Annotated in this window: 55 protein-coding genes, 1 tRNA gene and 1 other RNA gene (1 of these 57 cut by a window edge); 31 read left to right on the top strand and 26 right to left on the bottom strand. The window is 59.2% G+C overall.

The window, feature by feature from the left end; translation table 11 throughout:
• Positions 1–220 precede the first annotated feature (220 nt).
• On the top strand, positions 221–349 hold the full coding sequence (locus PHI30_RS04465; protein WP_300024435.1) for a hypothetical protein: 129 nt from the start codon (positions 221–223) through the stop codon (positions 347–349).
• Between the two features lie 46 nt (positions 350–395).
• Here the strand turns inward: PHI30_RS04465 and PHI30_RS04470 are convergent.
• The 4 genes from PHI30_RS04470 to PHI30_RS04485 form a co-directional block, all read right to left on the bottom strand.
• Positions 396–469: transfer RNA gene (locus PHI30_RS04470), tRNA-Gln, on the bottom strand.
• A gap of 114 nt (positions 470–583) precedes the next feature.
• On the bottom strand, positions 584–1,456 hold the full coding sequence (locus PHI30_RS04475; protein WP_300024437.1) for an ATP-binding protein: 873 nt from the start codon (positions 1,454–1,456) through the stop codon (positions 584–586).
• Positions 1,457–1,536: 80 nt separating this feature from the next.
• The gene (gene cls / locus PHI30_RS04480; RefSeq protein ID WP_300024439.1) at positions 1,537–3,099 is read right to left on the bottom strand and encodes a cardiolipin synthase; all 1,563 of its coding nucleotides are present in this window, start codon (positions 3,097–3,099) and stop codon (positions 1,537–1,539) included.
• Between the two features lie 145 nt (positions 3,100–3,244).
• Entirely contained in the window at positions 3,245–4,693 is a 1,449-nt protein-coding gene (locus PHI30_RS04485) for a nicotinate phosphoribosyltransferase (RefSeq protein ID WP_300024441.1), read from the bottom strand.
• 200 nt (positions 4,694–4,893) lie between these two features.
• On the opposite strand from PHI30_RS04485, the gene PHI30_RS04490 reads away from it, so the two are divergent.
• Positions 4,894–5,733 carry a BadF/BadG/BcrA/BcrD ATPase family protein gene (locus tag PHI30_RS04490; protein WP_300024443.1) on the top strand — a complete coding sequence of 280 codons (840 nt, stop codon included), beginning with the start codon at positions 4,894–4,896 and terminating at the stop codon, positions 5,731–5,733.
• 129 nt (positions 5,734–5,862) lie between these two features.
• Here the strand turns inward: PHI30_RS04490 and PHI30_RS04495 are convergent, their stop codons facing one another.
• From PHI30_RS04495 to smpB, 6 genes are all read right to left on the bottom strand, one after another.
• Positions 5,863–6,057 carry a hypothetical protein gene (locus tag PHI30_RS04495; RefSeq protein ID WP_300024445.1) on the bottom strand — a complete coding sequence of 65 codons (195 nt, stop codon included), beginning with the start codon at positions 6,055–6,057 and terminating at the stop codon, positions 5,863–5,865.
• A gap of 157 nt (positions 6,058–6,214) precedes the next feature.
• Positions 6,215–6,578: a transfer-messenger RNA gene (gene ssrA, locus PHI30_RS04500) on the bottom strand.
• A gap of 87 nt (positions 6,579–6,665) precedes the next feature.
• A complete protein-coding gene (locus PHI30_RS04505) occupies positions 6,666–7,424 on the bottom strand; it encodes an SDR family oxidoreductase (RefSeq protein ID WP_300024447.1) in 759 nt (252 codons plus the stop codon).
• 33 nt (positions 7,425–7,457) lie between these two features.
• The gene (locus PHI30_RS04510) at positions 7,458–7,991 is read right to left on the bottom strand and encodes a peptidylprolyl isomerase (protein WP_300024449.1); all 534 of its coding nucleotides are present in this window, start codon (positions 7,989–7,991) and stop codon (positions 7,458–7,460) included.
• Between the two features lie 21 nt (positions 7,992–8,012).
• Positions 8,013–8,483 (bottom strand): hypothetical protein, encoded by a 471-nt coding sequence (locus PHI30_RS04515; RefSeq protein WP_300024451.1) that lies wholly within the window; start codon positions 8,481–8,483, stop codon positions 8,013–8,015.
• The gene (smpB, locus tag PHI30_RS04520; protein WP_300024453.1) at positions 8,483–9,043 is read right to left on the bottom strand and encodes an SsrA-binding protein SmpB; all 561 of its coding nucleotides are present in this window, start codon (positions 9,041–9,043) and stop codon (positions 8,483–8,485) included. The genes PHI30_RS04515 and smpB overlap by 1 nt, the downstream gene beginning before the upstream one ends.
• A 64-nt stretch (positions 9,044–9,107) precedes the next feature.
• Between smpB and PHI30_RS04525 the strand changes: the two genes are divergently transcribed.
• From PHI30_RS04525 to PHI30_RS04580, 12 genes are all read left to right on the top strand, one after another.
• Positions 9,108–9,656 carry an NUDIX hydrolase gene (locus PHI30_RS04525; protein ID WP_300024456.1) on the top strand — a complete coding sequence of 183 codons (549 nt, stop codon included), beginning with the start codon at positions 9,108–9,110 and terminating at the stop codon, positions 9,654–9,656.
• 25 nt (positions 9,657–9,681) lie between these two features.
• Positions 9,682–10,392 carry a response regulator gene (locus tag PHI30_RS04530; RefSeq protein ID WP_300024458.1) on the top strand — a complete coding sequence of 237 codons (711 nt, stop codon included), beginning with the start codon at positions 9,682–9,684 and terminating at the stop codon, positions 10,390–10,392.
• Positions 10,393–10,473: 81 nt separating this feature from the next.
• Positions 10,474–12,264 carry an ATP-binding protein gene (locus PHI30_RS04535; protein WP_300024460.1) on the top strand — a complete coding sequence of 597 codons (1,791 nt, stop codon included), beginning with the start codon at positions 10,474–10,476 and terminating at the stop codon, positions 12,262–12,264.
• A 29-nt stretch (positions 12,265–12,293) separates the two neighbouring features.
• A complete protein-coding gene (locus PHI30_RS04540) occupies positions 12,294–13,586 on the top strand; it encodes a hypothetical protein (protein WP_300024462.1) in 1,293 nt (430 codons plus the stop codon).
• A gap of 25 nt (positions 13,587–13,611) precedes the next feature.
• The gene (locus tag PHI30_RS04545) at positions 13,612–14,418 is read left to right on the top strand and encodes a hypothetical protein (protein ID WP_300024465.1); all 807 of its coding nucleotides are present in this window, start codon (positions 13,612–13,614) and stop codon (positions 14,416–14,418) included.
• A 226-nt stretch (positions 14,419–14,644) separates the two neighbouring features.
• Complete coding sequence (locus PHI30_RS04550; protein ID WP_300024467.1) at positions 14,645–15,943, top strand: UDP-N-acetylglucosamine 1-carboxyvinyltransferase; 1,299 nt, start codon at positions 14,645–14,647, stop codon at positions 15,941–15,943.
• Between the two features lie 112 nt (positions 15,944–16,055).
• Positions 16,056–16,856 (top strand): MBL fold metallo-hydrolase, encoded by an 801-nt coding sequence (locus PHI30_RS04555; RefSeq protein ID WP_300024470.1) that lies wholly within the window; start codon positions 16,056–16,058, stop codon positions 16,854–16,856.
• On the top strand, positions 16,844–17,326 hold the full coding sequence (gene rlmH, locus PHI30_RS04560) for a 23S rRNA (pseudouridine(1915)-N(3))-methyltransferase RlmH (protein WP_300024473.1): 483 nt from the start codon (positions 16,844–16,846) through the stop codon (positions 17,324–17,326). The genes PHI30_RS04555 and rlmH overlap by 13 nt, the downstream gene beginning before the upstream one ends.
• Positions 17,327–17,340: 14 nt before the next feature.
• Entirely contained in the window at positions 17,341–17,661 is a 321-nt protein-coding gene (locus PHI30_RS04565) for a hypothetical protein (protein WP_300024476.1), read from the top strand.
• A 111-nt stretch (positions 17,662–17,772) separates the two neighbouring features.
• Complete coding sequence (locus PHI30_RS04570) at positions 17,773–19,500, top strand: phospho-sugar mutase (protein ID WP_300024479.1); 1,728 nt, start codon at positions 17,773–17,775, stop codon at positions 19,498–19,500.
• Positions 19,501–19,558: 58 nt separating this feature from the next.
• Complete coding sequence (locus tag PHI30_RS04575; RefSeq protein ID WP_300024482.1) at positions 19,559–19,945, top strand: NifB/NifX family molybdenum-iron cluster-binding protein; 387 nt, start codon at positions 19,559–19,561, stop codon at positions 19,943–19,945.
• A 258-nt stretch (positions 19,946–20,203) separates the two neighbouring features.
• Positions 20,204–20,851 carry a superoxide dismutase gene (locus PHI30_RS04580; protein WP_367186330.1) on the top strand — a complete coding sequence of 216 codons (648 nt, stop codon included), beginning with the start codon at positions 20,204–20,206 and terminating at the stop codon, positions 20,849–20,851.
• An 8-nt stretch (positions 20,852–20,859) separates the two neighbouring features.
• Here the strand turns inward: PHI30_RS04580 and PHI30_RS04585 are convergent, their stop codons facing one another.
• Complete coding sequence (locus PHI30_RS04585; protein ID WP_300024603.1) at positions 20,860–21,252, bottom strand: hypothetical protein; 393 nt, start codon at positions 21,250–21,252, stop codon at positions 20,860–20,862.
• Here PHI30_RS04585 and PHI30_RS04590 point away from each other — a divergent pair.
• From PHI30_RS04590 to PHI30_RS04620, 7 genes are read left to right on the top strand one after another with little or no spacing between them, the layout of a single operon-like run.
• The gene (locus PHI30_RS04590; RefSeq protein ID WP_300024598.1) at positions 21,154–22,359 is read left to right on the top strand and encodes a dihydroorotase; all 1,206 of its coding nucleotides are present in this window, start codon (positions 21,154–21,156) and stop codon (positions 22,357–22,359) included. The genes PHI30_RS04585 and PHI30_RS04590 overlap by 99 nt on opposite strands.
• Complete coding sequence (locus PHI30_RS04595) at positions 22,356–23,093, top strand: dihydroorotate dehydrogenase electron transfer subunit (protein ID WP_300024485.1); 738 nt, start codon at positions 22,356–22,358, stop codon at positions 23,091–23,093. The genes PHI30_RS04590 and PHI30_RS04595 overlap by 4 nt, the downstream gene beginning before the upstream one ends.
• Complete coding sequence (locus PHI30_RS04600) at positions 23,087–24,004, top strand: dihydroorotate dehydrogenase (protein ID WP_300024488.1); 918 nt, start codon at positions 23,087–23,089, stop codon at positions 24,002–24,004. Before PHI30_RS04595 ends, PHI30_RS04600 begins: the two co-directional genes overlap by 7 nt.
• Positions 23,997–24,698, top strand: coding sequence for an orotidine-5'-phosphate decarboxylase (gene pyrF, locus PHI30_RS04605; RefSeq protein ID WP_300024490.1), 702 nt, complete (start codon positions 23,997–23,999; stop codon positions 24,696–24,698). Before PHI30_RS04600 ends, pyrF begins: the two co-directional genes overlap by 8 nt.
• A 25-nt stretch (positions 24,699–24,723) precedes the next feature.
• A complete protein-coding gene (gene pyrE / locus PHI30_RS04610) occupies positions 24,724–25,359 on the top strand; it encodes an orotate phosphoribosyltransferase (RefSeq protein ID WP_300024493.1) in 636 nt (211 codons plus the stop codon).
• Between the two features lie 11 nt (positions 25,360–25,370).
• A complete protein-coding gene (pyrB, locus tag PHI30_RS04615) occupies positions 25,371–26,291 on the top strand; it encodes an aspartate carbamoyltransferase (protein ID WP_300024495.1) in 921 nt (306 codons plus the stop codon).
• Between the two features lie 15 nt (positions 26,292–26,306).
• Positions 26,307–26,732, top strand: coding sequence for an aspartate carbamoyltransferase regulatory subunit (locus PHI30_RS04620; protein ID WP_300024496.1), 426 nt, complete (start codon positions 26,307–26,309; stop codon positions 26,730–26,732).
• Between the two features lie 188 nt (positions 26,733–26,920).
• Here the strand turns inward: PHI30_RS04620 and PHI30_RS04625 are convergent, their stop codons facing one another.
• The 3 genes from PHI30_RS04625 to PHI30_RS04635 form a co-directional block, all read right to left on the bottom strand.
• Positions 26,921–27,790, bottom strand: coding sequence for a radical SAM protein (locus PHI30_RS04625; protein WP_300024498.1), 870 nt, complete (start codon positions 27,788–27,790; stop codon positions 26,921–26,923).
• Entirely contained in the window at positions 27,787–29,064 is a 1,278-nt protein-coding gene (locus PHI30_RS04630) for an aminotransferase class I/II-fold pyridoxal phosphate-dependent enzyme (protein WP_300024501.1), read from the bottom strand. The genes PHI30_RS04625 and PHI30_RS04630 overlap by 4 nt, the downstream gene beginning before the upstream one ends.
• Before the next feature lie 140 nt (positions 29,065–29,204).
• Positions 29,205–29,543 carry a hypothetical protein gene (locus PHI30_RS04635; protein WP_300024504.1) on the bottom strand — a complete coding sequence of 113 codons (339 nt, stop codon included), beginning with the start codon at positions 29,541–29,543 and terminating at the stop codon, positions 29,205–29,207.
• 226 nt (positions 29,544–29,769) lie between these two features.
• On the opposite strand from PHI30_RS04635, the gene PHI30_RS04640 reads away from it, so the two are divergent.
• Positions 29,770–31,101: an MATE family efflux transporter gene (locus PHI30_RS04640; RefSeq protein WP_367186331.1), complete on the top strand. Its 1,332-nt coding sequence runs from the start codon at positions 29,770–29,772 to the stop codon at positions 31,099–31,101.
• Positions 31,102–31,185: 84 nt separating this feature from the next.
• On the opposite strand, the gene PHI30_RS04645 is transcribed toward PHI30_RS04640, so the two are convergent.
• Both PHI30_RS04645 and PHI30_RS04650 read right to left on the bottom strand, forming a co-directional pair.
• Positions 31,186–32,661, bottom strand: a complete 1,476-nt coding sequence (locus PHI30_RS04645; RefSeq protein WP_300024510.1) for a pyridoxal-phosphate dependent enzyme — start codon at positions 32,659–32,661, stop codon at positions 31,186–31,188.
• Positions 32,658–33,287, bottom strand: coding sequence for a transcriptional regulator (locus PHI30_RS04650; RefSeq protein WP_300024513.1), 630 nt, complete (start codon positions 33,285–33,287; stop codon positions 32,658–32,660). The genes PHI30_RS04645 and PHI30_RS04650 overlap by 4 nt, the downstream gene beginning before the upstream one ends.
• A gap of 255 nt (positions 33,288–33,542) precedes the next feature.
• Here PHI30_RS04650 and PHI30_RS04655 point away from each other — a divergent pair, with 255 nt between their 5' ends.
• From PHI30_RS04655 to PHI30_RS04685, 7 genes are all read left to right on the top strand, one after another.
• Positions 33,543–34,946, top strand: coding sequence for a YgeY family selenium metabolism-linked hydrolase (locus tag PHI30_RS04655; RefSeq protein ID WP_300024516.1), 1,404 nt, complete (start codon positions 33,543–33,545; stop codon positions 34,944–34,946).
• A 12-nt stretch (positions 34,947–34,958) separates the two neighbouring features.
• Positions 34,959–36,149 carry a knotted carbamoyltransferase YgeW gene (gene ygeW, locus PHI30_RS04660; protein ID WP_300024519.1) on the top strand — a complete coding sequence of 397 codons (1,191 nt, stop codon included), beginning with the start codon at positions 34,959–34,961 and terminating at the stop codon, positions 36,147–36,149.
• 17 nt (positions 36,150–36,166) lie between these two features.
• Positions 36,167–37,102 carry a carbamate kinase gene (gene arcC, locus PHI30_RS04665; protein WP_300024522.1) on the top strand — a complete coding sequence of 312 codons (936 nt, stop codon included), beginning with the start codon at positions 36,167–36,169 and terminating at the stop codon, positions 37,100–37,102.
• A gap of 245 nt (positions 37,103–37,347) precedes the next feature.
• The gene (locus tag PHI30_RS04670; RefSeq protein WP_300024525.1) at positions 37,348–38,619 is read left to right on the top strand and encodes a BMP family ABC transporter substrate-binding protein; all 1,272 of its coding nucleotides are present in this window, start codon (positions 37,348–37,350) and stop codon (positions 38,617–38,619) included.
• Between the two features lie 322 nt (positions 38,620–38,941).
• Positions 38,942–40,492, top strand: coding sequence for an ABC transporter ATP-binding protein (locus PHI30_RS04675; RefSeq protein WP_300024528.1), 1,551 nt, complete (start codon positions 38,942–38,944; stop codon positions 40,490–40,492).
• On the top strand, positions 40,489–41,595 hold the full coding sequence (locus tag PHI30_RS04680) for an ABC transporter permease (RefSeq protein ID WP_300024531.1): 1,107 nt from the start codon (positions 40,489–40,491) through the stop codon (positions 41,593–41,595). The genes PHI30_RS04675 and PHI30_RS04680 overlap by 4 nt, the downstream gene beginning before the upstream one ends.
• A complete protein-coding gene (locus PHI30_RS04685) occupies positions 41,592–42,581 on the top strand; it encodes an ABC transporter permease (protein ID WP_300024534.1) in 990 nt (329 codons plus the stop codon). The genes PHI30_RS04680 and PHI30_RS04685 overlap by 4 nt, the downstream gene beginning before the upstream one ends.
• A gap of 76 nt (positions 42,582–42,657) precedes the next feature.
• Here PHI30_RS04685 and PHI30_RS04690 read toward each other — a convergent pair whose 3' ends face one another.
• The 3 genes from PHI30_RS04690 to PHI30_RS04700 form a co-directional block, all read right to left on the bottom strand.
• Entirely contained in the window at positions 42,658–43,209 is a 552-nt protein-coding gene (locus tag PHI30_RS04690) for a DUF308 domain-containing protein (protein ID WP_300024536.1), read from the bottom strand.
• Between the two features lie 276 nt (positions 43,210–43,485).
• Positions 43,486–44,061 carry a TetR/AcrR family transcriptional regulator gene (locus tag PHI30_RS04695; protein WP_300024539.1) on the bottom strand — a complete coding sequence of 192 codons (576 nt, stop codon included), beginning with the start codon at positions 44,059–44,061 and terminating at the stop codon, positions 43,486–43,488.
• A 50-nt stretch (positions 44,062–44,111) separates the two neighbouring features.
• Positions 44,112–44,699, bottom strand: coding sequence for a TetR/AcrR family transcriptional regulator (locus PHI30_RS04700; RefSeq protein ID WP_300024542.1), 588 nt, complete (start codon positions 44,697–44,699; stop codon positions 44,112–44,114).
• Between the two features lie 158 nt (positions 44,700–44,857).
• Between PHI30_RS04700 and PHI30_RS04705 the strand changes: the two genes are divergently transcribed.
• Complete coding sequence (locus tag PHI30_RS04705; RefSeq protein ID WP_300024545.1) at positions 44,858–47,299, top strand: hypothetical protein; 2,442 nt, start codon at positions 44,858–44,860, stop codon at positions 47,297–47,299.
• 38 nt (positions 47,300–47,337) lie between these two features.
• A complete protein-coding gene (locus PHI30_RS04710) occupies positions 47,338–49,452 on the top strand; it encodes an MMPL family transporter (protein ID WP_300024547.1) in 2,115 nt (704 codons plus the stop codon).
• A 40-nt stretch (positions 49,453–49,492) separates the two neighbouring features.
• On the opposite strand, the gene PHI30_RS04715 is transcribed toward PHI30_RS04710, so the two are convergent.
• From PHI30_RS04715 to PHI30_RS04745, 7 genes are all read right to left on the bottom strand, one after another.
• Positions 49,493–50,437: a transketolase family protein gene (locus PHI30_RS04715; RefSeq protein ID WP_300024548.1), complete on the bottom strand. Its 945-nt coding sequence runs from the start codon at positions 50,435–50,437 to the stop codon at positions 49,493–49,495.
• Position 50,438: 1 nt separating this feature from the next.
• Positions 50,439–51,284, bottom strand: coding sequence for a transketolase (locus tag PHI30_RS04720; RefSeq protein ID WP_300024551.1), 846 nt, complete (start codon positions 51,282–51,284; stop codon positions 50,439–50,441).
• Between the two features lie 137 nt (positions 51,285–51,421).
• Entirely contained in the window at positions 51,422–51,937 is a 516-nt protein-coding gene (locus tag PHI30_RS04725; protein WP_300024554.1) for an SLOG family protein, read from the bottom strand.
• Between the two features lie 163 nt (positions 51,938–52,100).
• Positions 52,101–53,447, bottom strand: coding sequence for a glycosyltransferase (locus PHI30_RS04730; RefSeq protein WP_300024557.1), 1,347 nt, complete (start codon positions 53,445–53,447; stop codon positions 52,101–52,103).
• An 11-nt stretch (positions 53,448–53,458) separates the two neighbouring features.
• Entirely contained in the window at positions 53,459–54,601 is a 1,143-nt protein-coding gene (locus PHI30_RS04735; RefSeq protein WP_300024560.1) for a DUF4317 domain-containing protein, read from the bottom strand.
• A 42-nt stretch (positions 54,602–54,643) separates the two neighbouring features.
• Positions 54,644–55,363, bottom strand: coding sequence for a PrsW family intramembrane metalloprotease (locus PHI30_RS04740; RefSeq protein WP_300024563.1), 720 nt, complete (start codon positions 55,361–55,363; stop codon positions 54,644–54,646).
• A gap of 86 nt (positions 55,364–55,449) precedes the next feature.
• On the bottom strand, positions 55,450–56,263 hold the 3' portion of the coding sequence (locus PHI30_RS04745; RefSeq protein ID WP_300024566.1) for an RNA methyltransferase. The gene runs 14 nt beyond the window's last position; only the last 814 of its 828 coding nucleotides appear in the window; its start codon lies off the right edge, out of view; it ends in the stop codon at positions 55,450–55,452.

The raw sequence follows: 56,263 nt of genomic DNA on the forward strand, positions 1-56,263 counted from the left end.
CATACCACGGTTCTTTCAGATTGAGGGAACCAGCTATCATGTCTGTGAATCCATTTACCATTTACAATCACCTGTACCAGTATAGCACAGACCTTTTCATCAACAAACTTTGGAGTTGAGCCAAAAGAAACCAAGTATGTCCTACAAGATATTTACGAGCTGAGCCAGTACAAGGATACTTTGTGCGATGTGCTAAAGCGATACCTATAAGGAGACCACAATGCACAACGAAGAAAAGATTTTGCAACTACTGGAGCAGCAGGGCAAGGTGCTGGAGGACGAGATGCTTTTCATGAAGTCCGTCATTAAGGCCACGCAGGCCATCAAAACCGTCTGTACCCACGGATAGCAAAAGAAAAGTCCTGAAACCTTGTGGTTTCAGGACTTTCTTCTTTTGGCAGCGGGTGAAGGATTCGAACCCTCACATACAGAGTCAGAGTCTGCTGTGCTACCTTTACACAAACCCGCTATCTCCGCTCGCCGTAGCGAACAGATATTATTATACAAGAAAGAGCTTTTTTGTCAATAGAAATTTCAAAATTTCCTATTTATTTTTTCTTTTTGGCCCCGTTTCCTTCCGCCCTTACATCTCCGACTCCCCGCCAAACAGCGCCGCTTCCTCATAAAAATCAAGGAACGAATGCGCCTGCCCCCGGCATTTAAAGCCAGGGAACGTATCCAGCTGCACGCCGTGAATGGCCTGGAATATGCTTTTTTCGATATTGGGGTTGGTCTTTTTCAGCTCCCGCAGCAAAAGCTTGATCTCCTGCCGCTTGCTCTCCCCCACGCCGTCTCCGGCAGCGTCCCGCTCCTCCGTGAAGCGGCAGGCGCATTGCAGGAAGCGGAGGTGATTATAATTCTTCCAAGCGATCACGGCGTCCTCATGCACGCAGTAGAGCGGACGGATCAGCTCCATACCCGGGAAGTTTTTGCTGTGGAGCTTCGGCGGCATCGCCTGCATCTGGGCGCCGTAAAAAAGGCCCAGCAGCGTGGTCTCCACCACATCGGAAAAATGGTGGCCCAGCGCAATTTTGTTGCACCCCAGCTCCTGCGCCTTGGCATAGAGGGAGCCGCGGCGCATCCGCGCGCAAAGATAGCAGGGGTTTTTATCCACCTGCGTGGTGACCGTGAAAATATCGCTTTCAAAAATGGTGACGGGAATGTCCAGCAGCGCCGCGTTGGATTCGATCAGCGCCCGATTTTCCGCGTTATAGCCCGGGTCCATGACGAGAAAGGTCAGCGCAAACGGCTGCTCGGTATGCCTTTGCAGCTCCTGCATCAGCTTGGCGAGCACCATGGAATCCTTTCCGCCCGAAATACACACCGCAATATGGTCGCCGGGGTCCACCAGCTCATACCGCTTCACGGCGGCGATGAATGGATTCCACAGCGTCTTTCGATAGGTTTTGATAAGACTGCGCTCCGCAGTCTCCAGTTGTGTCAGCTCGCGTGACATATTGGCCTCCCAACATCAGTGCGGGAGCCGGAGCCTATTCCCGCACTCCGGTATCCCGCGCAATCTCATTTCATCAATTCTCAGATCCAGACCGCCCCCAGCCGCAAAATGGAGGCAAAGCTGCGGCGGAACCAGGAGCGGTCGTTCCACTCCTCCAGCGTATACAAAGCGCTTTGCGCCATGATGCTGTCCAAATCCTCCAGCAATTCCTCCACCACGGGCATATGGTAGAGCATCACGCCGCATTCGTAGTGCAGCTGGAAGGTCCGGTAATCCATATTGGTACTGCCGATGAGGGCGGCTTCCCGGTCCACCATGACGCTCTTGGCGTGCAGAAAGCCCGGCGTATACTTGTAGATCTTCACGCCGTGGCGCAAAAGTTCGCCCCAGTAAGTCTCCGCCACCAGATAGGTGAGCTTATGATCCGGCGTCCCGGGAATCAGCAGCCGCACATCCACGCCCGAGTCCGCCGCGATGCAAAGCGCCTTTTGCATGGACTCCTCCACCGCGTAATACGGCGTGGTGAGATACAGCATCCGTTTGGCGGAGCCGATCATTTGGAGATAGGTCTCCTCGATGGGGTTATCGGGGTTATTCAGCGGCCCGTCGGTAAAGGGCTGGCAAAAACCGGCGGCGGCCGGCGCTTCATGGCGGGGACGGTAATAGTCATCCTCATTCTGGAGCGTGCGGCCCATCATCTTCCACATCTGCATAAACTGGGTGGCAAAGCCCCAGGCGCCCTCGCCCTCCACACGGACGGCGCTGTCCTTCCAATGGCCGAACCGGACGATCAGGTTGGCATATTCATCTGCCACGTTGATGCCGCCGGTATAGGCAAACTGCCCGTCGATGACGGCGATTTTCCGGTGGTCGCGATAGTTGAAGTAAATGCGGTTCACATATCGGTGGACTGGGTTGAACACCTCCACCTCGATCCCGGCGTTCTGCATTTTTTGAAGGGTATCGTCCGAGAGGCGGGTCAGATTTCCGAAATCGTCGAAGATGATGCGCACCTCCACGCCGGCGGCCGCCCGCTCCCGCAGCACGGCGAACATCCGGTCCCACACCCGGCCCTCCGCAAGGATATAATACTCCAGAAAGATATACACCTCTGCCTGGGAGAGGTGCTGAATCAGATCGTCAAAAAACGCCGCGCCGTCCCCAAAATACTTTGCATCGGTATTCCGACAGAGAGGGAAGCCCCGTTTCTGGAGATAGGTCGCCACCCGCCCCCACGCCGGGGACTGGTGATTCAGGCGGCTGAGGTTGGCCTCGCTGCCCATGCGCTGGCTCTCGCGCTCGGGCGTGGGAGAAATTTTCAGTAAGCTCAGGCTTTTGGCCTGATGGGTGCCGCCCCACAGGCAAAAGAGGATCATGCCGGATACCGGCAGCGCCAGCAGCAAACACATCCACGCCAACTTATAGGAGGGGCTGCCGGGCCGCTGATACACCCGGATGGCCACGATGGCGCCGGCAAATTCCAAAATTGCATAAACATAGCTGGCCTTTTCCCGCAGGAAATACGTCAGCAGCAGCGTGGTGGCGATCTGTGCCAAAACGGTGAGCACGCACATGGAAATACTGGTCGCTGCGGAAATGCGCCGCTCTATCCGCTCCGTCGGCTGCGGCAGGTTCTTATGCATAGGCATCCACTCTCCTTGTCTCTCTTCTCTCTACCGGAAGTGTCCCGATTTTATGGTGAATTATTATATTATAATGGAAAACCCAAAATTCTTCAACCGCGATTGTGTAAACAATGCAGCCCCGCCCGAAGGCGGGGCTGCACATTCAGCAATTCTCGTGCAACAGTCTCTGCTTGATCTCCCACAGGCGCTGGGACAGGTCCACATAATAGTTGTGCGGATTCTCAAAGCGCTTCACCTCATCCCAGAGCGTTTCTACCTGCTCCTGGCAATAGGCCTGTATTTCCTGAAGGGAGGGCTGCCGGTAGACCAGCTCGCCGCCCCGAAACACCTGCACCTGCAAGGGCTTTGCAGTAAAGCTTGTAAAGGTCTTTCGCTTCCATGTGGCCTGCGGATCAAACAGCTCCAGCGGCTTGGAGTCATCCACCGGCTCATCCCACACGGTGATATAATCAGCCTCTGCCTTGCCGGTAGCCCTGTCAAAAATCCGATAGGTCTTTTTGAAATGAGGATTGGTGATCTTGTCCACATTCTCGCTAACCTTGATTTTCGGAAGGATGTTGCCGGCGGCATCCTCCACGGCGGCCAGCTTATAAACCCCGCCAAAGACCGGCTGGCTGCTGGCGGTGATCATCCGCTCGCCCACGCCGAACAGGTCCACCTTTGCGCCTTGCAGCAAAAGGTCCCGGATAATATATTCGTCCAGCGAGTTGGACGCAGAGATCTGGCACCCCTCCCAGCCGGCATCGTCCAGCATCTTGCGCGCCTCCCGGGTGAGGTACGCAATGTCCCCGGAATCCAGCCGAATACCGCACTTGGTGATCCCCCGGGGGCGGAGGACCTCATTGAAGGCGCGGATAGCGTCTGGTACGCCGGACTTCAGGGTGTTGTAGGTGTCCACCAGCAGCGTTGCGTTGGTGGGATAGACCTCGCAATAGGTCCGAAAGGCCTCATACTGGCTGTCAAACATCTGGACCCAGGCGTGGGCCATGGTGCCGCCGGCGGGAACCTGATAGAGCTGGTCGGAAATGGTGCAGGCCGTTCCCTTGCACCCGCCGATATAGGCCGCGCGGGCGCCGGAGATGGCGCCGTCGGTGCCCTGCGCCCGGCGGGAACCGAATTCCAGCACCGTCCGCCCCTGCGCCGCCCGGACGATCCGGTTGGCCTTTGTGGCGATCAGGCTCTGGTGGTTGATGGTCAGCAGCGTAAAGGTTTCGATCAGCTGGGCCTGAATGGCGGGCGCCCGCACCGTGACCACCGGCTCACGCGGGAAAATGGGCGTTCCCTCCGGAATCGCCCAGATATCGCCCGTGAAGCGGAAATCCCGGAGATACGCCAAAAACTGCTCGGAGAACATCTGCTTTTCGCGCAGATAAGCAAGGTCCGCCTCCTCAAAACGCAGGTTTTGAATATAGTCGATCAACTGGCTCAGCCCGGCGCAGATGGCGAAGCCGCCCTTGTCCGGCACGTCCCGAAAAAACACATCAAAATACGTGATGCGGTCCTGATAGCCCGCCTGAAAATAGCCATTGCCCATGGTCAGCTCATAAAAGTCGCAGAGCATGGTCATATTTAACTTCTGTTCGGTATTCATACTGCACCTCAAAAACAGTTGTTTTGTGTCTTGTCACTTGACTTGATTATAGACGGGTGTCCCCGGAAAAGCAATTGCTTTTCTCCACTTTTGTCAACAAATTCTCCAATTCCGATTGACAGAGCGCTTCTCCTTCCCTATGATGGGAGGAAAAAGGCGCCGCGGTCTCCGCCGCCCGAAAAAGAAGGGACTTCACTTACATGGACGTCATTTTGGGAATTGATATCGGCGGCTCCACCACCAAGATCGTGGGTCTGCGGACTGACGGGGAAATCGTATCCATGCTGCGTGTCCGGGCGGAGGATCAGGTAACCAGTCTGTACGGCGCGCTGGGCAACTACCTCACCAGTAACGCTTTGACGTTGCGAAACGTGCGGCGGGTGGTGCTCACCGGCGTTGGCGCCAGCTTTGTGGAGGGGGACATTTTCGGAATCCCCACCTGCAAGGTAGACGAATTTTCCGCCAGTGGGACCGGCGCGCTGGCGCTGTCCGGTCAGGAAAAGGGCGTGGTAGTGACCATGGGGACCGGAACGGCCTTTCTTTGGGCGGAGAAGGGTCGGGAGGTTCGGCACCTTTGCGGCAGCGGTATCGGCGGCGGGACATTAGGCGGTCTTTGCCGGAAGCTGGTGGGCGCGGAGCGCTTCGGTCAGATCAAGCATCTGGCGGAGCAGGGCGATCTGGGCAAAGTGGATCTCACCATCAAGGACCTCTCTCAAAATCCGGCCGCCACGCTGGACCCGGATCTGACCGCCGCGAACTTCGGCAATCTGGCGGAGGACGCCTCCCCCGCCGATCTGGCGGCAGGCGTGGTGAATCTCGTGCTGCAATCCATCGGCATCATGACGGTGCTGGCCTGTCAGGCCTGCGACACCAAAACGGTCATTCTCACCGGCGCCATGACCACTCTCCCCCAAGCCGCCGACAACTTCCAAAATTTTGAGCGGCTGTTTGGGTATCACTACCTGATTCCCGAAAACGCCACCTTCGCAACCGCCATCGGTGCGGGATTGTGCAGTCTGCAAAAAAAGGCGTCGGAATGACCGCGTCCTTTTCAAGGATACCCGCAAAAAAGAAAAGACATCCGACCGGATGTCTTTTCTTTTTGAGAGGTCTGTATAGCAATGGTATTCTATCCGATTTTCGCTTTTTTCGGTCAGCTGCTTGCGCAATCACTTTTTATCCGCCGCAATCCCGTCTTCATCATCGTTTTCATTGCTGCTGATAAACATCTCTTCTGTTGTCTGCTGTGCCAATTTCAGCTTCTCGGTGATGGTTACCAAGGCTTTCGTTGTGGCATCTAACACATCCATTGCTGTTGCCATCCTTCCTGCCAAATGGTAATACATTGCTTTGTAATCCGGCATGTCAAGCCCTCCCTTAAACACTTTAGATAGGATCCCTCGTTCCCTCGCGGCAAAGCGTAAGCGCAGCGGGTTTGTCGCGAAAGCGAAGAAATTCCCTGTCCGACTAAGAAGCCTCGCCCGCAGGCGGGGATTCGTGCTAAACAGGGAATTTCAGAACTGGTGGAGATGGCGGGAGTTGAACCCGCGTCCGAAAGCGCTTGAACGGGACTTTCTCCGGGCGCAGACGGTTATTGCGGGAGTCTTTCTCCCTGTTCCCTTTCCAAACGGCAAACCGTCACGCCGTCAGGTCGGGTAAGCTTCATGATGTGTGGTGCAGGCAAAGCTTACTGCGCTCACATTTACCGCTAAACGACGCCCTTCCCGGCTCGCGGTCCTTCCGGGTCGGACGGCTGCCTTAGTTAGGCAGCAATAGCAACTGTGTTGTTGTTATTTAATTTATAAAAGTTGCCCGTTTTATGGCGGTCAGGCGCCGCCGCCCGCTGGTCCCGCCTCCACACCCCCGTCGAAACCGGTACATCCCCGTATTTCGACCGCGCAGCGGCGGAATCTTGCTACCCAGAATCATAACACACTTCCCCATGAAAGTGTGTTACGATTCTGTGACATTTTCAGGTTTTTGCAAGTTTGGCCATCAGCCCTGCCGGTGTGACCTTTGCCAGGACCCGATAAAACTTATAGACGAGGCGCGGCGTGTAAATCGTCCGGCCCGCCCGCGCCGCCCGGAGGGCGCCGCCCGCCACCCGCACCTGATCGCAGTAAGGCAGCGTGGCAAACATTTTGGAGTTTCCGGCAATTCCGCCCACATCCAGAAATTCGGTTTTCATGGGGCCCGGGCAGACCGCCGTCACGGTGACGTCCCGGGCGCGCAGCTCCTCGGCAAGGCCGATGGTAAAGGAGGACACATACGCCTTGGTGGAGGAGTAGACAGTCATGCGGGGGTTCGGGCAGAAGGAGGCGATGGAGGACACGTTCAAAATCGAGCCGCCCGTCGCCATGTAGGGCACCGTCATATTGGTGACAGCCGTCAGCGCCCGCACGTTCAAATCCACCATCCGCGTCTGGGACGCGGTATCCATCTCGCCCACCCGGCCAAGATACCCGCAGCCGGCATTGTTTACCAGCAGCACGACTTCCGGCTGCTCGGCGCGCAGCTTCTCCTGATAGGCCATGAAGCTCATGGCGTCGCACAAATCCAGGCTAAGGCACGCCACCGTCTTTCCCGGCAGCGCCTCAGCAAGCTCTGAAAGCCGCTCCGAGCGCCGCGCAATCAGCCAGTAGCTTTCCACCTCGGGAAACACGTCCGCGATCTGGCGGACAAACTCACGTCCCAGTCCGGAGGACGCGCCGGTGATGATCGCCGTTTTCATCCGGAATCCCTCCTAAATAATTGTTCTTTGCGCTCAGTGGGTCTCGGGAGCGGGATAGTCCACGCCCAGCGTATCCACCCGGACAGACTGGATGACAACGTCCTTCTTCGGCTTGTCGTTTGCCATGTTCCGGGGCACGCGGGAGATGTCGATGGCGATTTCATCCCCTTCGGTCAGCTTTCCAAACGCGGCATACTGTCCGTCCAGATGGGGCGCAGGCGCCACCATCAGGAAAAACTGACTGCCAGCAGAGTTGGGCGCCATGGTCCGAGCCATGGAAAGGACGCCGGTGGTATGGACCACATCGTTCTGACGGAAGCCGTTGGCCGAAAATTCGCCGTTGATCTCGTAGCCGGGGCCGCCCATGCCGTTGCCATTGGGGCAGCCGCCCTGGATCATGAAGCCGGGAATGACGCGGTGGAAGATCAGGCCGTCGTAAAAGCCTTTGTTGGCAAGCGCGATAAAGTTATTGACGGTGTTGGGCGCCTTCTCGGGATACAACTCCGCCGTCATGACGCGGCCATCGGCCATCGTAAAGGTGGCAATGGGATTTTTCTGATCGGACATAAAAAATCGTTCCTTTCTTATTTAAAGATCCGCGGTGACATGATGCGCCTTCAAATAGGCGATCATCACCTGGAAATTTTCCATACTGCGGTCGAACCGGGCCAAAAGCCGGCCCTCCTCGGACAAAAGCTTTGGATTTTCGCTGATATCCTGGCGCACCGTGGCAATGTCGGACACCTGAAACTGGACGGCCTGTCCGAAGAGATTGGCGTATCGCAGCGTCTCCCCGTCCACCTCCAGCCGGTGGTTCTTATAATCCAGCAGGACCGCGATCCCCGCCAGCACGCAAAAGACGCCGGCAATCAGCGTCTCCCGGCTCTGGGCAAGGCCCTTGGTCAAAATATTTTGCGCCGACACGCCTCCAAAGACGAACACCAGCACGAGGCCCATGGCCAGCATGGACCGATTCCTCCGGACCACGAATTTCTCCGGAATCTGCTGGAGGGGGATACCCTCTGGACTCTGTGATTTTTTGCCGGGAAACAGGCTCATCAGCGGTTCCTCTCTTTCATTGTGCGGTCGATCTCCCGGTTGGCGTCCCGCTGCGCGGTGGCCGCCCGTTTATCGTAGTTCTTTTTGCCCTTGCAAAGACCGATCTCCAGCTTTACCCGGGCGTCCCGGAAGTAGACCGACAGGGGAATCAGCGTGTAGCCGTCCTGCTTGACCAGTGCATAAAGCCTTCCAATTTCCCGCTTGTGCATCAAAAGCCGCCGGACGCGGACCGGGTCCTTATTAAAGACATTTCCCTTTTCATAGGGGGAAACATGCATTCCGTGGACGAACAGCTCCCCATCCTTGATGGTGCAGTACGCGTCCTTCAGGTTCAGCGTACCGGCTCGGATGGACTTGACCTCCGTGCCGAAAAGCTCCACGCCGGCTTCAAATTTTTCCTCCACGAAGTAGTCGTGGAACGCTTTGCGGTTTTGCGCGGCGATCTTGATTCCCTTTTTCTCCGTGGGTCTCACCTCGTTTTCTCTGGCGTCTTGCAGAGTTATACTATACCACGCCTGCGCGCAATCTTCAAGAGGAAGAACGGTCTTTGCAATTTCCATGGACCGTGTTATAATAACGAATCATTGACTTCTATTTCAGATATTAAACGTGAGGTGTCATGCGATGAATGATTTGATTGACCTGACGGAAAAGACGCTCAGCCGGGAAGAAAAATACGCGGGGCCGCTTTTCAGCGTCCACTCGGACAAGGTGCTGCTGCCAAACGGACACACTTCCTACCGGGAGGTGGTGGAGCATGTGGACGGGGTGGCAGTGCTTGCGCTGGACGAGCGGAACAACGTGCTCACGGTGCGTCAGTACCGCTATGTATTCGGCAGGACGCTTCTGGAGCTTCCCGCCGGCAAGCTGGACCCCGGCGAGGACCCGGTGACCGGCGCATTGCGGGAGCTGAAGGAGGAGACCGGCGCCGTGCCGGATACCTTTTTGCCGCTGGGCCGCATCCTCCCCGCCCCCGGCTGTTACAGCGAGGTTTTGCATCTGTTTTTGGCCCGGGGGCTCCACATGGGAGAGCAGTGCCTGGACCCGGATGAGTTTTTAAATGTGGAGCGCATACCGTTTGACGAAATGGTGCACCGGTGCCTCAACGGCGAGATCGAGGACGCAAAAACGGTAGCCGCCGTACTCAAAGCGAAGGTACAGCTGAATCTATAACCCACGAAAACGCAAGGAGGTACTTATGGACTATCAGAAAACCGTTTTGATCGTTGAGGACGAAAAAAACATTGTGGATATTCTGCGGTTCAATCTTCAGCGGGAGGGCTATCAAACCTGTGAGGCCTACGACGGGACCGACGGTCTGGAAAAGGCCCGCGCCCGCCGCCCGGATCTGATTTTGCTGGACGTGATGCTGCCGCAGATGAACGGCTTTGACGTGTGCCGCGCGCTGCGGCAGGAGGGCGACAACGTACCCGTTATCATCCTCACCGCCCGGGAAGAGGAGACTGACAAGGTCCTGGGTCTGGAGATCGGCGCCGACGACTATATTACAAAGCCCTTTTCCATGCGGGAGCTGATCGCCCGGGTGGGCGCCAACATCCGCCGCACCGCCATGGCCGCCCCCGCCGCCTCCGCGTCGGACACCGCCATGCCCGTGGCCGGGGACCTCTCCATCAACACCGACAGCCATCAGGTGTTCCGCGGCGGAAAGGTCATCGACCTCACCCAGCGGGAATACGAGCTTTTGACCTTTCTTGCAAGCCACCCCAACAAGGTGTTCTCCCGGGTGGATCTGATGGAACAGGTGTGGAACTACGGCTACGTGGGAGACGATGTGCGCACGGTGGATGTAACGGTCCGCCGACTGCGCGAAAAGATTGAAAACGACCCCGCGACCCCTCTTTATATTTTGACGCGGCGCGGCGCGGGATACTATTTCGCGGTACCCTGACCGCCCCTTCCCCGCCCCGTTTCATCCCCCGCGCACTTCCAACAGGAAGGACGGTGATCCGTCTTGTTTCGCAGTCTGCACATGAAGCTGACACTCATCATGCTGCTGCTCATCACCTCGCTGATGGCAGTGGTGGGTTCCTTTTTGACCACCAGCGTCTCCAGCTTTTATATCAACACCTTCTATCAACAGATGAACGACGTGTTCGGGTCCGACCGCCGCGACTTCGTGTCTACGCTTCGCAGCGAGGCGGCGCAGGCGGACGGGGCCGACCGCATTCTGGGGATTCTGAAGGCCAATGCCGGGTCTCTCGGCATTGATTACCGCACCCGGAACTACTTTGTGCTGGACGGTACCGACGGCACCTATCTGGGCGGCTCCGCCGACGCCTCCGTCCTCCCCCGGGAGCAAAGCGCCAATCTGCTGACCGCGCGGAACGCCGTGGTCCAGAAAAACGAGACCGTGGCAGGAGATGAAAGCGACATTACCGCCGATTACATGGATCTGGCGATTCCCATTCTGGGGGGCGAGCACGCCTACATCATCTACGTTCTGGACAACAAGGACGCTGTGTCCGACCTGAACAGCCAGCTTTCCCTGCTCATCATGCAGGCGCTCATCATCGGGCTTTTGATCTCCGTGCTGCTAAGCTTCCTGCTGTCCAAAACCATGGTGGACCCCATTGAGAAGCTGACCGCCGGCGCGGAAAAGGTTGCCGCCGGCGACTTTGACAGCGCCCTGCCTGTGGAGTCCACCGACGAGATCGGCATTCTCACCGGCACCTTTAACGAAATGGCGGGCGTGCTCCAATCCACACTGGCCGCCATGGAAAACGAGCGCAACAAGCTGGACACGCTCTTCCTTCACATGACCGACGGCGTGGTCGCCTTCGACCACGCGGGCACGCTGATCCACTGCAATCCCGCCGCCACGGAAATGCTCCACCGCGTTGTGGATGAAACCTGCACCTATGACGAGCTTTTCGGCACGCTGTATCCGTTTAGTCAAATGCTCTCCCTCCAGCGGCCCAACTACGCCGAGGCGGAGATGAAGGTGGATGAACGGACGCTGGAGCTGTTTCTCGCGCCCTTCTCCGATCAGGAGAGCGGCGGCGTCCTCATCGTTCTCCACGATGTGACGGAGCAGCACCGCAACGAGGAGCGGCGAAAGGAATTTGTGGCCAACGTCTCCCACGAGCTGCGCACCCCCCTCACCAACGTCCGCAGCTACGCGGAGACGCTGCAAGACTCCGGCGGAGATATCCCCCTTGAGATGTCCAACAGCTTTCTGGACATCATCATCACGGAGACGGACCGCATGACGCATATCGTGCAGGACCTTTTGACCCTCTCCCGGCTGGATGCCGGAAACACAGAGCTCTCGCTCTCCCGCTTCCCCTTCGGGGAGGCCATCGAAAGCGTGGTCCGGGCCAACGCGCTCAACGCCCGCCAGCGGGGTCAGGAACTGCGCTACACGCCGCCGGAAAGTCTGCCGCTGATCGTGGGCGACCGGAGCCGTCTGGAGCAGGTCATGATGAACATTATCGGCAACGCCATCAAGTATACCCCTGACGGCGGGCACATCCGCGTCACCGCCGATTCCACGGAGGAGCAGGTCTTTATGGACGTCTGCGACGACGGCATCGGGATTCCAGAAGAGGACCGGGAGCGCATTTTCGAGCGCTTTTACCGGGTGGACAAGGCCCGTTCCCGGGAGTCCGGCGGTACCGGTCTGGGGCTTTCCATCGCCCGGGAGATCGTGCAGCGCCATCACGGCTCCATCGCGCTGGCTCCCCACGAAGGCCCCGGCACCACCGTCCGGCTGACGCTTCCCATCGCCCAGGAGCGGGGCGGACGGACGCAGACACCGTAGCCCAGACTCATTTGAAAGGAGGCGCGCGTATGAAAGAGGACCCCCGGGACCGAAAAGATTTTTTCCAGAACATCGCCATCGCGCTCCTCTCCCTTTCCGCGGCGGTCCTCATGCTGCAACCCCAGCTGTCCAGTCTGTGGGACAGCACCGCCGGTTCCTCACTTTCTCAGTTCCTGACGCCGCCGGCCTCCTCCGGCGCTGCAGTCGGCGCCCAGTCCACCGTGCTCTCCGCCCCCGTCCGCATTGCCGTCACCGGGACCTACGGCCGCTATGGCAACGTGTCCCTTGTGACATCCGACGAGAGCTTCCTCCCTCTTGGCAGTCTGCTGGGCGAGGCGCTTGGCTCCGCAAAGGCTTACGCTCCCTGCACGCAGCAGGATTTTTTGGACGCGCTGGCGCACACCTCCGTCTATTATGATTTTCTCTCCCCCCTGCCGCTGCCCATTTTAGCCGACCAAATTGGCGCGGGCGCCAAAAGCTTTCTGCAAGCCCGGTGCTTGATCCTCTCGAAAACTGCGGAGTCAGGGCTTTCCCTCTACCTCTGGGACGGCAGCGACAACTATCAAGTCTCCTCCACTGCCGTCTCCACCAGCGATCTGGATGCCGTCATCAACCGGTATGAGTTGGGCAATGCCGTCTTTGCCTTCGACCAAGCGGAGTCGGACAATGATTTCACCAATGTCGCCCCCTGCTCCCTGTTCCTCCCGGACGCCCTTCCGGAATTTCCGGCCCTCCACGGGGGAAACCCGCTTACGGAAACCGATTCGCTGCTCACCTCCTTGAAATTCAACCCCAGAACCAACTACCGCTATCCGGAATCTGACGGCACGGAGGTGGTGGTGGAGGGCGACCGCTCCCTGCGCATCGGTCCGGACGGGACCGTCCTTTACCGCAGCGGCGGCGAGAGCGCCCTCACCCTGGAGAGTGCGAACAGTGATGCGCCCACGGTGCTGGAGATTGCCCACGGCGCCACCGCCCTGGTCAGCGCACTGCTGGAAAACACCGGGGATGCGGAGCCTTATCTCCAAAGCTTTGTGCAAAACGGCGCCTCCGCCGTGCTCCGCTTCGGCTATCAGGTGAACGGCGTCCCCATCCGTTTTTCCGACGGCAGCTGTGCCGCGGAGCTGACGGTGGACGGGGCCGCCGTCTCCTCCCTCTCCCTCCGCTTCCGGCAGTACACGCTCTCCGGCGGAACGGCTTCCCCGCTTTTGCCGCTGCGGCAGGCTCTGGCCATTTCCTCCGATGAGGAGGGCGCGGAATTATCCGTCGGTTATGCGGACGGCGGCGGTTCCACGCTGAATATCTGCTGGCTCTCAGACTGAATTTCTACGAAAAAGGAGGACCTTTATGGACCGATACCGCCTGAAAAACATCATCATTTTGATTTTGGTCCTGATGAACTTCTTTCTTCTTTCCTCACTGGCGCTGCGGGAATCCAGAAAAAACTCTGCGGACCGGACCGCCGCGCAGCAGCTGAGCGCCCTCTTTGCCGCCGACGGGATCACGCTGGACCCCGCCGTCATCTCTTCGGAAACGCCGCCCACCGGACGCACCCTGGTCCGGGATGCCGCGCTGGAACGACAGGTTGCCGGCGTGCTTTTGGGCAACCAGCTCTCCCGTTCGGATCAGGGTGGCGGCATTTCCACTTACAGCAGCGACCGGGGCGCCGCCCTCTTTCGCGCCAGCGGCGGCTTTGACGCCAACGGCACGCTGTCCACGGACGCCGCCGCTTTCTGCCGGAGCTTTTGCAAGGAATTTCAATTTGAGGAACCGGTCTTTCAGCTTGATGGCGACGGCAACGGCACCGCCCACGCCGCCCGGCTCTATGACGACGATCCCGTGTTCAACTGTACGCTCACCTTTAAAATTTCCGGCGGCACGCTGACCGCCGTCAGCGGAACCCTGCTGCCCGACGCCTTCACGGAGGTTACCTCCGAAGTCGAGCTGCTTTCCGCCTCCGCCGCCCTGACCGCCTTTTTGAAAATGCGCCGCGAAACCAGCGCGGTGGTCTCTTCCGTGACGGACCTGTATCCCTGCTTCGAGCTGCAAAGCTCCGCTTCCGTCCCCATGGCGCTGGTTCCGTCGTGGTGCATCGTCACAAATACGGTCAACTATTATGTAAACTGCGTGACAGGCGCTGTCACTTTTTTGTGAATTTGGGGCAAGGGTGTCTTGTTTGCACTTTTTATGGAAACCGGGCAGGAATGATTTGCAATTCCTGCCCGGTTATGGTATAGTGTCCACGGGTGAATTTGCTGGGCAAGAACTGCCCGCCCCATATCCGATTGCTGGTATGAAGTGTCACCATACGGGCAAACTGTTTTTATGAAAACAGTTTGCCGATACCAAAGAATCTGTTCCTTGAAGAGAGGGTCAAATCTTGACGAAGTATATTGTACAGGGCGGAAAGCCCCTGTTTGGCGAGGTGGAGATCAGCGGCGCGAAAAATGCGGCTGTGGCCATCATTCCCGCCGCGCTGTTGGTGGACGGCGTTTGTCGGATCGAAAACATCCCCCAGATTTCCGACGTCACGTTGTGTCTGCGCATTCTGGAGCAGCTTGGTGCCTCCATCCGCAGCATCAACCCCCACACCGTGGAAATCGACTGCCACTGCATCCATTCCACCCGGACCAGCTATGAGCTGGCCCGGAAGATTCGCGCTTCCTACTATCTCATCGGCGCGCTGCTGGGCCGTTTCGGTCAGGCGGAGGTCGCCATGCCCGGCGGCTGCAACTTTGGCGTGCGTCCCATCGACCAGCACGTCAAGGGATTCACCACGCTGGGTGCCAAGGTGGTGGTCGAGGGCGGCTTTATCCACGCCTCCACGGAAAGCGGCCGTTTGAACGGCGCCAACATCTATCTGGATGTGGTGTCCGTGGGCGCCACCATGAACATCATGATGGCGGCCGTCATGGCCCAGGGCGTCACCGTCATCGAAAACGCCGCCAAGGAACCGCATATCGTGGACCTTGCCAACTTCCTCAACTCCATGGGCGCCAACGTGCGCGGCGCGGGTACGGACACCATTAAGATCCACGGCGTGGACCGCCTGCTGGGCGGCAGCTACGCCATCATTCCGGACCAGATCGAAGCGGGCACCTACATGGCCGCCGTGGCCGCCGCAGGCGGTCAGATTCTGGTGAAGAATATTATTCCCAAGCACATGGACTGCATCACTGCCAAATTGCAGGAGTGCGGCGTGGAGGTGGAGGAACGGGAGGACACGCTCTTGGTCCGCCGCACCGGCAAGCTGCAAAAGGCCAACGTCAAAACGCTGCCCTACCCGGGCTTCCCCACGGACATGCAGCCCCAGATCACCACGGTCCTCACCCTTGCCGAGGGGACCTCTCTGGTGACGGAAAGCGTTTGGAACAATCGCTACCGCTATGTGGACGAGCTCAAGCGCATGGGCGCGTCCATTCAGGTGGACGACAAGACCGCCGTAGTGGAGGGTGTCGACCACCTCACCGGCGCGCCCATTCAGGCCTGCGACCTGCGGGCGGGCGCCGCTCTGGTCATCGCCGCTCTGGCGGCGCAGGGACAAAGCGAGGTCAGCTGCGTGCAGTATATCGAGCGCGGCTACGAAAACATTGTGGAAAAGCTCCAGGCGCTGGGCGCCGACATCCGCGCCGTGGAGGAGCCGGGCGACGCGGAGGAACTGGAAGCGCATATCGGGTAAGCCCGCTCCTCTTTATTGAATTACGCTTGCGTCCGCTGAGGAGGATGACGACCCTTTGTCGGCGTTCTCTTGAGCGGACGCTTTTATTATCAGAAAAACGAGGGATTCACTTTTGACCACTGTACATACGCTTGCCAGCGGCTCCTCCGGAAACGCGCTGCTGCTCACCTGCAACGCCACTCACCTGCTGATCGACGCGGGCATCTCCTGCCGCCGCATCACAGCCTCCCTGCGACAGCTGGGCCTTGGGCCGGAGGATCTGGACGCCGTTTTCATCACCCATGTCCACACGGACCACATTTCTGGGCTGCAAACGCTTTTAAAGCGCACCGCCTGCCCCGTGTCGGCCTCGGAGCGCACCTGCCGGGAGCTGGAATACCGCCTTGCCGGCATTTCCGACCGTCTTTCCCCGCTCCCCCTCTGCCGCCCCGTTTCCCTTGGCGATTGTACGATCACCGCCTTCCCCACCTCTCACGACGCCCCCGGCTGCTGCGGCTACCGGGCGGACACGCCGGACGGCAGCGTGGGACTTTTGACGGATACGGGGTACGTGACGGGCGAGGCCGGGGAAATTCTGCCCGGCGCGGAGCTGGTTTTTCTGGAGGCCAATCATGACCCGGAGGTCCTGCGCAGCGGCCCCTATCCCTACTATCTCAAACAGCGGATTCTGGGCCGGGAGGGCCATCTCTCCAACGCGGATGCCGCCCAGTTTGCCGTCACCTTGGCGCAGCGGGGGACCCGGGAACTGGTTTTGTCCCACCTGAGCCGGGAGAACAACACCCCCGCCATGGCCTTGCAGACCGTGGAGACCGCGCTCTCCGCCGCGGATATAGACCCGGAGCTGTCCGTTGCGCCCCGCAGCGAGCTGAGCGGGCCCCACACCGTTTGCAGGAGGCCGCTATGCAAAAAGTGACGATTTTGTGCGTGGGGAAGCTGAAGGAAAAGTTTTATACCGACGCCGCGGCGGAATACAGCAAGCGCCTTTCCCGCTTTTGCAAGCTGGAAATCACGGAGCTTGCGGAGGAGCGGCTTCCGGAGAACCCCTCCCCGGCCCAGATTGAAGCCGCCCTTGCAAAGGAGGCCGCCGCTCTGCGCGGAAAGCTCCCGCCCTCCGCCACAGTCATCGCCATGTGCGTGGAGGGGCAGCTGCGCTCCAGCGAGGAATTGGCCCGCCTGATGTCCGGCAGCGCCGACCGGGGTGAGAGCCACCTGGTCTTTGTGATTGGCGGGTCCTTCGGACTGCACCCCTCCATCAAAGCGCTGGCGGCGGAGAAGCTCTCCATGTCCCCCATGACCTTCCCCCATCATCTGGCCCGGGTCATGCTGCTGGAGCAGATCTATCGGGCCTATCAGATCAATGCCGGAAGTCGGTATCATAAATAGAAGGTGATTTTTTCATGGAACAGGCAAAGGATTTTTGGGCCAGATCGGAGGGCATTCCCGCGAACTGGCCCCGCACCGCCGACGGAACGCCGGAACCCGCCGCCCATTTGACGGTCCAGTGGGAGCTGGACGCCATGGCCGACATCACCCTCTCCCTGCTGGACGGCTGCGGCATCCCCGCCTTCAAATCCGGGACGCTGGGCAAGGTCCTCTTCGGCTTTGCGGGCCAAGGTGCGGACCTCTATGTGCCCCAGTCCCGCTTGGCGGAAGCGCAGGCACTGCTACTTCAGCCGGACATGCAGGAAGGCCCCGTATCCGACGAGGACGCGCCCTGAGCTGCCCGCCGCTCCCCCGAGATTTCACGGCGCGGAGAGCGGTTTTGAGACTTTCCCGCACCCACAGCACGCTGTCATTCATTTTCCACATTTTACATAGGAGGTATCATTATGGATTTCATGCAAGAATACGAAAAGTGGCTGGCCAGCCCCGCCCTCTCTGCGGCGGAACGCGCTGAACTGGAGGCCATCCGGAACGATCCCCGGGAGATCGAGGCCCGTTTTTATGCGCCTCTGGAATTCGGCACCGCCGGTTTGCGGGGCACCATGTGTACCGGACTGCACAACATGAACCTCCACGTGATCCGCTGGGCCACCCAGGGCTTTGCCGACGTCATCGCCGCTGAGGGCGAGGCGGGAAAGCGCCGGGGCGTCGCCATCTGCATGGACTGCCGCAACCACTCCATGGACTTTGCCCGGGCCGCTGCGGAGGTGTGCGCCGCCAGCGGCATCCACGTGCGCATTTTCGAGTCCCTGCGCCCCACGCCCGAGCTGAGCTTCGCCGTGCGGGAGTACGGCTGCCAGGCGGGCATCAACGTCACCGCCAGCCATAATCCGAAGGAATACAACGGCTACAAGGTCTACTGGGAGGACGGCGCCCAGCTGCCGCCCCACCACGCCGACGCCATTGCCAAGCGGCTGGGCGAGATCGACATTTTCACCGGCATCCGCACCATGCCCTATGACGAGGCCGTGAAGGCGGGCCTTGTGGAGGTTTTGGGCGCGGAAACGGACGAAAAATTCCTCGCCAACGTCATGGCGCAGGTCAACGACAAAGAGACCGTTTCCAAGGTGGCGGACACCTTCAAGGTGGTCTACACCCCCTTCCACGGCACCGGCTACCGTCTGATTCCGGAGGCGCTGCGCCGTCTTGGCATCAAGCACCTCTACTGCGTGCCGGAGCAGATGGCGATAGACGGAAACTTCCCCACCGTCGTCTCCCCCAACCCGGAAAACCCCGAGGGGTTTTATCTCGCGGTGGACCTTGCCAAGCGGGAGGGCGCCGATTTCATCGTAGGCTCCGACCCCGACGCGGACCGGGTGGGCGTCATGGTGCGGACCAAGTCCGGCGAATTCAAGGTCATTTCCGGCAACCAGACCGGCGTATTGCTGCTGGATTACCTGATCGGCGCTATGAAGCGCTCCGGCCGGATGCCGGAAAAGGCCGTGGCGCTGAAAACCATCGTCACCACAGAAATGGCCCGCAAGGTGGCGGAGGTCAACGGCCTTTCCTGCTTTGACACCTTCACCGGCTTCAAGTTCCTGGCGGAGAAAAAGGATCGGCTGGAGCGCACCGGCGAGGGCAAAGTGATCTTCTCCTACGAGGAGTCCTACGGCTACATGCTGGGCGACTATGTCCGGGACAAGGACGCCGTCACCGCCTCCCTGCTGCTGACGGAAATGGCCGCATGGTATGCCTCTCAGGGCCTGACGCTATCTGACGCCATGGACGCGCTGTATGAAAAATACGGGCATTTTGCCGAAAAGACCCACAATCTGGTCATGCCCGGACTGGATGGGTTGAAGGACATGGCAGCGCTGATGGAGTCCCTGCGCAGCGCCCCTCCCGCCCAGCTCTCCGGCGTCAGGACCGCCGTTTGGAAGGATTATCAGGACGGTTCCGTCACGAACTGCGCCACCGGCGCGAAATCCGCCATGGAGCTTTCCGGGTCCAACGTGCTGCGCTTTGAGATGGCCGACGGAACCTCCGTCATCGTCCGCCCCTCCGGCACGGAGCCGAAGATCAAGGTCTACATCCTGACCCAGGGCAAAACCGCCGACGAGGCCGCCGCCAACCTCAAAAAGTACGGCGAGTGGGTGGATACCCTGAAAAAATAAGCGCCGCTGCGTTGGACGGCTTTCCCCACGCAGCCCAAGATCAGAAAGGACACACCTTATGAAAATTGCAGTCACCTATGAAAACGGCAGCGTTTTCGGCCATTTCGGCCACACCGAGCAGTTCAAGATTTACGACGTGGAAAACGGCTCTGTCGCCTCCGCGCAGATCGTCCCCACCAACGGCAGCGGCCACGGCGCGCTGGCTGGATTTCTGGCGGAGCACGGCGTGGAGGCCCTGATCTGCGGCGGCATCGGCGGCGGCGCGCAGGAAGCGCTCTCGCAGACCGGTATCCGGCTCTACGCCGGCTGTGCCGGAAACGCCGACGAGCGGGTGGCGGAGCTTTTGGGCGGCACGCTCGCCTTTGCCGAGGGAGCCACCTGCGACCACCACCACGAAGAGGGCCATCACTGCGGTGGGCACGAGCACACCTGCGGTCATTGCTGATCGTCAAAGCGCGCGCTGTCAAATGTCCCGGTCTAATAAGAATGTCTTTAAAACGGCAGCAATGGAGCGCTTCCATGCTGCCGTTTTTTTAAAGGTTTGGGATACATCCCGGCACAGATGATATTTGAAAGACAAATGGGAAAATTGCTTGGCTGCTATACTCCGTCTCCCCCTAAGACGCACTCGTTAACTTTTTGCCCCATAATTTCCGGCAAAGCGCATATACTTTCTTGAGAACTTTACCGGAAAGGACGCACTATGATGGAACAACACGCTCCCTTTTCCCTGCCACCGCTGCCCTACGGCTACGATGCGCTGACGCCGCAGCTGGACGAGCGGACGATGCACTTTCATCACGACAAGCATTTTGCCGCCTATGTGGACAATCTGAACCGCCTGCTAAGCGACCACCCGGAATACCAGACGTGGACGCTGGAGGAGCTATGCCAAAACTGGCAGAGCCTGCCTGAGAGCATTCGGCAGGGCGTTCGCAACAACGCCGGCGGCGTTTACAACCACGACCTCTATTTCCGCACGCTCTCGCCCACGCCGGCCTCCTCCCCCCTTGGCGCGCTGGAAGGCGCCATTGCCCGGGATTTCGGCGATCTGCCCGCGCTCAAAACCGCCTTGAAAACGGCGGCGCTGGGGCAGTTTGGCTCCGGCTGGGCGTGGCTCACCAGCGACGACGACGGGCGCTTATCCATCCGCAGCACGCCCAATCAGGATACGCCCCTGCCGCTGCATCCCCTGACGTGCTGCGACGTTTGGGAGCACGCCTACTACCTTCAGTACCAAAACCGGCGGGGCGACTATTTTGAAAGCTGGTGGCAGCTGGTGGGCTGGCCGCAGCTGACAGAGCAGTACGCAAGCTGGATGGACCACCGTCCCCGGCACCCGCAGCCCTGAGCGCCGCTTCAGGGAGTCCCTGATTGCGGACCGCGTGCGCCCAGCGCGATTGTTTTCCCCCTCCAAAACGTGCGCGGGAATCGAAGCAGAGGTTCATCGTCAAAAGCGGGCCGGTAACCGGCCCGCTTTTTGTGCATCCTACTCTGGAAATACCCGTTGACAATTCCGGTGATTTCCGATAGTATAATAAGTCGAATGAAAAAAGAGGAAGGAGAGCCTATATGAGTCTGCTGCTGACCGGCGGAGCCGTTTTTTTGAATGGCGCGTTTCGAAATACCGACGTAGCGATCAACGAGGGTCGTATTGTTTCCGTTTCCCCCACTCTTCCCCGGGAAGGGTTTTCCGTGATTGAATTGCATAATCAGCTCCTTGTTCCAGGTTTCGTTGATGTTCATGTTCATCTTCGAGAGCCTGGTTTTTCTTATAAGGAAACCATCTTTTCCGGCACGGCGGCTGCCGCCCGCGGCGGATACACCGCCGTATGTGCCATGCCCAACCTGAAGCCCGTGCCGGACAACATGGAGCACTTGCAGGTGCAGCTGGACGCCATCGCCAAAAACGGCAAAATCCACGTCTACCCCTACGGGGCCATCACCCGGGACGAACAGGGCGAAACCTTGGCGGACTTTGCCGCTATGGCGCCCTTTGTGGCGGGCTTTTCCGATGACGGAAAGGGCGTCCAGTCCGAAGAGCGGATGCTTCAGGCCATGCTTCTGGCCAAGTCGGTGGACAGGCCCATCGTGGCCCACAGCGAGGACAACACGCTGCTGCCCAAGGGCTGGTGCGTCCATGACGGGGAATACGCCCGCGCCAACGGATTGATTGGAAATCCCTCCGAGAGCGAATGGCGTCAGGTGGAGCGGGATCTGCGGCTGGTCCGGGAGACGGGCTGCCGCTATCACCTGTGCCACATCTCCACCAAGGAATCCGTGGCGCTGATCCGGCAGGCCAAGGCGGAGGGGCTGCCGGTCTCCTGCGAGACCGGGCCGCACTACCTGCTGCTTTGCGACGCTGACCTGCAAAACGAGGGGCGCTTTCGCATGAACCCGCCCATCCGCTCCAGCGCGGACCGGGACGCCCTGCTGGAGGGACTGCTGGACGGCACCATCGACTGCATCGCCACCGATCACGCCCCCCACTCCGCCCAGGAAAAGAGCGGGTCCCTGCAAGAAAGTCTCAACGGCATTGTGGGGCTGGAGTGCGCCTTTTCGGTGCTCTACACCCAGCTGGTGGAAACCGGGGTCGTGCCACTGGAACTTCTTCTGCGGGCAATGTGCGTGACGCCCCGGCGTCTTTTTGGCCTGCCCGGCGGCGAGATCGCCCCCGGTGAGATCGCCGATCTCACGGTGCTGGACGTGAACCGCCCCCACGTGGTGAACGCCGCCGATTTTCGCTCCCTGGGGCATGCCACCCCCTTCGACGGCTGGGGCGTATCCGCCGCCGTGGCCATGACCATTTGCGGCGGAGAGGTCGTCTACGCGGATCTTGCGCAGCAGGAGGCACTATGAAAAAATCATTTTTTACGCTGGAACACGCCCGGCAGCTGACGGAGGACACCTATGAAGTGGTGCTCTCGGGAGACACCTCCGCCATCACCGCGCCGGGGCAGTTTGTCAATATTGAGCTGCCGGGAAAATTTCTCCGCCGCCCCATCTCCATCTGCAACTGGACGCAGGACGCCCTGATGCTGCTGGTGAAGGTGGTGGGCGATGGCACGCGGGAGCTGGTGCGCTGCGTGCCCGGCACGGAAGTGGACGTTTTGAGCGGCCTTGGAAACGGCTTTGACCCAGCCCTTGCCGGTAGGCACCCCATCCTCGCCGGCGGCGGCATCGGCATCGCGCCGCTCTACGGCCTTGCCCGGCGGATGCTGGAAGCGGGCCTTCCTTTCACAGTGGCGCTGGGCTTTCGGACCGGGAAGGACGCCTTTTATCTGGAGGAATTTGCCGCGCTGGGCTGCCGCCTGCTCATCGCCACGGAGGATGGGTCTCTGGGCACCCGCGGCTTTGTGACCGACTGCATCCGCAACGTGCCGGAGTGCGATTACGTACTGGCCTGCGGGCCGCTGCCCATGCTGCGAGCCGTGCACGGCCTGCCCCAGCTCACCGGCGGTCAGTTCAGCTTTGAGGCCCGGATGGGCTGCGGCTTTGGCGCCTGCATGGGCTGCACCGTCCCCACGGTGAATGGCTATAAGCGGGTGTGCAAGGACGGCCCCATTCTGTTCCGGGAGGAGATCGTATGGTAAACTTGGAGATTTCTCTTGCGGGCGTGGCGCTGAAAAACCCCATCATCCCCGCCTCCGGCACCTTCGGCTATGGCCGGGAGTACGCCGAGGCCTATGATTTGGACGTGCTTGGCAGCTTTTCCTGGAAGGGCACCACCGCCGCTCCCCGGCTGGGCAATCCCCAGCCCCGGATTGCGGAAACGCCCTGCGGAATGCTCAACGCCGTGGGCCTTCAAAATCCCGGCATGGACGCGGTGATCGAAACGGAGGTCCCTCACATCGCGGAGATTTTCCACGGCCCCGTCATCGCCAACGTGGGCGGATTCTCCCTTGCGGAGTATGCGGAAAACTGCCGGAAGCTGGACGCGGTGGAGCAGGTGGCCATTCTGGAGGTCAACATCTCCTGCCCCAACGTCCACGCAGGCGGCAAAAATTTCGGCTGCGACCCCAAGTCCGCAGCCGAGGTGACCCGGGCGGTGAAAGCCGTCACGAACAAGCCGGTTTTCATGAAGCTGACCCCCAACGTCACCGACATTACCGAGATCGCCCGCGCCTGCGAAGAGGCGGGGGCCGACGGACTGTGCCTCATCAACACCCTGCTGGGGATGCGCATTGACCTGCGCACCCGGCGGCCGCTGCTTGCCAACCGCACCGGCGGACTTTCCGGCCCCGCTGTGTTCCCTGTGGCGCTGCGGATGGTCTGGGACGTCTATGAGGCGGTGAAAATTCCCATCATCGGCTGCGGCGGAGTCTCCTCCGCGGAGGACGCGGCGGAGATGATGCTCGCGGGCGCCGCCGCCGTGGAGGTGGGCGCTGCCAACCTCAAGGACCCTTACGCCTGCAAAACCATTATCGAGCGCCTGCCCGCTGTCTGTGCACAGCTGGGCGTGGACACAATTTCTGAATTGACGGGAGGAGCACATCATGGCTAAAGACGTAATCATCGCGCTGGACTTCCCCACAGGGGAAGAGACGCTGCGGTTTCTGGACCGCTTTCCCGCCGGGGAAAAGCCCTTTGTAAAAATCGGCATGGAGCTTTTTTACGCCGAGGGGCCGGACATGGTCCGCAAAATCAAGGACCGGGGCCACAAGATCTTTCTGGACCTGAAGCTTCACGACATCCCCAACACGGTCAAGCGGGCCATGTCCGTTCTCTCCCGGCTGGATGTGGACATGGTGAATCTCCACGCCGCAGGCGCTTCGGAGATGATGCGCGGCGCGCTGGAGGGGCTGACCCGTCCGGACGGCAGTCGTCCGCTGCTGATTGCCGTCACCCAGCTGACCTCCACCGACCAAACCGCCTTAAAAGGCGAGCTGCTGATCGACACCCCCATGGCGGAGACCGTTTTGTCCTACGCCAACAACGCCGCCCAAAGCGGTCTGGACGGCGTGGTCTGCTCCCCGCTGGAGGCTGCGCTGGTGAAGGAGCGCTGCGGCGCGGCGTTTCTCACCGTCACCCCGGGCATCCGCTTTGCGGACAGCGCCGTGGGCGATCAAAAGCGCATCATGACCCCGGAGAAGGCCGGAAGGTCGGGCTGCGACTACATCGTGGTGGGCCGTCCCATCACCCAGGACCCCGACCCCGTGGCTGCCTATCGCCGGGCGGTAAAGGATTTTCTCGGATAACCATTCTGTGAGGAGGATTTTTAATATGAGTATCGAACGTACCATTGCCCATGACCTTTTATCCATCGGCGCGGTGTTCCTGCGCCCCAACGACCCCTTTACCTGGGCCTCCGGCATCAAAAGCCCCATTTACTGCGACAACCGCCTGACGCTCACCGCGCCCACCGTGCGCACCCACGTGGAAGAGGGACTGGTGGACCTCGTCTGCAAGCATTACCCCACGGCCGAGGTCCTGATGGGCACCTCTACCGCGGGCATCGCCCACGCCGCCATCGTGGGCCATCTCATGGGACTGCCCATGGGCTATGTCCGCTCCGGCAGCAAGGACCACGGCCGTCAAAACCGCATTGAAGGGAAGCTGGAAGTAGGCGCGAAGGTGGTCGTGGTGGAGGATCTGATCTCCACGGCGGGCAGCTGCATCGAGGTGGTGGAGGCCCTGCGCGAAGCCGGCGCGGAGGTGCTGGGCGTCGTGTCCATCTTCACCTACGGCCTGCAAAAGGGACTGGACCGTCTCTCTGCCGCAGGAATTGTAAACTTTAGTCTCTCCAATTTTGACGCCGTGTGCGAAGTCGCAGCGGAGGAAGGCAAGATTCAATCGGAGGATATTGCGCGGCTCAAGCAGTTCCGCGCCAACCCCTCTGACGAGAGCTGGATTCGATAAGGAGGACCACTATGCCCAGAAATATCATTGACATCACCGATCTCACCGTTGCGGAGATCGATCAGCTGATCGCCACGGCGGAGGATATCGTCGCCCATCCCGCCAAATATCAGGACGCCTGCGCCCACAAGCAGCTGGCGACCCTCTTTTTTGAGCCTTCCACCCGCACCCGCCTCTCCTTCGAGTCCGCCATGCTGTCCCTCGGTGGCAGCACGCTGGGCTTTTCCGACGCCATGAATTCCTCCACCTCCAAGGGGGAGACCGTGGGCGACACCATCCACACCGTCAGCTGCTATGCCGACATCATCGCCATGCGCCATCCCAAGGAGGGCGCACCCTATGCCGCCGCTCAGTTTTCCGAGGTACCCATCATCAACGCGGGCGATGGCGGTCACAACCACCCCACCCAGACGCTGACGGACCTTTTGACCATCCACCGGGAAAAGAACCGGCTGGATAATTTCACCATTGGCTTTTGCGGCGATCTGAAGTTTGGCCGGACCGTACACTCGCTGGTGAACGCTCTGAGCCGCTATGAAAATATTCACTTCGTCCTTGTCTCCCCGCTGGAGCTGAAGCTGCCCCGCTACGTGAAGGAGGAGGCCCTGAAAAAACGGGGCATTCCCTATACCCAGACCACGGATCTGGAGTCCGTGATTCCCCAGCTGGACATCCTCTATATGACCCGCGTCCAGAAGGAGCGGTTTTTTAACGAGGAAGAGTATCTCCGCTTGAAGGACAGCTACGTGCTGACGCCGGAAAAGCTGGCGAGCGCCAAGGAGAGCCTCTCCATCCTGCATCCCCTGCCCCGGGTGAACGAAATTTCCGTGGCGGTGGACAAAGACCCCCGCGCCGCCTATTGGAAACAGGTGAAAAACGGAAAATACATCCGCATGGCGCTGATTTTGAAGCTGCTGGGCATTGAGGTTTGAAGAGAGGAGCTTAACATGAACATCGACAGTATCCAAAACGGCGTGGTTCTGGACCACATTCAAGCCGGCAAGAGCATGGACATCTACAAGTATCTGCATCTGGACGAGTTGGACTGCTCCGTCGCCATCATCAAAAACGTCCGCAGCCGCCGTATGGGCAAAAAGGACATTATTAAGATCGACTCCCCCATGGAAGTGGATTTGGACGTGCTGGGCTATATCGACGCCAATATCACCGTCAACATCATCCGCGACGGCGTGCGGATGGACAAAAAGCATCTGGAGCTGCCCCGCAAGCTCGTGAACATCATCCGCTGCAAAAACCCCCGCTGCATCACGGTGGCGGAGCCGCAGCTGGACGCCATCTTCCTTTTGAGCGACTCGGACAAGCACACTTACCGCTGCGGCTATTGCGACACGGAAGTGGATCGGAAATTTTAAATAATGTCTGCTGAAGTTTCAAAACAGCCCTGTTTTGAAACTCAAAAGAGCGATTTGCGCTCTTTTGGCAAATGCACTTCTCAAAGTGCATTTGTTCAGTGGACATTAAATACGGAGGGCGCGTCGCCCGCCTGAAAAGGAAAGCCCCCGGCTTAAGCCGGGGGCTTCTTATTTGTTCTTGGTTTGGCTCAAAGGCCCCGCCATTCCTCCGGCCGCAGGCGGCCCAAGTCATGCTCGGCGGCGTCGATGGTCCTGAGCATTGCCGCCTGATCTCCATTCAACGTGCCCTTGAGCACCAGATAGTTGCTGGCGTGGTTCATGCGAAACACGCTGCCGGGGCTATCCAGATGCTCCATCAAAAGCCGCGTCTCCCGCAGGACCTGCTTCGGGTCCAGCAGATGGAACGTTCCATCCTGCAGCCAGTCATACAGCGGCGTCTCCGGCTCCACCATCAGCGTCAGCATGCCGATATACTCCGGATTCATGGCGTTGAAGGCTTTGGCCGTCTCCACGGCGTGCTGCTCCAGCAGCTCCGGGCCGCCAAGGCCCGTAATGGCGGTGACGGAGAGGGCAATCCCGTTTCGGCGCACCTTTTGCCCCATTTCGATGATCTCCGCCGCGCCATGCCCCTTTTTCATAAAGGTCAGCACCTCGTCGCAGCCGGACTCCAGCCCCATGTAGACCATGGTCAGACCCTTTGCCCGGAGGGTTTGCAGCTCCTCATCCGTGCGGATGCGGATGCTGGAGGGGGAGGCATAGCTGGTGACGCGCTGGCACTCCGGGAACAGCTCCCGTACGGTATCCAAGATGGTGTAAAGCTCTTCCGCTTTACGCACTAAAGCATCTCCGTCGGCAAGAAATACCTTGTCCACGTGGCGGTAGAGCTGCCGGGCCGTCCGGAAATCCTCCAGAACCTCTTCCAGCGGGCGGATGGCAAACCGCTTTTCCTTATACATGCTGCAAAAGGCGCAGGTATTGTGGCTGCACCCGTAGGTCACCTGAACGATCAGGCTGTACGCCTCGGAGGGCGGACGGTAAACGCTGCCGTAATATCTCATACGCCCAGCTTCTCCAGCGCCGCCATCTTCAGACACACGCACAGCACGTCAATGGCCTTTTCCAGCTCCTCCACCGGTGGCAGAGAGGGCGCGATGCGCAAATTGCTGTCCCGGGGGTCCTTCCCATAGGGGAAGGTGGCGCCGGCGCCGGTGAGGGTGACGCCAGCCTCACGGCACAGCTCCCACGTGCGATGGGCCGTTCCGGGCATGGCGTTGAGAGAGACGAAGTAGCCGCCCCGGGGCCGTTCCCAGCTGGCGATCTCCAGCGGCGCGATCTCCCGGTCCAGCGTGTCCAGCACGGCGCGGAACTTGGGTCCCATGATGGCGGCGTGCTTTTTCATCAGCTCCAGAGTATTGGCCTTGTCCTTGAGATACAGGACGTGGCGCTGCTGGTTCACCTTGTCAAAGCTGATGATCTGGATGGTCAGCAGCTCCGAAAGATAGGCAAGATTCTCCTCCGACGTTGCAAAGCAGGCGATGCCCGCGCCGGGCAGCGTGATCTTGGAGGTAGAGGCAAACTCAAACACCATGTCCGGGTTGCCTGCCGCGGCGCACTCAGCCAAAATGTCCGGGAAGTCCACATACGCGCCCTCGAACTCATGGACGCAATAGGCGTTATCCCACATCACGGTAAAGTCCGGCGCGGCGGGCCGCAGGGCCGCCATGCGGCGCACGGTCTCGTCCGAATAGATCACGCCGTCGGGATTGGAATACTTGGGTACGCACCAGATGCCCTTCACCGCCGGGTCCTTCACAGCCGCCTCCACGGCGTCCATGTCGGGGCCCTCGCTGGTCATGGGGATGGTGATAAGCTCAAAGCCAAAGGATTCTGTGATTTTAAAATGGCGGTCGTAGCCGGGAGCGGGACAAAGCCACTTCACCCGCTCTTCCCTGCACCAGGGCCGCTCACTGTGGACCAGTCCGTGGGTATAGGCCTTGGAGATGGTATCGTACATCAGCTGCAAGCTGGCGTTTCCGCCCACGAATACCTGCTCCGGCTTGCAGCCCAAAAGCTCCGCGAAGAGACGCTTGGCGCTGGGAAGGCCGGACATCTCCCCGTAGTTGCGCACGTCGATGCTGCCGGAGAGGAAATCCTTCGGCTCCTTCATCAGGTTGAAAATCACATCGGACACCATGTCCAGCTGCTGCTTGCCGGGCTTGCCCCGGGCCATGTTCAAACTCAGCTTCTGCGCTTTCAGCGCCTCGAACGCCTCCTGCTGGCGGGTATATTCTCTTTTGCGCTGCTCAGCGGTCATCTGCGGATAAGCAATCATTTGTATCCACCCTTTCCACGGATTATTTATGTATGAAGATTAGTATATCGGGTTTGCCCCATACTTTCAAGAAGGAATCTGCCCACAATTTCCGAAAAAATAACCGCCCCCACCGTATATTTCGGCGGGGGCGGTTCCGATCAGCAGCAGCAGGCGCAACCGGTGCTTCCCGCCGCGCAGGCAATGGACGCTTCGCCGGGTGCCATGGACACGCCGAAGCGGACGGGGATCGCCACGCAGACCTTCTGCGTCAGGGTCACCGTGCAGCTACTTTCGGCAGCGTCCGTCACGCAGACGACGCTGGGCGTTCCCTGGCAGGTGACTGTAATCGTCCCCACGGAAGCCGTGGGCGTCAGAATAACCGGCTCGGAAACATCCACGCACTGTGTACCGATTTTATTGCAGCCATTTAACGGGCAGGACTCCTCCGCCGGATGGGGCAGGATCGGTTCATGCTCATAGGCTTCGTTGATGCGCAAAACGAATCCCTCATTTCCTGGAATTTGTATCAAGAGGCGTCCCCACCTCCGGATACAATCCATCTTATGCAGTCCACCGCTCCGGCGTCTCTTTCCCGCCTGTCGAAAAAACGGTTTCCTTTTTCCGGCAGTTTGTGATAGGATGTTGTCATGTAAAAATTATGTAAAATTTTAAAAGCCAAAGGAAATGGATATGGACGAAAAGCAGGAAGAAAAATTTCAACAAATGACAAAGACGCCCGTCGGCCGCTTGATCTGCCGTCTGGCGTTTCCGTGCATCATCAGCATGCTGGTGACCGCCTTCTACAACATGGCGGACACTTTTTTTGTGGGGATGCTCCAAAGCAACAGCGCCACCGGCGCCGTGGGCGTGGTCTTTTCCCTGATGGCCATTATTCAGGCAGTGGGCTTCTTTTTCGGCCACGGCAGCGGAAACTTCATCTCCCGGGAGCTGGGGAAGCATCATCTGGACGAGGCCTCCAACATGGCTGCCACGGGATTTTTCTCCGCGCTGGCCGCTGGTTTTCTGATCTGCCTTCTGGGCCAGCTCTTTTTGGAGCCGCTGGCCTACCTGCTGGGGTCCACGGACACCATTTTACCCTATGCCACCGCCTATCTGCGCGTCATCCTTCTGGGCGCCCCATGGATGACCTCTTCTCTGGTTTTGAATAACCAGCTGCGCTTTCAGGGCAGCGCCGCCTACGCCATGGTGGGTATCACCAGCGGCGCTATTTTAAATATCGGGCTGGACCCGCTGCTGATCTTCACCTTCGACATGGGCGTGGCGGGCGCCGCGTGGGCCACCATCATCAGCCAGTTTCTGAGCTTTTGTCTGCTGCTAGCGGGCTGCGCACGGGGCGGCAACCTCCGCATCCATGTCTCCCGCGTCCAGTTTAAATGGTCCTATTACGCCATGATCGTCCGGGGTGGCCTTCCCTCCCTTGCCCGGCAGGGTCTTGCCAGCGTGGCCACCATCTGTCTCAATCAGGCCGCCGGACCCTTTGGAGACGCCGCCATCGCCGCCATGGGTGTGGTGCAGCGCATCATGATGTTCGGTGCCTCCGCCATGATCGGTTTTGGGCAGGGCTTCCAGCCCGTGTGCGGCTTCAACTACGGCGCACGGCTCTATGACCGGGTGAAGCAGGGCTTCTGGTTCTGCGTCAAATCCTCCACTGCGTTTCTCTGCGCCATAGGCGCTCTGGGCTTTGTCTTTGCCCCCCAGCTGATTGCGGTGTTCCGGGACGACCCGGAGGTCATCGCCTGCGGCGTCGCCGCGCTGCGGTTTCAGTGCGTCACCTTCTGCTTTCAGGGCTGGATCGTCATGAGCAACATGATGCTGCAAACCATCGGCCGCACCGCCCCGGCCACCTTTTTGGCCATGGCAAGGCAAGGCATCTTCTTCGTTCCTCTGGTGTGGATTCTCTCCGCCCTGTTTGGAATGGTCGGCATTCAGGTGACGCAGGCGGTGTCCGACTGCCTGACCCTGCTTTGCGCCGTTCCCATCCAGCTCAAGGTCCTGCGGGAATTTTCTTCCCTGCCCTCTCCCTCGGACGCGTGAGCCGTCCCTTCCAACGTCCAAAAAGGACCGGATTGCGCTAAAAGCGCGATCCGGTCCTTTTTATTTGGTGCAAGCGAAAATCCTTTACAGCGACTTCAATACGCCGGTTTCCTCGTTAAAGGCCTCGATCAGCTTATCCAGCGCCTTGGCCTGCGCGTGGACAGCATCCCACGTCCCCGCCGTGTCGTACCACAGAGCATCCAGCTCCTCGGCGGTTTTGCCCTGCTGTTCCACCCAGGTATAATACTTCAGGTTGTGGATGCGCTTGCGCTCCCGGTAGCCCAGCTCCAGCATACCGTCGGTTTTCTGACCCAGCAGGTGGATGGCGTGGTCCAGCGCCGCATCCAGTACACTGTACGCGCCGTGTTGGTCATGAAGCTCCTGCACGCGGCTGCCGTACATCACGGCAGAATCCGTGAGGACGGTGCCCACCACGTCGCGCTCCGTAAACTCGTAATATTTTGCCATTTTGATGCAGCAGAGCACGTTGGCGATACCGGAGATGCCCAGCCACGTCAGCTTCTCGATGGTCTCGTCATCCAGACGCAGCACTTCCTTGAGGTACTTCTGCCCCTCCGGCGTGTTGAACAGCCGCAGCAATCTCTGGCTGTCCTCGTCGTCAATGGCGATGGCCATATCGGTATTTTTCACGTTGTGAATCCACGGGATATGCTTGTCACCGATGCCCTCAATACGGTGGCCGCCAAAGCCGTTTTCCAGAATGGTGGGGCACTGGAGCGCCTCTCCCACGCCAAGCTTCAGCTGGGGATACCGCTCCTTGAGCCGGTCCCCGGCGGAAAGGGTCCCGGCGGAGCCGGAGGTGAAGCAGGCCCCCGCAAACCGATCTCCGGGACGCTTGACGCTCTCAAACACGTCCGCAAGCGCGTTTCCGGTGACGTTGTAGTGCCACAGGGGGTTGCCCATCTCCTCAAACTGGTTGAACACCATGTACCCGGGGTCCCGTTTGAGTTCGTTGGTCTTGTCGAAGATCTCCTTGACGTTGGACTCCCCGCCGGGGGTGGCAATGACCTCCGCCCCGATCTCACGGAGCCAGTCGAACCGCTCCCGGCTCATGCCGGCGGGCAGGATCGCCACACCCTGCGCGCCCAGCAGCTTGGAGTTGAAGGCGCCGCCGCGGCAATAATTTCCCGTGGAGGGCCACACGGCCTTATGGGCCTCCACGTCAAACTGCCCCGTCACCAGCCGGGGAGCGAGGCATCCAAAGCTGGCGCCGACTTTATGGCAGCCGGTGGGAAACCACTTGCCCACCATGGCGACGATCCGGCAGGGAACGCCGGTCAGCTCGCTGGGAAACTCCACATAATTGGGCGTCTCCTGATAGAGTCCGCCAAAGTCCTTCGGCTCGTTTTTCCAAGTGATCCGGAACAGGTTCAGCGGATTTACCTCGCCAAGCGCCACGTTTTTAAGCTTTGAGCGCACCTTTTCCGGAATGGTTTCCGGGTTGCGCATCTGAGCAATGGTGGGAATGAGGATACCATTTTCCTTTGCCTTGGCGATGTTGTGCGCCAAGCCTTCTTGATGGATGCTCAGGTCAATCATACGCTTTTGCCCTCCTGTTTGATATCGATATAAGAGTACAATGTGTACTTGGAAATGCCGAAATACCGGGCGATCTTATCTCCCGACTTCGTCACGAGGAACGCGCCGTTCTGATTTAAAAACCGGATGGCGCGCACCTTGTCGTCCTTGTTCATCAGCGCCACCGGCTTTCCCACCAGCGCCACCGACTGCTGGATCAGATCCTCCAGCAAATCGTTGACATTGACGATCTTCTCCGGCTCGCTTTGGGCCGGCTCCTGCGTGGAGATCAGCTCCTTCACGGCCCCTTCCACCATCAAAAGCTTGGAGATGTCGTAATTGATGGCAAGAATCGCGGAAACCTTCCCCCTGCCGTTGCGGATATAGATGGTCGAGGACTTGAGGATCTTCCCGTCCGGCGTCTTGGTCAAATAGCAAAGGTGGTCCTTCGGCTCCGGATCGTTGCTCTCCATCTGTTCCAATACCACGCTGGAAGCGCCGTCTCCCACCGCCCGCCCGGACACATGCCCGTTGACAATCGTCACGATGGAGTGGTCCGGATGGCGGCTCAGATCGTGCACCACCACCTCGCAGTTGCTTCCAAACTGCGCGGCAATGCCCTCTGCCACCTGCCGCAGAAGTTCCATTTTTCCGCTCTCCGTAAAAAACGCCCCCTTACTCACTTCATTCTTATCACTTTTATGAAATTTCTTTTTTATCATACCATAATTTTTGAGGAAATCAACCATGATTCAAAATAATTTTTTGGTTTTCTAAATCTTTGTTTGACAAGCAGAAATCTTATGCTATGATAAGAACAGATAAAAGACTCTGTTTCTACGAGAGCCGGTACCCTGCGTGCGCAAAGGGTAACATCTTACATTGATATGGAGGGCAATGCTATGGACTTTGAAGCGATCAAGGCGGCGGCGGAAGGCTATCGGGCGGACATGTCCCGATTCCTGCGGGATATGATCTCCCATCCCAGCGAGAGCTGCGGAGAACGGGAGGTGGTCTCGTGCATCAAGGCCGAGATGGAAAAGGTGGGCTTTGACAGCGTGGAAATCGACGGTCTGGGCAACGTCATCGGTTGGATAGGCGACGGGGACAGGATCATCGCCATCGATTCCCACATCGACACCGTGGGCGTGGGCAACCGCGCCAACTGGGAGGCCGATCCCTATCAGGGCTACGAGACGGAGGACATCATTTTCGGCCGGGGCGGCAGCGATCAGGAGGGCGGCATGGCCGCCGCCGTGTACGGCGGACGCATCATGAAGGACCTGCACCTCATTCCCGCGGGCTACAAGTTGATGGTGGTTGGCTCCGTGCAGGAAGAGGACTGCGACGGCATGTGCTGGCAGTACATCGTCAATCAGGGTTTCCCCGCCGCCAAGGACAAAATTGAGTTCGTCATCTCCACGGAGCCGACGGACGGCGGCATTTACCGGGGCCACCGGGGCCGCATGGAGATCCGCGTGGATGTAAAGGGAATCTCCTGTCATGGCTCTGCCCCCCAGCGGGGTGACAACGCCATCTTTAAAATGGCGGACATTTTGCAGGACGTCCGGGCGCTGAACGAAAATGGCGACGGACCCAGCAACCAGATCAAGGGCCTTGTGAAGATGCTGAACCCCGCCTTCAATCCGGAACACTTCGAGGACGCCCAATTCCTCGGCCGGGGCACCTGCACCGTCTCTGAAATTTTCTTCACCTCCCCCTCCCGCTGCGCCGTGGCGGACAGCTGCGCGGTGTCTATTGACCGGCGCATGACCGCCGGCGAGACGTGGGATTCCTGCCTCGAGGAGATTCGGAATCTGCCCGCCGTGAAAAAATACGGCGACGATGTCAGCGTCAGCATGTACATGTACAACCGCCCCTCTTGGACGGGGGAGGTTTACGAGACGGAGTGCTTCTTCCCCACTTGGATCAACCGGGAGAGCGCCGCCCACGTGCAGGCCCTCATCGACGCCCATCACGCCCTTTGGGGCGATGCGCGCATCGGCCACGACGACGCGGACCCCAAAAAGGACGCCATGCATCTGCGCCGGGGCCGTCCTCTCACGGACAAGTGGACCTTCTCCACCAACGGCGTGGCCATTCAGGGCCGCTACGGCATCCCCTGCGTGGGCTTTGGCCCCGGCGCGGAGTCCCAGGCCCACGCCCCCAACGAAATCACCTGGAAACAGGACCTTGTGACCTGCGCGGCGCTATACGCCGCCGTGCCCGGTCTTTACAAAGCGGAAAACAAAACCGGCGACGTCGCCCAGTTCCGCCAGAGCCTCACGGACAACGATATTAAATAAGGAGAGAACCGTATGTCTAAAACAATTGAACTGGCACAGCGCCTTGAAAAGCTGCACATCAACAACATGTATAAGAATGACTTCTACTGGACGTGGGACAAGACCGACGAGGAGCTCTCCGCCATTTTTACCGTGGCCGATGCCCTGCGGGATCTGCGGGAGCGGAACAAATCCACCCGCATCTTTGATTCCGGTCTCGGCATTTCCATCTTCCGGGACAATTCCACCCGCACCCGGTTCTCCTTTGCCTCCGCCTGCAACCTTCTGGGCTTGCAGGTGCAGGATCTGGACGAGAAAAAGAGCCAGATCGCCCACGGCGAAACCGTCCGGGAAACCGCCAACATGGTCTCCTTCATGGCCGACGTCATCGGCATCCGGGACGACATGTTCATCGGTGAGGGCCACAAGTATCAAAAAACCTTCATGGACGCCGTGAAGGAGGGCTACCGGGACGGGATTTTGGAGCAGCAGCCCACGCTGGTAAACCTCCAGTGCGACGTGGACCACCCCACCCAGTGCATGGCGGATATGCTCCATGTCATCCACCACTTCGGCGGCGTGGAAAACCTCAAGGGCAAGAAGATCGCCATGACCTGGGCCTACTCCCCCTCCTACGGAAAGCCCCTGTCCGTCCCCCAGGGCGTCATCGGCCTCATGACCCGCTTCGGCATGGACGTGACGCTGGCCCATCCCGAGGGGTACGACGTGATGCCGGAGGTGGAGGAGATCGCCCGGCGCAACGCCAAGGCCACCGGGGGGTCCTACACCAAGGTTTCCACCATGGATGAGGCCTTTGACGGCGCGGACATCGTCTATCCCAAGAGCTGGGCGCCCTTTGCCGCCATGGAAAGCCGGACAAAGCTCTATCAGTCCGGCGATCAAGCGGGCATCGACGCGCTGGAAAAGCAGCTGCTGGCCCAGAATGCCCAGCACAAGGACTGGACCTGCTCCGAAGAGATGATGAAGCGGACGAAGGATGAAAGCGCCCTGTACCTCCACTGCCTGCCTGCCGACATCTCCGCTCTTTCCTGCCCGGAGGGCGAGGTGGACGCCAGCGTGTTTGACCGGTATCTGGTGCCTCTTTACAAGCAGGCCAGCTACAAGCCCTACATCATTGCCGCCATGATCATGATGTCCAAGGTGAAGGACCCCGTATCCGCTCTGATGGCAATGGATGGCGGCAAGCCGCGGAAAGCCTTTTAAGGGGGAGTCTCGCCATCATGGGAAAACGTATCGTCATCGCCTTGGGCGGAAACGCTCTGGGCCGCAACCTGCCCGAGCAGATGGCCGCCGTGAAAAACACGGCCAAGGCCATTGTGGACCTGATTGAAGAGGGGAACACCGTGGCGGTGGTCCACGGCAACGGTCCGCAGGTGGGGATGATCAACACCGCCATGACCACCCTCAGCCGGGAGGACCCCACCCACCCCATGGCGCCCATGTCCGTGTGCACCGCCATGAGTCAGGGCTACATCGGCTACGATCTGCAAAACGCGCTGCGGGAGGAGCTTTTGGACCGCGGCCTGCGCCGTGGCGTTGCCACCATTTTGACGCAGGTGGAGGTGGACGCAGACGATCCCGCTTTTCAAAATCCGTCCAAACCCATCGGCGCTTTCATGACGGAGGCGGAAGCGGAGGAAATGCGCCGCCGGGGCAACGCCGTCATGGAGGATGCCGGCCGGGGCTGGCGGCGGTGCGTGGCCTCTCCCCTTCCAAAGTCCATTGTAGAGCTGGACACCATCCGCACCCTGCTGGACGCCGGGCAGGTGGTGATTGCCTGCGGCGGCGGGGGCATTCCCGTCTATCCCTCCGGCGGTAACCACCTCAAGGGCGCGGGCGCGGTCATTGACAAGGATTTTGCCGCCGCGCTGCTGGCCCAGTCGCTAAGCGCCGACGCCCTCATCATTCTCACCGCCGTGGAAAAGGTGGCCGTGAATTTTGGAAAAAGCGATCAAAGATGGCTGGACCACATGACTCCCGCCGAGGCGCGCGCCTTTGCGGCGGAGGGGCAGTTTGCCCCGGGGAGCATGCTGCCAAAGGTCCTCTCCGCCGTGAAGTTTGCCGAGAGCCGACCCGGCCGCACCGCCCTCATCACGCTGCTGGAAAAGGCCCGGGCCGGAATCGCCGGGCAGACCGGAACCTCCGTTTCGGCGTGACGCCTTCCTGCCACTGTATGCACTCCGCAGCACGGAGAGCGAAATTTCGCTCTCCGTGCTGCTTGTTTTTTGCAATTTCGTAAGATTTGGATAAAAGAATGTAAAAAACAGGTCAAAAGTTCGGACCCCATTTCTGTTTAAAATTCAAAAATTCAGTTGAATTTTTGCAGGGAACCTTGTATGATGACAGAAGCAAAGGTCATTCCTTTCCATATGTTTGACCATATTTTAAAGGAGGAAATTCAATGAAGAAGTTTCTTGCAACACTTCTTGCGCTCACCATGGTGCTGGGTCTTGCCGCCTGCGGCGGCAAAAAGACCGAGGCGCCCGCCGAGACGCCGGAAAAAACAGAGGAGCCCTCTGCCGCTTCCGACGTGAAGATCGGCCTCATCTGCGTCCACGACGTCAACTCCGGTTACGACGCCGCGCACATCGAGGGTCTCACCGCCGCCTGCGAGGAGCTGGGCATCGATGTAAACTCTCAGGTCGTATTCAAGTACAACATTCCCGAAGATGAAACCTGCTACGACACCGCCGTGGATCTGGCGGAAGAGGGCTGCACCATCATCTTCTCCGATTCTTACGGCCATCAAAGCCACATGCAGCAGGCTGCCAGCGATTATGCCGATGTCACCTTCGTCTCCTGCACCGGTGATACCGCCGCTCCCTCCGGCCTTGCCAACTTCAAGAACATCTTCCCGTATACATATGAGTCCCGTTACGTCTCCGGCGTTGTCGCCGGCATGAAGCTCAAGGAGCTTATGGACGCCGGTACCGTCACCGATCCCTATGTGGGCTATGTGGGCGCGTTCCCCTATGCCGAGGTGGTCTGCGGCTACACCGCGTTCCTGCTGGGCATCCAGTCCGTGGTGGCTGACGCCCACATGGACGTGACCTATACCAACTCCTGGTACGATCCCGTGGCTGAGGGTGAAGCCGCCAACGCTCTGATGAGCAAGGGCTGCGTCATCATCGGCCAGCATGCCGACTCCACCGGCGCTCCCTCCGCCGTGCAGGCCGCGCAGGATGCCGGCACCGTGGCTTACTCCGTGGGCTACAACATCGACATGCTGTCTGTGGCTCCCAAGGCCGCTCTGACCTCCGCCCAGAACAACTGGTCCGTGCTCTACAAGGCAACGCTGGAGAAGTTCATGGCCGGCGAAGAGATCCCCACCGACTACGCCGCCGGCTATGCCGACAGCGCCGTGATGATCTCCGCCCTGGGTGAGAGCTGTGCCGCCGGTACGAAGGAAGCAGTGGACGCCGCATGGAGCGGCATCAAGGACGGCAGCCTGAAGGTATTCGATACCTCCAAGTTCACCTGCCAGAGCGCAGAGAACGGTTCCTATCAGGTGGATGCCGACGGTCACGTCACCTCCGCTTTCGGTCTGGACACCAACGGCGACTTCGTTGCCGATTCCGGTGAGGCCATCGTGGATGGCGCCTTCCAGGAGTCCGTACTGCGCAGCGCCCCCTACTTTGGTCTGCACATCAATGGAATCACCGAGCTGAACTAAATTTCAGAGCGAAGGGGCTGCCATTTGGCAGCCCCTTTTCTTTTTTGGAGAAGGTTTTTCCTGCAATTGACAGCCCTTTTAAAAAAAGCATGGAATTTGACGGTCCGTATGAACGGATTCTCTTGAAAAACGGCCGACTTTTTCTTATAATAGAATTGTTAGTTCTGTTTCTTTGGGGCACGGTTTGCTCCACGTTGTACCGGCCCTTTGCGGAATCCATTTCGATTTGACGACGATCTGTGCGCAAATCTGGGTTTCAAATGCCATTTCGGTTTCCAATACGTCTCATTTTAAACATGAGAAACAAGAAAGGAAGATTGGTTTGGAACATACCAGTGCCATCCAGCTGAAAAATATCACCAAGCGCTTCGGCAAGGTCGTCGCAAACGACAGCGTCAGTTTGGATATCCGGCGGGGTGAAATTTTATCCCTGCTGGGAGAAAACGGCAGCGGCAAGACCACGCTGATGAACATGCTGGCCGGGATCTACTTCCCCGACGAGGGGGAGATCCTTGTGAACGGACAGAGCGTCACCATCGCCTCCCCCAAGGACGCCTTCCTCTGCGGCATCGGCATGATCCACCAGCATTTCAAGCTGGTGGATGTATTTACCGCCGCGGAAAACATTGTGCTGGGTCTGGAGGATGAAGGAAAGCTGGACCTGAAGGCCGCCGCCGGCAAAATCACGGATATCTGCCAAAAATACGGATTTTCCATTGATCCCGCCAAAAAGGTCTACGACATGTCGGTGTCTGAAAAGCAGACGGTGGAGATCGTCAAGGTCCTCTATCGCGGCGCGGACATCCTGATTCTGGACGAACCCACCGCCGTCCTCACCCCCCAGGAGACGAACCAGCTCTTCACCGTCATGCGCAACATGAAGGCGGACGGAAAGGCCATGGTCATCATCACCCACAAGCTCCATGAGGTCATGGACGTGTCGGACCGGGTGGCTGTGCTCCGAAAGGGGCGCTACATCGGCGATGTGGCTACCGCCGAGACCTCCCCGCAAAAGCTGACGGACATGATGGTGGGCCACGCCGTCTCTTTAAACATTGAACGCCCCGCACCCGAAAATCCGACCCCCCGGCTGGACGCCAAGGGGCTGACCGTCTATGACGCCATGGGCGTGAAGCGGCTGGATAACGTCTCCTTCACTGCCATGGGCGGAGAGATTCTGGGCATCGCCGGCATTGCCGGGTCCGGTCAAAAGGAGCTGCTGGAAGCCATCGCCGGATTGCAGGGCCTCTCCGCAGGCGCCTCCATCCTCTACCGCCCCATCGGTACCGCCGAGGGGGATCAGGGCGTGGAGCTGGTGGGCAAGACCCCCCTTCAGATTAAAAAGTCCGGCGTGTCTCTTGCCTTCGTGCCCGAGGACCGTCTGGGCATGGGCCTTGTGGGTTCCCTTGGCATGACGGGCAATATGCTTTTGCGCAGCTATCGCAAGGGCGTTGGCTTCTTCACGGACCGAAAGGCGCCCCGGAAGCTGGCGGAGGATGTGATGGAGCAGCTGGAGGTCGTCACGCCCGGGGTCAATTTCCCGGTGCGCCGTCTTTCCGGCGGCAACGTGCAAAAAGTGCTGGTGGGCCGCGAAATCGCGCAGGAGCCTTCCGTTTTGATGACCGCTTACGCCGTCCGGGGGTTGGATATCAACACCTCCTACACCATTTATAACCTGCTGACGGAGCAGAAGATGAAGGGCGTCGCCGTGATCTACGTCGGCGAGGATCTGGACGTTTTGCTGGAGCTTTGCGACCGGATTATGGTCCTGTGCGGCGGTCAGGTCAGCGGCATTGTGGACGCCCGCTCCACCACCAAGGAGGAAGTGGGCCTCCTGATGACTCGTTTTGAAAAGGAGGCGGCGCAATCATGAGTGCGGTCAAACAGCATAAAGAGCCCCTGCTGCGCATCGCCAAGCGGGACGGCATTGCCCGTTCCAAGGCTTACGCCATTCGTATCGTTGCCGTGCTGCTCTCTTTGGTGGTCAGCGGCATCTTCATCTTCACCGTGACGAAGCTGAATCCCCTTCAGGTCTACGAGGCCATGTTTGACGGAGCCTTCGGCTCCAACCGGCGCAGCTGGGTCACGATCCGCGACGCCATGATGCTGCTGTGCATCGGCGTGGGCCTTGCTCCCGCTTTCAAAATGAGATTTTGGAACGTGGGCGCCGAGGGACAGGTCCTGCTGGGCGGCATCGTCACCGCAGGGATCATGCTGACCTTCGGGAGTGCGCTTCCCACCCCCGCCCTTCTTGTCGTCATGGCGGCGGCCAGCCTGCTGGCGGGCTGCGTGTGGGGCGTGATCCCCGCCATTTTCAAGGCTGTCTGGAACACCAACGAGACCCTCTTTACCCTGATGATGAACTACGTGGCCATCCAGTTGACCAGCTACTGCGTGGCGCTGTGGGAAAACCCCTTCGGCTCCAACACGGTGGGCGTGATCAACCAGCAGACGAAGGCCGGCTGGTTCCCGGCTGTATTTGCTCAGGCCTACGGTTTGAATGTGATTTTGGTGCTGGCGCTGACGGTTGGAATGTTCCTCTACTTAAAATACTCCAAGCAGGGGTATGAGATCACCGTGGTGGGGGACAGCGTCAACACCGCCCGGTATGCCGGAATCAACGTCAAGAAGGTCACCATCCGCACCATGGCCATTTCCGGCGCCATCTGCGGTCTGGCCGGATTCATCGCCGTTGCCGGCGCAAGCCGCACCATTTCCACCTCCACCGCCGGCGGACGTGGCTTTACCGCCATCATCGTGGCGTGGCTTGCCCAGTTCAACACCTTCGTCATGATTTTGATTTCTTTGCTGCTGGTGTTTTTACAAAAAGGCTCCATTCAGATCGCCTCCCAGTTCAATCTGAACGACTACGCCTCCAGCGTCATCACCGGCATCATCCTCTTCTTTATTCTTGGCAGTGAATTCTTTATCAATTACCGCGTCATCATGCGATCCGGAAAGGAGGCGTCGAAATGACCAGCACACAGCTCATCCAGCTGATTCAATCCGCCATCGTTTTTGGCACCGTGATCCTATACGGCGCCTTGGGCGAAATCCTGACGGAGAAATCCGGGAACCTGAATCTGGGCGTTCCGGGCATCATGTATCTGGGCGGCATCGCGGGGCTCGCGGCCTCCTTCTTCTATGAATTCAACAACCCCGCCCCTTCCCCCGTGGTGTGCCTGGTGCTGAGTTTCGTCGCCGCGTTTTTGGCTGCGGCTCTTGGCGGTCTGCTGTACAGCTTCCTGACCATCACGCTGCGCGCCAACCAGAATGTCACCGGCTTGACCCTCACCATTTTCGGCAGCGGCGTGGCAAACTTTTTCGGCGGCAGTCTCAACACCATGGCCGGCGGCGTGGGGCAGATCTCCGTGGCCACCAGCAGCGCCATCTACCGGGCAAACATCGCAAACGTCTCCCACCTCGGCGTGTTCGGCTCCCTGTTTCTCAGCTATGGCTTCATGGTCTATCTGGCCATTGCTCTGGCCATTGCCATGCGTTGGTTTCTGGGCCGCACCCGGAAGGGGCTGAACCTGCGGGCGGTTGGTGAAAATCCCGCCACGGCGGACGCGGCGGGCATCAATGTCACCCGCAACAAGTACCTCGCCACCTGCATCGGCGCCGGAATCTCCGGCCTCGGCGGTCTTTATTACACCATGGATTACATCAAGGGCACCTGGGCCAACGACGGCACCATCGAGGCGCTGGGCTGGCTGGCGGTGGCGCTGGTCATCTTCGCCGTGTGGCGCTCCGTCAACGCCATCTGGGGTTCTTACCTCTTCGGTTTGCTATTTTGGATGTATCTTTACATTCCGGGTCTTACCCGCAGCTCGCAGGAGCTTTTCAAGATGCTTCCGTATCTTGTCACCATCGCGGTGCTGATTTTCATTTCCCTGCGGAAAAAGCAGGAGAATCAGCCGCCCGCCAGTCTGGGGCTTGCCTATTTCCGGGAAGAGCGCTGATAGAGACAAAGCCGCCGCTGCATTTGCAGCGGCGGCTTTCTTCTCTTTTCCGAGCTTCCGGGCCGATCCTCCCCGCTCACAGCGGGTCCTCCGGCCGTTGGTTTTGAATGATCTTGATGGTGCAAAGCGCCACGCTCAGGTTGAGCGCGCCCTCCAAAAGCAGGGAAATTCCCATAAAGACGATCACCGTCCCCACGCTTCCCTCCGGCCAGACGATCAACACCACCCCGGAAATCCCCGTGGCCAATGCCATGACCAGAATCAGCTGCCACCGGAGCAGGCCGAAGCGTCTGGCGTCCAAGGCCATCTGCACCTTGAAAAGTCCCTCCGCCAAAACGATGACCCCCAGCACCACACACAAAAGGCGCATGGTGCCCTCGATATGGAAAAGCAGCAAAATCCCAAGCACCGAAAGCAAAATTCCAAAGGCCAGGTCATATTGAAACGCCAGCCGGTAAAGGTCTTTTGAAAAGTACCCCAGCAGCTTCACCCCTCCAAAGAGCAGCAGCGCCGCCCCCACCGCGCCGCCGATGACGGCGGCTGCTGCGTCCGGTGCGCAGATCAAAAGCAGTCCCAAAGCGCAAAATGCCGCGGATGCCGCGATATACACGCCCTTTGCAATTTTCATCAATTTTACAGACGGCATAGAAAAACACCTCATCCGGCGGTTGATTCACCAGACAGTAGCATAGCAGCAGCGCCCCGGTTTGGACATGGGCAAAGTATCGCGGCTGTATCAAAAGCAGACACTCCGGGCCTGTTTGTCCGGATTTTGGGCATACGGCAGCTTTTGTCCAAAAAAGCGGCGAGCTTTTCTCCCGGCGAGCTTTTTTTCGTTCTCGAAATGCTTCGGGACTTATCTACAAACCAAGACGGCGGGTTCCCCCGCCGTCTTTTCTCTTTGTCACTGGGCAGCCGCGCCGTTTTCCAATGTGCAGCGGCGGACCATCTCCTCCAGCATTCCCTCCCGCAGCTGGCAGAGGCGGTGAAACTGCCCCTGGATATCATAGCTCATGGCACTGTTGAGCCACTCAATGATCTGCCCGAAGCACTCGCACTGGTAAAAGCGAATCAGCGTCTCCCGATCCTCCTCGCTGATGGGCGCCGCGCCAAAGACGGCATCGGCGTAGGCCACCACCACATGGCGGCAGATTTTCATCAGGTGCTGTTCGTAGACGCCCCGTTCAACAGAGCGGTAGATATGCAAAATGGCCCGCTTGTTCTTCAGCGCAAACGCCACGCCCGCGTCCACGCAGTCCATCAGCGAATCCCCGGAGGCGTGCTCCCGGAGAATGCGGTCTACGTCCTCCGTCACAATCTCCATCAAAAGCGCCGGAATATCTTCATAGTGGTAATAAAAGGAGTTGCGGTTGATCCCGCAGTCCTCCACAATATCTTTTACCTTGATCTGCATGAGCGGCCGCTCATCAAGCAGCTTCAAAAAGGACTTTTTAATTGCCTCCCGTGTGAATGACGCCATCCCAAGGTCTCCCTTCCCATAATCCGGGGCCGGTCCCAGCCGTTTTGCGCTCAGCCCTGCGCGAACAATCGGGCGGTGGCCCCGCTGACCAGATACTCCGCCGTGGAGATGAGGTCCTCCCGGGGAAGGGCCATGTTCTCGTCGAACCACTCCTTAATCAGGCCCAGAAGGCCCCACGTGACAAAGCTCAGCAAATACGGCACCTGCGCCTCATTTGCCGGGTGAAACCACGCCCGGACCAGGTCCTCCCCGTTGCGCTCTATCACCTGCTGCAGCCGCTGTGTGAAATTGCTGACTTCGTTATTTTTAAATAGAATCGTACAGGTTTCCTTATGTTCAATTACAAAATCCAGAATTGGCTCAAACACGGGCCGCATGGTTCCGTCCGCCACAGTCTCCTGAATATGCGCGTCGATCAGCGTCTGCGCCTCCTGCAAAAGATCGTCCTCCAGGCTTTGCAGCAGCTCCGCCGTTCCGGAATAGTGCAGGTAGAATGTTCCCCGGTTCACATCGGCGTGCTCTGTGATGTCACGAACGGAGATGTGGGAAAAGTCCTTCCCCTTCATCAGCTCCAGCAGTCCGTCCTTGAGCAGTTTGCGGGACCGTCTGGCGCGGCGGTCCTCTGGATTTTTCAGCATGGTTTTCTTCTCCTTATCAGCAGCCCCGTGATGAATTAGACATCCTTGCGGATTTGTCTATTGACCTTCGTGTCTATTCTCACTATAATCAACCCAGTTTGATAAGTCAACACTTTTTTGATAATCAACACTTATTGATTATATGTGGGGGAATCTGTATGAAACAGCATGTGCATCTTTTCGGAAAACGCCTCTTGGCAGCCGCCATGGCCCTAACTACCGCAACGGCTTTCACCTTGCCGGCGGCGGCCGGCGCTATTGGGGACGGCATAACGCCGTCTTATGACGAGGCGTATTACGCCACGCTGGATTACTATGGAAACCTGACGGAAGGCAGCGTTGTGAAAAGCTACATCCTCAACGGGGCCACTTCCCTGACCGACTACGGACCTTATGACGAGGTGGTGAACCTGACGGACGGCACCGCGCCCACCAGCAAGGACGGCGCCACGGTCTTTCAGTTTGATGCGTCCTCGGCGCCCTCTCATTTCTATTTTGAGGGCAAAACCACGCAGCCCTTTGAAACGCTGCCTTGGACCATCTCCATGCACTATACGCTCAACGGCGTTCCCACCAAGGCAGAGGAGCTTGCGGGAAAGACCGGCGTCGTGGAAATTCAGCTGGACATTGTTCCCAACGAAGCCGCCAGCGAATACGCGAAGAACAACTACACGCTGGAAGCGATGGCGCTGTTCAATCAGGACGACATTCTCTCTCTGGAGGCGCCGGGCGCGCAGGTGCAGCTGCTGGGCAACCTGCGGGCGGTGCTGTATTTGGCGCTGCCCGGCGAAGAGCAGCATTTTACCATTCGCGTGGGCAGCGACAACTTCGCCTTTGACGGCATGACCTTTTTAATGGTCCCCGCCACGCTGAGCCAGCTGGAGGAAATCGCAAAGCTGGGTGAGCGGAAGGACGATCTGGAGGACAATTACGACAAGCTCTCCGGCAGTCTGGATACCCTTTTGGATTCTCTCAATGGCATGAGCAGCAGCCTGAACGCCACAGCCAAGGGTCTCGACAAGTTAAACGAGGCCCGGGGCACCATTTCCAGCGGGAAAGGCGCGATCTACGAGCAGGCGGACAAGGTCTTATCCGATCTCGATACGCTCAACCAGTCTCTGGACACTCTGCCGGGCCATCTGGATCACGCAGCTCAGGCGGTAGACGACACGACCACGGCTTTGGACAAAGTGTTCAGCGCCGCCAGAAAGGTGCAAAGCAGCCTGCAGGATATGCAGGACGATCTGGAGGATCTGCAGGACGATCTGGACCGCATTTCCTCCGCCGGGAATGCCTCCGCCAAGGATCTGGAGTCTCTGGGCAAGCGGGCCGACGCGCTGGAGGACGACCTTGCGGATCTGCTGCCCCTGCTCGCAGAGCTGAAGCTGGGCGTGGGCAGTGAAGAGATCACCATGCAGGGCATGACGATGGAGGAGGTTCAGGAAGCGCTGGAGCAGGCTAAGGTCTTGAACCGCATCTATCAGGGCGCCGCTTCCGGCGCGCTTTCCGAGGAGGATTTCACAGCGGCAATTCTGATGGCAGGCGGCGAGAGCGCCTCCAGCGCAGCTTCCAAGGCCGAAAGTATGCAAACGCTGCTTTCGACGGTCAGCGCACAGGTCGCCGCGGCTGTGGAGGCCTCCGGCGGGACGCTCTCCGAAGAGGATGTTTTACCGTCGGTCCTCTCCGGCATCGCCGCCCAGGTGGGCGACCCAACCATCCCGGAAACCTATCAAAAGGCCATGGAGCTGCAAGGCATGTACCAGCTGCTCCGCAGCGGCGGCATGACGGAGGAGCAGTTTTTCACCGTCATCCTCAAGCAGAAGATCCCCTCTGACGCGGTCGCGGCTGAAAAGGCCAAGGCCTTGCTGAATCTCTACGGGCAGTCTCAAAACATCACGGACAGCGTTGGCGAGCTGTGCGACCTGATCGGCTATGACGACGGTCTCTCCGGCGATCTTGGAAAGCTGCTGAGAAACGTCTCCAGCGCTCTTGATGGGATGGATAAACTCTCCGACAGCGCCGACGATGTGTTGGACTCTCTGGACGACGCGCTGGACGCGATGGATGAACTGCACGGGGTAATCAATCAGTACGCCCCCGGTTTGAAGGACACCCTGACGGAGACCCGGGATATGGTCACCAATCTGACCACGACCTCCACGGACACCCACGCCTTTTTGACTTCCTTTGAAGCCCTGCTCAAAACCTCCGGCACGCAGCTGGACGACGGCACAAAGCAAACGCTGGAAGGGCTGGCCGCCAGTCTGCGGGCCACGGCGAGCAGTCTCAACAAAACCGGCGACGTGAAAACCGCCAAAAACAACATCAGCGACATCATTGAAGATACGTGGAACGAGTATACCGGCGACACGAACAATCTTCTTTTGATGGACGCCACTGCCGACGCCGTCTCCCTGACGGACACCCGCAACCAGTCTCCTTCCAGCATTCAGGTCCTGCTTCGGACGCAGGAAATCAAGGAGACAGAGCCGGAGGAGACGGAAGCTGCCGCCAAGACCGCCGAAAAGGGCACCGTCTGGAGCCGCATCGCCCAAATGTTCAAGGACTTCTGGGCCGCCATTACCGGTATCTTCCAGTGAGACCCGGCCTGAAATTCTGAAACGGAGGGTGTATTTCCTTGATTGAAAAAATTGCGCACAAGTTGACGAGACGGCCAAAGCTGGTGGCTATGATTGCAGTGCTGCTGCTCATTCCGTCTGTTCTCGGCTATATCTCCACGAAGGTCAACTATGATATTCTATCGTATCTTCCCCAGGATCTGGAGTCCTCTCAAGGCGAAAAGCTGCTGGAGGAGCCTTTCCAGATGGCAGCCACCAGCATGCTGGTGGTGGAGAATATGCCTGCCGGCTGGTCCAACAACCTCATCAACGAAATTGAGAAGATTCCCGGCGTTTCCAACGCCGTGTGGATCAGCAACATGGTGGGCATCCAAATCCCCACTGACATGATTCCCGCCAGCTTCCGGGATATGTTCTTCTCCGGCGACGCCACCATGATGATCATCCAATACAGTCACCCCGGCGCCTCCGACGAGACGATGAAGGCAATTGAGCAGGTCCGCTCCGTCTGCAACGACAACTGCTTCCTTGCCGGCTTTTCCGTGGTCATCAAGGACACCCGGGATCTGATGAACAGCGAGCTGCCGCTTTTTGTGGGCCTTGCGGTGCTGCTGGCCCTCGTTGCCATGGCGCTGACGCTGGAGTCCACCATTCTGCCGCTGCTGCTGATGGGTAGCATTGGCTTCGCCGTTCTCTACAATTTCGGGTCTAACTTCTTTTTGGGGCAGATTTCGTACATCACAAAAGCAATCGCGGCGGTTTTGCAGCTGGGCGTTACCATGGACTACTCCATCTTCCTCTACCGCCGATACGAAGAGGAGCGCCCCAATTACGAGGACAATCGGGACGCCATGACCCAGGCCATCATCGCCGCGTTCCGCTCCCTCTCCGGCAGCAGCCTCACCACCATCGCAGGCTTTTTGGCGCTGTGCTTCATGCGCCTCACGCTGGGGCGCGATATCGGCATTGTCATGGCCAAGGGCGTGGTTCTGGGCGTTGTCACCGTCATTTTCGTCCTGTCCGCTTTTTTGCTGCTCTTCAGCGACCAGCTGGACAAATACACCCACAAAACGCTGATTCCCAGTTTTGACCGGGTCAACGGCTTCGTCCTGCGCCACAGCAAGGCGTTCGTGCTGTTGCTGTTGGTGCTGTTCATTCCCGCGCTCTATGCGCAAAACCACGCATCCATCTACTACAAGCTGGACGAATCGCTTCCCCGGGACCTTCCTTCCATTGTCGCCAACCAAAAGCTAAAGGACGACTTCGACATGGCCACCTCCCACTTCATCATTTTGCGGGATGACCTCACTGCCGCCGAAATGAGTGATCTGGAAAACCAGATCGACGCTGTCCCCGGCATCACCTCCGTCGTTTCCTACCATGCCATGCTGGGCAACGGCATTCCGGATTTCTTCATTCCGGACGCGGTCAAAAACATGCTCAAGCAGGGCGGCTACCAGATGATGATGGTCAACTCCCGCTACGCCCCCGCCTCGGATGAGATTGCCCAGCAGCTGGACGCGCTGGACGGCCTTGTAAAATCCTACGATTCCTCCGCCATGGTCACGGGAGAAGGCGCCATGACCAAGGATTTGATTGAGACCAGCGCGGTGGATTTCAAAGTCACCAACTATATTTCCATTGCCGCGATCTTGATCATTGTGGCCATCGTCTTTCAGTCCCTTTCCATCCCCGTGGTGCTGGTGGCCGCCATTGAGCTGGCCATCTGCATCAATCAAGGCGCACCCTATTTTACCGGTGCGGCAATTCCGTTTATCGCGCCTACCGTTATCAGCTGCGTGCAGCTGGGCGCCACCGTGGATTACGCCATTTTGATGACCTCCCGGTTCCAGGAGGAGCTGCGCAAGGGATGCGGGCGAAAGGAAGCCGTCCGCATCGCCGCCACCACCTCTGACGCCTCCATCATCACCAGCGCGCTGGTACTGTTTTGCGCCACGCTGGGCGTGTCCTTTGTCTCCTCCATCGATTTGATCGGTGCCATTTGCATCATGCTGGCCCGGGGCGCGGTCATTTCCGCGATCATCAGCATTTTCGGCATCCCCGCGGTGCTGTATGTCTGCGAGCCGCTGTTCCGGAAAACCACCCGGTACTGGGACGCACCGCCTCCTGTCAAGAAGCGCAAAGAGAAAAAGGGCGAGCTTGTGGCTCACTAAAAAAACTGCCGGACACGAAAAGCGTGTCCGGCAGTCTTTTTTATTTTGCGCACAGGTCCTTTGCAACTTCCACAATATGCTCCGCGCTGAGGCCAAACTGCTTGAGCAGGGCCGCCGCGGGACCGGAATGTCCAAACTCGTCGTTGACGCCGATCCGGCGGACCGGCGTGGGGCACTTTTCACTCAAAAGTGCGCACACCGCTTCTCCCAAACCGCCAACGATGCTGTGCTCTTCGCAGGTGATGATCTTGCCGCACTCGCGGGCGGCCTTCACCACCAGCGCCTCGTCCAAAGGCTTAATGGTGCAAAGATTGATGATGCGGGCGGAGATTCCGGCCTCCCGCAAGGCCTTTCCGGCCTCCACGGCCTCGTTGACCATCAATCCGGTGGCAAGAATGGCCACATCGGTGCCGTCTTGCAGCGTCTCGCCCTTCCCGATCTGGAAGCGGAACGTCTCCTCCTCATGGAATACGGGGACCGCCAGCCGGCCAAAGCGCAGATACACGGGGCCGACGTACTCGTAGGCCGCCAGAACCGCGGCTCTTGCCTCCACATCGTCGGACGGGCACATGACCACCATGCCGGGGATCGCGCGCATCAGGGCAAAATCCTCGCAGCACTGGTGGGAGGCGCCGTCCTCGCCCACGGAGATTCCGCCGTGGGTGGCGCCGATCTTCACATTCAGGTGGGGATAGCCCACGCTGTTGCGGATCTGCTCAAAGGCCCGCCCTGCGGCAAACATGGCAAAGCTGGATGCAAACGGCACCAGTCCCATGGATGCCGCGCCGGCAGCCACGTCGATCATGTCCGCCTCGGCAATGCCGCAGTCAAAGTGACGGGTGGGAAATGCTTTTTGGAAGGTAGCGGTCTTTGTGGCGCCCGCAAGGTCCGCGTCAAAGACGATCAGGTTTTCATGCCGCGCGCCCAGTTCCTTGAGCGCGTTGCCATAGCTGTCCCGGGTGGCGATCTTCTTCACGTCTGCCATGTTACATTCCCTCCACTTCTGCCAGGTGAGCGGAAAGCTCTTTCATGGCAAGTTCGTACTCCTCATCGTTGGGGGCCTTTCCATGCCAGCCGGCCTGATTTTCCATGTAGCTGACGTCCTTGCCCTTGACGGTTTTCATCACGATGGCAAAGGGAACGTCCCTGGTGCTCTTGGCCTTTGCGAAGGCCGCTTCCATCTGGTCAAAATCATGCCCGTCGATCTCGGCAACCTCGAAGCCGAAGGCGCGCAGCTTTTCGGGAATGGGATAGGGGCTCATGACCTTCTCCACGCTTCCGTCGATCTGCAGGCCGTTGTTGTCAATGATGACGCACAGATTGTCCAGACGGTAGTGATGGGCAAACATGAATGCTTCCCACACCTGCCCCTCCTGCAATTCGCCGTCGCCCAGCAGTGCATAGACCCGGCAGTCCTTCCCCTGATACTTTGCCGCCAACGCCATGCCGGCAGCGGCGGAAATGCCCTGCCCCAGCGAGCCGGTGGACATATCCACCCCCGGCGTCAGGTTCATGTTGGGATGGCCCTGCAAATGGCTGCCGATATGGCGCAGGGTCAGCAGGTCCTCCTCCGGGAAAAAGCCCCGCAGCGCCAGCGCGGCGTAAAGGCCCGGCGCGGTATGGCCCTTGGACAGCACAAAGCGGTCCCGCTCCTCCCACTTGGGGTTTTGGGGATCGACCCGCAATTCCTTTTCATAAAGATACGCAAATAAATCCGCCGCAGACAGGCTGCCGCCCGGATGGCCCGCCTTGGCCGCATGGGTCCCCTTGATGACACCCATCCGCACGATGCAGGCCGCAGCCATCAGCTGCTTTTTTTCATTTGTTGTCATAAACGCCCTCCCTTTCCGGTTTTGACCGGAGATCAGTCACGTTTTTCATTATATGCGAAACCGGTCGAAAATACAATAGGAAAGACGCATCCGATTCGCCCAATTCGCCCATTCCATTGGCGGCGCAGCGCTCTTTTTCATTCGTTCCCGCTGGGGATCGGCAGGTCTACGATATCCAGTCCCCTTTGCATGGCGTACTGCATGGTATATTGGGTGCCTCCGGCAGTGCCGTCAAAGGCGGCAATCAGCAGCGAGGCGTGATCCACCATGTAGCGGTCCCGCCGCTGCATACAGGTGGGCGTGTACTTCGCCGAGACCAGCGTCTCCAGATCGCACCCTTCCACCAAGTGCTGATACCGCGCCCGTTGCGCCGCCGTCCACCCATCCGCCTGCGTGGGACAGGGCACAGCCGCCTCCACCGTGACATCCGGGTGGCGCTCGCGCAGGGCCATCACGCACTCGCAAAAATACAGGTCGCACCCCAGCGCCATGCCGCACAGGAAATGGCGGTACCCCTCCTGATAGGCGGCCTCCACCGCGTCCTGCATCCGTCGTTTCAAAAGCAGGCACCGCTGGTCCGTCTCGTCGAACCGCCACGGCAGCTTTCCGGGACGATGCCCGGTAAAGCAGCAAGTCTCCTGTCTTGCCCGCACAACACCAGCCTCCTCTTTCAGAATACGGATATTATAGAACATATGTTTGCATTTGTAAAGGCCGTTTTCCAATTTTTGGGGAGAAAGGCACTCTTCACGTCCCTTTTTTAAAAAAGCCGGGGAAGCAGGCACAGTCCCTGTGTCCGCTTCCCCATCTCACCGCTTATTGCAGCGCCCGCTGCACATTGGCGCGAATTTTTTCCACAAGCTCCCCGTAGCGCTCCAGTTCCTCCGCGCTCAGTCCCTGTGTCCGGCAGCGCTCATAGTCCTCCTGCGCAACGCACAGGTCTGCAAGGACCCGCTGGGCCGCGCTCAGACAAAGAATGCGCATCTGCCGGACGCGGCTCTTTTCCGTGGGCCGCCTCTGCCCTGTTTTTTCCTTTGGCGTCTCCACAGCGGCGGTCTGGATCAGCCCCTTGGCGGTCAACTTTTGCAGTGTGGACGCCAGGGTCCTGCGGGGAAGGTCCAGCACGTCCGCCAGATCCTTCCATGGGCCTACCCAGACCGTCTGACTCAGGTAGCGCATCAGCCGGGTCTCCTGCATGGAAAGGCCGTATTTCAGCGCCACAGTCTCCAGATAGGCCTCCAGCAGCTTGCGCTCCCGGAACGCGTCCAGCAGCTGGCCTTCCCCGGCAATGGCGGGTACGCTGATCCGCTCGTCCCCCAGCTTTTTGGACCCCGGCAGAATGGCCGGCGGCACTGCGCCGTCTCCCGCGGCCTCCACCAGAAACTTATAGACCTTCAGCCGGCTTTTCTCATAGTCCTCCTCGTCCAGAACGGTTTTGAAAAAGCGGTTGTAATATTCAAACACCGTCAGCTTCATCCGAATCGTCTCCGTGATGCTGAGACTTTGGCTGGCGAGGGAGCCCTTGGTCTTGACATAATAATAGATTGGGACCTGCAAGGCATAAAACCGCTCCGCAAAGCGGATGTACTCCAAATTGAACATGAAGTCCTCACACCAGCTGATCTCCGGGTTCATTTGCAGCCGGTGCCGTTCCACCAGCTCCCGGCGGTACAGCTTATTCCAGAGCACGCCATAGTAAAAATCCGCCGGGCGCTCCATCATGTGGGCGGCATACTCCTCCCGGGAAAGAACGGTGGTTTCCTCGATGTCCCCCTTATGCGAGACCCGGTCGCCCACCACGCGGTAGAAATCGGAGATCACCAGATCGCACTGGTGCTCCCAGGCGGTGCGGACCAGTTGGCTGGTGGCGTCCTGGGTGATCCAGTCGTCGCTGTCTAAGAATTGCAGATACGTTCCCTTGGCCTGGGCGATGCCGATGTTTCGGGTGTCGGAGACGCCGGTGTTTTCTTTATGGATGACCCGGACCCGGGGGTCCTGGCGGGCATAGGCGTCACAAAGCGCGCCGGAGCCGTCCCGACTTCCGTCGTTCACCAGCAACAGCTCAAAATCGCCGTACTCCTGCCCCAAAATGCTCTCCACGCAGCGGGCAATGGTCCCTTCCGCGTTATAAACGGGCACGATGATGCTGACTGTTGGATTCATGCCTTTCTCCTTTACACCGTCTCGGCGCCAATGTGGACGGGCACGCCATTGACCTCCACGCCCTCCTCCGCCCGAATAAGGATGTAGCGGGCGCCGTCGATCATCCGGGTCTCCACCAGATCGCCCCGGCCGGAGCTTACCCGGATGCTCACATCCGGCGTGCGCACTTCCAGCTGCTTGGTATCCACCAGATTTTTGGGGCTGAGGTCCGCGCTCTCCCCGTAGGCACCGTCGTACTGCGTCTCAAACGCCCCCACCCGGTCCGCCGGCACGCCGCAGTTTTGCAGCACCTGCCGCACGGTGCCCTTGGATACCGTCAAAGGCTCCTCCACATGGTTTGCCTTGTGCTCTTCAATCATGCTGCACAGCCGGTCATGGACTGCCTGTACTACCTGATAGCTGCAATCCTCCGAAAGCGTGTCCCCCAGAATGGATTGGAACGTCTCCCGCTGCACCGCCGCCGGCATGGGCGCGGCGGCGAGGAACACGGCATTTACAAACTGCTCGTGGGTCTGCGCTGCGTCACGGGTGTACAGCAGGGCATTGTAGAGATTGGTGCTGCGCTCATCAAAGGCGGGAAATAAAAAGCCCGTCTCCGGCGCGGACACCACCCAGTCCGCCGCCAGCGCCCGGAACTGCCGCTCGTGGACGAAGTAGCTCAGGGCCTCCTTGGTCTGCTTCACCGGGCAAACGCTGCACAAAATGTAGGAAAACGCCTCGCTGGACGCGTCGTCCTGCCGCTCCCCGTCCTTGGAGCGATAGGGCACGTCGTAGGCGTCAGAGGCCAGCAGGATCAGGTAGTTTCCCTCCATGTCCACGCTGGCGATGGCGCGCTGAAAAAAGGCCTCCACCGCCGTTTCGTCCCGCAGCTCCGACCGGCGCAGATCCATCAGCAGACGGTGCTCCTCCCCTTCCGCCACCTGCCGGGTGTCGAAGGCGATGTTCAAAAGGTTTTTCTCCAGCGTGCCGGAGAGTGTCTTTCGCAAGATCTCCAGCAGCTTGCCGCTCTCCTCCTGACTCATCAGCGCCAGAGACTGGTCAAACCGGGAGATGATCTCCCGGTTTTCATTCACATAGCAGCCGCAAACATGGGTGATCTGGCTTTTCTCCGCCCGAAAGCGGCGGCGAAGCTCTGCAATTTCTTTTTCGTTCATTAGTCTCCTCTTGCTTTCAAATTGATCTTCTTATAGGGAACTTCAAACAGGCGCGTCCGTGGCGGACTCTTTTTTGACGAGTCGATAGACCCGCATGTACATCAAAATCACAAACACCACAAAGACGGCGGAGGCCGCTCCGCTGCCGATCATGGCGCACGCATCGTAAAATCCATGGAGGAACACGGCGACAACATAGCTGCGCCGGAGATTCCGGCGGGCGCCCACCTCATCCCCGCAGTTTTCCAGCAGCTTGGCCCGTCCGTAAAACACGCCCATGAACACCGCGAAGGACATGTGCCCGGGAATGGCGCAAAGCGCCCGGGGCAGCGCCACAGACAGTCCGTACTGAAAGACATACTGGAGGTTTTCAAAGGCGGCGAAGCCCAGAGAGAGAAAGACCGCGTAGACGATCCCGTCAAAGCGGTAATTAAAATTAGGGTCCCGCCATGTCCGCCGCCGGAGAAGGTAAAATTTCATTCCCTCCTCCACCAGCGCCACCACCAAAAATGCCAGCAAAATGGTGTATACGGGGCTGCCCGGGTCCACCAGCGTGTAGAGAATGGTCTCCCCCAGTGCCTCCAGCACGCCGGAACACAGCGCCGCCACCACGCCCAGCCCCAGCAGGGCGGCCAGCAGCCCCGGCGGCTCCTTTTCCACAGTGTCGTGCTTGTAAATATACCGCAGAAGCAGCAGCGCCGGCAGCAAAGCAGCCAGAACATACACTGCAAGGATCGGCAGCAGCGGCATCATCCAAACCATATCCGCTCTCTCCTTTCGCGATTTTTCTTATTGTACTCCCCCGCAGCGCTCTTCGGCAAGATGATTTTGACAATCGCCTGCGGGCGTTACCGGGCCCGAAGCTGCCAGAACGCCACGGCGCTGGCCGCCGCCACATTCAGCGAATCCACCTGGTGGGACATGGGAATCCGCACGGTGTAATCACACGCCGCGATGGTGCGCGGGGACAGCCCGTCCCCTTCCGTCCCCAGCACGATGGCCAGTTTTTCCTCCGCCATGAGCCGCTCGTCCTCGATGCTGACAGCCTGCTCGCTCAGCGCCATGGCCGCCGTTTTGAAGCCAAGCGCGCGCAATCGCTCCATCCCCGGCTGGGGCCACTGCGCGCACGCGCTGCCGATGCGGGTCCACGGCACCTGAAAAACCGTCCCCATGCTCACCCGCACCGCCCGGCGGTACAGCGGGTCGCAGCACGTGGGCGTCACCAGCACGGCGTCTATGTTCAGCGCCGCGGCGGAGCGAAAGGCCGCTCCCACGTTGGTGGGGTCCACGATCCCCTCCAGCACCGCCACCCGCCGGGCCGTGGCGCACAGCGTCTCCACCTCCGGCAGCGGAGGCCGGCGCATGGCGCACAGCACGCCCCGGGTCAGCGGGTAACCCGTGAGCGCCGCCAGAAGCTCTTCGTCCGCCGTATAGACGGGAATCTCCCCGCAGCGAGCAAGGATTCCCGCCGCCTGCCCGGTGATGTGCCTGCGCTCCATCAGCAACGAGACCGGCTCATATCCGGCGTTCAGCGCCCGTTCGATCACTTTGGGACTCTCCGCAATGAAGATGCCCTGCTCCGCTTCCTGCCGGGAGCGCAGCTGCGCTTCCGTGAGGCGGGCAAAGGCATCCAGTTCCGGCATTGCAAAATCGGTGATTTCG

It is taken from the genome of Oscillibacter sp., assembly GCF_028693505.1.
GTDB lineage: Bacteria > Bacillota > Clostridia > Oscillospirales > Oscillospiraceae > Oscillibacter.

Excerpts from the sequence above, each read along its gene's own strand:
- PHI30_RS04465 (WP_300024435.1), top strand. The coding sequence starts at position 221 with ATGCACAACGAAGAAAAGATTTTGCAACTACTGGAGCAGCAGGGCAAG.
- pyrE (WP_300024493.1), top strand. The coding sequence starts at position 24,724 with ATGAGTATCGAACGTACCATTGCCCATGACCTTTTATCCATCGGCGCG.
- PHI30_RS04530 (WP_300024458.1), top strand. The coding sequence starts at position 9,682 with ATGGACTATCAGAAAACCGTTTTGATCGTTGAGGACGAAAAAAACATT.
- PHI30_RS04715 (WP_300024548.1), bottom strand. The coding sequence starts at position 50,437 with ATGGCAGACGTGAAGAAGATCGCCACCCGGGACAGCTATGGCAACGCG.
- PHI30_RS04655 (WP_300024516.1), top strand. The coding sequence starts at position 33,543 with ATGGACTTTGAAGCGATCAAGGCGGCGGCGGAAGGCTATCGGGCGGAC.
- PHI30_RS04580 (WP_367186330.1), top strand. The coding sequence starts at position 20,204 with ATGATGGAACAACACGCTCCCTTTTCCCTGCCACCGCTGCCCTACGGC.
- PHI30_RS04740 (WP_300024563.1), bottom strand. The coding sequence starts at position 55,363 with ATGGTTTGGATGATGCCGCTGCTGCCGATCCTTGCAGTGTATGTTCTG.
- PHI30_RS04545 (WP_300024465.1), top strand. The coding sequence starts at position 13,612 with ATGGACCGATACCGCCTGAAAAACATCATCATTTTGATTTTGGTCCTG.
- PHI30_RS04685 (WP_300024534.1), top strand. The coding sequence starts at position 41,592 with ATGACCAGCACACAGCTCATCCAGCTGATTCAATCCGCCATCGTTTTT.
- PHI30_RS04625 (WP_300024498.1), bottom strand. The coding sequence starts at position 27,790 with ATGAGATATTACGGCAGCGTTTACCGTCCGCCCTCCGAGGCGTACAGC.
- PHI30_RS04640 (WP_367186331.1), top strand. The coding sequence starts at position 29,770 with ATGACAAAGACGCCCGTCGGCCGCTTGATCTGCCGTCTGGCGTTTCCG.
- PHI30_RS04575 (WP_300024482.1), top strand. The coding sequence starts at position 19,559 with ATGAAAATTGCAGTCACCTATGAAAACGGCAGCGTTTTCGGCCATTTC.
- PHI30_RS04645 (WP_300024510.1), bottom strand. The coding sequence starts at position 32,661 with ATGATTGACCTGAGCATCCATCAAGAAGGCTTGGCGCACAACATCGCC.
- PHI30_RS04650 (WP_300024513.1), bottom strand. The coding sequence starts at position 33,287 with ATGGAACTTCTGCGGCAGGTGGCAGAGGGCATTGCCGCGCAGTTTGGA.
- PHI30_RS04525 (WP_300024456.1), top strand. The coding sequence starts at position 9,108 with ATGAATGATTTGATTGACCTGACGGAAAAGACGCTCAGCCGGGAAGAA.
- PHI30_RS04690 (WP_300024536.1), bottom strand. The coding sequence starts at position 43,209 with ATGAAAATTGCAAAGGGCGTGTATATCGCGGCATCCGCGGCATTTTGC.
- PHI30_RS04485 (WP_300024441.1), bottom strand. The coding sequence starts at position 4,693 with ATGAATACCGAACAGAAGTTAAATATGACCATGCTCTGCGACTTTTAT.
- PHI30_RS04730 (WP_300024557.1), bottom strand. The coding sequence starts at position 53,447 with ATGAATCCAACAGTCAGCATCATCGTGCCCGTTTATAACGCGGAAGGG.
- PHI30_RS04535 (WP_300024460.1), top strand. The coding sequence starts at position 10,474 with ATGAAGCTGACACTCATCATGCTGCTGCTCATCACCTCGCTGATGGCA.
- PHI30_RS04495 (WP_300024445.1), bottom strand. The coding sequence starts at position 6,057 with ATGCCGGATTACAAAGCAATGTATTACCATTTGGCAGGAAGGATGGCA.
- arcC (WP_300024522.1), top strand. The coding sequence starts at position 36,167 with ATGGGAAAACGTATCGTCATCGCCTTGGGCGGAAACGCTCTGGGCCGC.
- PHI30_RS04700 (WP_300024542.1), bottom strand. The coding sequence starts at position 44,699 with ATGCTGAAAAATCCAGAGGACCGCCGCGCCAGACGGTCCCGCAAACTG.
- PHI30_RS04735 (WP_300024560.1), bottom strand. The coding sequence starts at position 54,601 with ATGAACGAAAAAGAAATTGCAGAGCTTCGCCGCCGCTTTCGGGCGGAG.
- PHI30_RS04540 (WP_300024462.1), top strand. The coding sequence starts at position 12,294 with ATGAAAGAGGACCCCCGGGACCGAAAAGATTTTTTCCAGAACATCGCC.
- PHI30_RS04475 (WP_300024437.1), bottom strand. The coding sequence starts at position 1,456 with ATGTCACGCGAGCTGACACAACTGGAGACTGCGGAGCGCAGTCTTATC.
- cls (WP_300024439.1), bottom strand. The coding sequence starts at position 3,099 with ATGCATAAGAACCTGCCGCAGCCGACGGAGCGGATAGAGCGGCGCATT.
- PHI30_RS04505 (WP_300024447.1), bottom strand. The coding sequence starts at position 7,424 with ATGAAAACGGCGATCATCACCGGCGCGTCCTCCGGACTGGGACGTGAG.
- PHI30_RS04490 (WP_300024443.1), top strand. The coding sequence starts at position 4,894 with ATGGACGTCATTTTGGGAATTGATATCGGCGGCTCCACCACCAAGATC.
- PHI30_RS04600 (WP_300024488.1), top strand. The coding sequence starts at position 23,087 with ATGGTAAACTTGGAGATTTCTCTTGCGGGCGTGGCGCTGAAAAACCCC.
- PHI30_RS04570 (WP_300024479.1), top strand. The coding sequence starts at position 17,773 with ATGGATTTCATGCAAGAATACGAAAAGTGGCTGGCCAGCCCCGCCCTC.
- PHI30_RS04720 (WP_300024551.1), bottom strand. The coding sequence starts at position 51,284 with ATGACAACAAATGAAAAAAAGCAGCTGATGGCTGCGGCCTGCATCGTG.
- PHI30_RS04515 (WP_300024451.1), bottom strand. The coding sequence starts at position 8,483 with ATGAGCCTGTTTCCCGGCAAAAAATCACAGAGTCCAGAGGGTATCCCC.
- PHI30_RS04585 (WP_300024603.1), bottom strand. The coding sequence starts at position 21,252 with ATGAACATGAACATCAACGAAACCTGGAACAAGGAGCTGATTATGCAA.
- PHI30_RS04680 (WP_300024531.1), top strand. The coding sequence starts at position 40,489 with ATGAGTGCGGTCAAACAGCATAAAGAGCCCCTGCTGCGCATCGCCAAG.
- PHI30_RS04705 (WP_300024545.1), top strand. The coding sequence starts at position 44,858 with ATGAAACAGCATGTGCATCTTTTCGGAAAACGCCTCTTGGCAGCCGCC.
- PHI30_RS04565 (WP_300024476.1), top strand. The coding sequence starts at position 17,341 with ATGGAACAGGCAAAGGATTTTTGGGCCAGATCGGAGGGCATTCCCGCG.
- pyrB (WP_300024495.1), top strand. The coding sequence starts at position 25,371 with ATGCCCAGAAATATCATTGACATCACCGATCTCACCGTTGCGGAGATC.
- PHI30_RS04620 (WP_300024496.1), top strand. The coding sequence starts at position 26,307 with ATGAACATCGACAGTATCCAAAACGGCGTGGTTCTGGACCACATTCAA.
- ygeW (WP_300024519.1), top strand. The coding sequence starts at position 34,959 with ATGTCTAAAACAATTGAACTGGCACAGCGCCTTGAAAAGCTGCACATC.
- PHI30_RS04630 (WP_300024501.1), bottom strand. The coding sequence starts at position 29,064 with ATGATTGCTTATCCGCAGATGACCGCTGAGCAGCGCAAAAGAGAATAT.
- PHI30_RS04510 (WP_300024449.1), bottom strand. The coding sequence starts at position 7,991 with ATGTCCGATCAGAAAAATCCCATTGCCACCTTTACGATGGCCGATGGC.
- PHI30_RS04595 (WP_300024485.1), top strand. The coding sequence starts at position 22,356 with ATGAAAAAATCATTTTTTACGCTGGAACACGCCCGGCAGCTGACGGAG.
- PHI30_RS04670 (WP_300024525.1), top strand. The coding sequence starts at position 37,348 with ATGAAGAAGTTTCTTGCAACACTTCTTGCGCTCACCATGGTGCTGGGT.
- smpB (WP_300024453.1), bottom strand. The coding sequence starts at position 9,043 with ATGGAAATTGCAAAGACCGTTCTTCCTCTTGAAGATTGCGCGCAGGCG.
- rlmH (WP_300024473.1), top strand. The coding sequence starts at position 16,844 with ATGCAAAAAGTGACGATTTTGTGCGTGGGGAAGCTGAAGGAAAAGTTT.
- pyrF (WP_300024490.1), top strand. The coding sequence starts at position 23,997 with ATGGCTAAAGACGTAATCATCGCGCTGGACTTCCCCACAGGGGAAGAG.
- PHI30_RS04695 (WP_300024539.1), bottom strand. The coding sequence starts at position 44,061 with ATGGCGTCATTCACACGGGAGGCAATTAAAAAGTCCTTTTTGAAGCTG.